The following is a 57,671-nucleotide window of genomic DNA, read 5'->3' on the forward strand; positions in this document are numbered from 1 at the left end:
AATGCTCGCTTGCGAGAGGTTGTTGGACCGCAGGTGCACGGTGCCGCCGTTGATCGCGCGGATCTGCGGCACCAGCGCCTCGGCGGACACGCCGCCCCACTGCGGCGGAGGCCAAGCCTGCCGCGCCGCAGAGCCACAACAGGAGCGCGCTGAAACCCATCCGCGCCATTTTCGGCTAGATGGGATTCAACGACATCAAACCGCGGCACGTCTACCAGTATGTCGACCGTGCCGAACGCAAGACCGGCACGCGGCAGGAGATGAAAGTGTTGTCGCACGCGCTGACGAAAGCGCTCGAGTGGGGCCTGATCGACCGGCGCTCATTCAAGGGCGAGGTCCAGCTGACTGGCGAGAAAGCACGCACCAGGTACAGCAAGGACTAGGAGATTGTTGAGTGCCTGTCGCTGGATTCGAAGCGGAAGACCGGCAGCGTGCTGGCAGTCCAGGCATACATCCGCATCGCTTTACTGACCGGCATGCGCCGCGGCGATAAGCGAGATCGAATAGTACAAGGCTGCGCAATAGTACAAATGAAAAGGGCCGCTATCGAAGCGGCCCTTATAGAATCCCTGGCGGAGAGACGGGGATTCGAACCCCGGTTAGGCTATGAACCTAAACACGCTTTCCAGGCGTGCGACTTAAACCACTCATCCATCTCTCCTGCATTCTCCCGCGTTGCGAGAGGCGCAGATTATAGCAGGTGGCCTGTAGAGTGCAAAGTTTTTTCTCGGAAAGGAACGGGCTCGGTGGTTTGCCTGGGTCACCTGCGCTTGGGCTCATCATGTGAGACCAGGAGCGAGAGCAGCCCGGAAGCACGAACGCCGCCAGGGCAAAGAACCAGGGAGAGGCACCAACCGCGAGAACCGTTGCCTGTCGCCTGACGCCTGCACAGGCCGAGCACACAGCAGCCCCAGAATCAAAGGCTGGGGACAGGCCCGCAGGGCCTGTCCCCATGGCATAAGCCGCAGACTTAAGCGGTTTCCTTCAACTGATCCAAGATCGCCGGGTTCTCGAGCGTAGAGACGTCTTGGGTGATGGACTCGCCCTTCGCCAGCACCCGCAGCAACCGCCGCATGATCTTGCCCGACCGCGTCTTCGGCAGATTGTCCCCAAACCGAATCTCCTTCGGCTTGGCAATCGGCCCAATCTCCTTGCCCACCCACGTGCGCAGCTCGGCAGCGATCCGCTTGGCTTCCTCCCCCGTAGGCCGCGCCTGCTTCAACACGACAAACGCACAGATCGACTCGCCGGTCGTATCATCCGGCTTCCCAACCACGGCAGCCTCAGCGACCAGCGGATTGGCGACGAGAGCAGATTCGATCTCCATCGTCCCCATCCGGTGCCCGGAAACGTTCAGCACATCATCGATCCGCCCGGTGATGGTGAAGTAGCCCGTATCCTTGTTCCGGATCGCCCCATCGCCAGCCAGGTAATACTTCCCACCCAGCTCCTCGGGGAAGTAGCCGGACTTGAAGCGCTCCGGGTTGTTCCAGATCGTGCGGATCATCGAAGGCCATGGGCGTTTCACCACCAGGATGCCGCCCTGCCCGTTCGGCACGTCGGCGCCGGATTCGTCCACGATGGCGGCCATGATGCCCGGCAGCGGCAGCGTGCACGAACCCGGCACCATCGGCGTGGCACCCGGCAGCGGGGTGATCATGTGGCCGCCCGTTTCCGTTTGCCAGAACGTGTCCACGATCGGGCAGGCTTCGCGGCCCACGTTCTTGTAGTACCACATCCAGGCTTCCGGGTTGATCGGCTCGCCCACGGTGCCCAGCAGGCGCAGGGACGACAAATCAAAACTCTTCGGGTGCACCTTGTCGTCGGCGTCCGATGCCTTGATCAGCGAGCGGATCGCCGTGGGGGCCGTGTAGAAGATCGTCACCTTGTGTTTCTGCACGTTTTCCCAGAAGCGGCCCGCGTGCGGGAAGGTCGGCACGCCTTCGAAGATCAGCTGCGTGGCGCCCACGGCGGTCGGGCCGTAGGTGATGTAGGTGTGGCCGGTGACCCAGCCGATGTCGGCGGTGCACCAGTACACGTCGTCCGGCTTGATGTCGAAGCTCCACTTCATCGTCAGCGCGGCCCACAGCAGGTAGCCGCCGGTGGCGTGCTGCACGCCCTTCGGCGTGCCGGTGGAGCCGCTCGTGTACAGGATGAACAGCGGGTGCTCTGCTTCCACCCATTCCGGCTCGCATTCGGTGGCCTGGTTGTCGACCAGGTCGGACAGCCAGATGTCGCGGCCATCCTTGAAATTGATGTTGCCGCCAGTGCGCTTGTACACGACCACGTTCTTGATCGTGTCGCAGCCGCCCATGGCCAGCGCTTCGTCGACGATGGCTTTCAGCGGCAGCTGCTTGCCGCCGCGCAGTTGCTCGTCGGCGGTGATCACGGCCACGGCGCCGGCGTCGATGATGCGCTCCTGCAGGCTCTTGGCCGAGAAGCCGCCGAACACCACGGAGTGCGTGGCGCCGATGCGGGCGCAGGCCTGCATCGCGGCCACGCCTTCCACCGACATGCTCATGTAGATCACCACGCGGTCGCCCTTCTTGATGCCGAGGGACTTCAGGCCGTTGGCGAACTTGCACACCTTCGCGTGCAGGTCTTTATACGTGACGTTGGTGACGGCGCCGTCGTCCGCCTCGAAGATGATCGCGGTCTTGTCGGCATTGCCGTTCTGCAGATTGCGGTCCAGGCAGTTGTAGCTCACGTTCAGCTTGCCGTCCTCGAACCATTTGTAGAACGGCGCGTTGTCTTCGTTCAGCGTGCGGGTGAACGGCGTTTGCCAGTCCACGTTCTCGCGTGCCAGGCGGGCCCAGAAGCCTTCGTAGTCGCGCTCCGCCTCGGCGACCAGCGCGTTGTAGGCATCCATGCCGGATACGGCGGCGTTGGCCGTAAAGGCCGCGGGCGGGTTGAATACGCGGGTTTCAACGAGGCCCTGCTGTTCGGTAGCTGCGTTCATGCTTTGTCTCCATCGTGGTAGTTGTTTGCCAAGACAGTACGGCGAGGCGCTTACAACGCCCTTACAGTGCCTTGGTCCGGCAAAGGCATTACTGCCATTCTAACCACTATGGAGAGTGTGCGAGGAGGTACCCGCTGGATCAGTTGGCCGCTGCCACCGCTTCGGGCGCGGCGGTGCCAGCCCGCGCAGGCAGCGCGCGGTCCAGTGCAGCCATCAGCAGGCGGCGCACCATGCCGCTCAGTTTGACTTCCAGCAGCCAGTGCGCGAGCGCGGCGAGCGGCAGCGCGAACAGCACGGTGAGGAAGACCTGGGCCCAGGTTTTCGTATCGACGCCCCATTGCGGCAGGTAGCGCAGCAGCAGCATCTGGCCCAGGTAATGCGTGAGATACATCGAATACGACACGGTGCCCAACCACACCAGCGCGGCGGGCGGTTTGAAGACCACGGTCTTGCTGGCCAGCGCGAGCAGCGTCACCATCAATGCCAGCGGCCAGCCCCATTGGGCCGGGCCGTGGAAGGTGCCGATCCTGCCGAATACGAACCACGCGGCGAAGCCGATGCCGCACACCGTCATCAGCCATGCCGTTTGCACGCTGTGCACGCGGAACCAGCTGCACAGGTACAGGTGACCGATCGCCACGCCGGCCAGGAATTCCCAGATGATGGGGTTCATCGCCAGGTGCAGCCAGGGCGAATGCGTTGCCAGGTGCTGGCGCACGTCCAGCGTGGGGCCGCCGCGGTCCAGCGGCAGCAGCATCAGCGTGATGAACATCCAGACAGCGAACGCGAACCAGCGCAGCCGGCCGGCCAGCATGCACAGGCCAAAGGCGAGATAGAAATACATCTCGAACGCCAATGTCCAGCCGAGCGGGAAGGCATAGCCGAAGAATGGCGGGTTGGCCGGGTCCACCGGCATGTACAGCAGCGACTTCACGAACTGTTCGATGCGCGCCGCGTCGGCGAAGTAACTGCCGCCGTGCCTCAGCAGCACCCAGCCTAAGGTGATCACGGCGTAGGCGGGCCAGATGCGGGCCACGCGTTTTACACCAAAGAGCGCAGCACTGCGCACGCCGGTCATGCCGGTAGTGGTGTACACCATGATGAAGCCGCTGATGATGAAGAAAAGGTCCACGCCCATGGCGCCCGGCATCATGAGCCTGTCGGCAAGCGCGAACTGGTCGGTGTCGAGCAAGACGTAGCGTGTGTGCGTGAGCACCACGAGCAGCACCGCGATGCCGCGCAGCGCCTGCACCCAGTGCAGTTTGTCGTCCGCCTCCTTCATGCCCAACGTTCCTTCGCTTGCAAAAAAGGCCAGAGTGTAGCATCGCAGCACCGCTGAAATGGCCCTGCGGCGGGGCTGGCTGCTGCGGCAACGGGCACTCGCGTGTAGAATGTCGGGTGTTTTTATCCGCACTATTCCCACCGGAGCCATTATTCAATGACCGATCCGAAGTACCCGAACGGACGCCGCCTTTCCCCCATTGCCTCCTTTATCTTCATGTCCCGCTGGCTGCAGCTGCCGCTGTACCTGGGCCTGATCCTTGCGCAATGCGTGTATGTATTCCACTTCTGGGTCGAACTGAAGGATCTGATCGGTGCCGCGATGGGCAACGAAGCCTCGCTGCAGCACATCATCGCCGCTGTGACGGTGCCGGGCGGCGAACCGCCAACGAAGCTGAACGAAACCACCATCATGCTGGTGGTGCTGGGCCTGATCGACGTGGTCATGATCTCGAACCTCTTGATCATGGTGATCGTGGGCGGTTATGAAACCTTCGTCTCGCGCATGCACCTCGAAGACCACCCGGACCAGCCGGAATGGCTGTCGCACGTGAACGCGTCGGTGCTCAAGACAAAGCTGGCCACGGCGATCATCGGCATCTCGTCGATCCACCTGCTGAAAACCTTCATCAACGCCCAGGTGTACGATGCCAAGACGCTGATGGCGCAAACCCTTATCCACATTGCATTCCTGCTGTCCGCCATTGCGATCGCCTACACCGACCGCTTGATGACCGGCACGCAAAACGGTTCAAAGAATCACTAATCCAGCCAACCGCAAGAGAACAGTCATGACCATCATCAAGCAAGACGACCTGATCGAATCCGTGGCCGCAGCGCTGCAGTACATCAGCTATTACCACCCTGCCGATTACATCCAGCACCTGGGCCGCGCCTACGAGTCGGAGCAGAGCCCAGCCGCCAAGGACGCGATCGCGCAGATCCTGACCAACTCGCGCATGTGCGCCGAGGGCAAGCGGCCGATCTGCCAGGATACCGGCATGGTCAACGTGTTCCTGAAGATCGGCATGGGCGTTCGCTTCGAGGGCTTTACTGGTACCGTTACCGACGCCGTGAACGAAGGCGTGCGCCGCGCGTACAACTTCGCGGACAACAAGCTGCGCGCATCGATCGTGGCCGACCCGCACTTCGAGCGCAAGAACACCAAGGACAACACCCCGGCCGTCGTCCACATGGAACTGGTGGAAGGCAATACGGTTGACGTGGGCGTCGCGGCAAAAGGCGGCGGCTCCGAGAACAAGACCAAGTTCGTGATGCTGAACCCTTCCGACTCGCTGGTCGACTGGGTGCTGAAAACCGTGCCGCTGATGGGCGCCGGCTGGTGCCCGCCGGGCATGCTGGGCATCGGCATCGGCGGCAGCGCCGAGAAGGCCATGCTGCTGGCAAAAGAGTCGCTGATGGAAGACATCGACATGTTCGAGCTGAAGAAGCGCGGCCCGCAGAACAAGCTCGAAGAGCTGCGCATCGAACTGTGCGACAAGATCAACGCGCTGGGCATCGGCGCGCAGGGCCTGGGCGGCCTGACGACCGTGCTGGACGTGAAGATCAACATGTACCCGACGCACGCGGCATCGAAGCCTGTCGCCATGATCCCGAACTGCGCCGCTACGCGCCACGCGCACTTCGTGCTCGATGGTTCCGGTCCGGCCTACATCGAGCCGCCGAAGCTGTCCGACTGGCCGAGCGTGTCGTGGGCACCGGATACGGAAAAGTCGAAGCGCGTGGACCTGAACACGCTGACGAAGGAAGAAGTGGCGTCGTGGACGCCGGGCCAGACCCTGCTCCTGAATGGCAAGATGCTGACCGGCCGCGACGCCGCGCACAAGCGCATCCAGGACATGCTGGCCAAGGGCGAGCCGCTGCCGGTGGACTTCACCAACCGCGTGATCTACTACGTGGGCCCGGTGGATCCGGTGGGCAGCGAAGTCGTGGGCCCGGCTGGCCCGACCACTGCAACGCGCATGGACAAGTTCACCGACATGATGCTCGAGAAGACCGGCCTGATCTCGATGGTCGGCAAGGCCGAGCGCGGCCCTGTGGCGATCGAATCGATCCAGCGCCACAAATCGGCTTACCTGATGGCCGTGGGCGGTGCTGCTTACCTGGTGTCGAAGGCGATCAAGAATGCCAAGGTGGTGGGCTTCGAGGACCTGGGCATGGAAGCGATCTACGAGTTCGATGTGGTCGACATGCCGGTGACCGTGGCTGTCGATTCCACCGGTACTTCGGTGCACCAGACCGGGCCGAAGGAATGGGCTGTCAGGATCGAGAACCTGAAGGCGGAAGGCGCGCTGGCTTGACTGCCCACTCGCGCCTGATGCCCTGACGGGGCCAGCGCTCTGGTGTCGGACACCGGCTTCATGGTGTCGGACACCGGTTTTCGTTTCCGGCGCCGGTTACTATGTCGAATACCAGGGCGTTCACCCCAGATGCAAAATCCGGAGTCAGACCCGCCGGGTCTGACCCCAGCAGTTCGCTCTTGGGGTTGATGCAAGCGCTTTCGGCTCACCGATAAAGCCTCACATTCCGCATTCCATCAGGAGCCCGCGATGACCCACCCCACCCTCCCCGTCAATGCCGAATCTCCCATCGGCATCTTCGATTCCGGCGTGGGCGGACTTTCGGTCCTGCGCCACGTGCACGCACAGCTGCCGCATGAACACCTGATCTATTTCGCCGATTCCGGTTACGCGCCTTACGGTGACCGCGAAGAAGAATGGGTGATCCAGCGCTCGCTCGCGGTCGCCGCATTCCTGTTCGGGCAAGGCGTCAAGGCGCTGGTGGTGGCCTGCAATACCGCCACCGTCGCCGCCATCAAGGCCATTCGCACGCAGTGGCCGGGCGTGCCGATCGTGGGCGTGGAACCGGGCCTGAAACCGGGCGCCGCGGCCACGAAGTCCGGCAAGGTCGGCGTGCTGGCCACGGACCGCACGCTGCACAGTGAAAAATTCCTCACCCTGCGCGACCAGGTCGCCGCCGCCACGCAGGCCGAGTTCCTGCTGCAGCCCTGCATCGGCCTCGTCGACCAGATCGAACTGGGCCAGCTCGGTTCGGCCGGCACGATGGCGCTGCTGGAACAGTATGTGGTGCCGCTGCTCGATGGCGGTGCCGATACGCTGGTGCTGGGGTGCACGCACTACCCGTTCGTCGAACAGGCGATCCGCAACGTGGTGGCGCAGCACACGACCGGGCCCGTCGCCCTGATCGACACCGGCGACGCCGTCGCCCGCCAGCTCGCCCGCCTGCTCGAAGGCGCCGGCCTGCTGCGCCCCGCCGGCGTGGCCCACCTGCGCGGCTACACCACCGCCAACCCCGCCATCCTCGCCGAAGCCTTCCGCGCCCTGCTCTCGCTCACGCCGCAAGTCGATTCGGTCGTCGTCGCCTGAAAAACCTGGGACAGACCCCTGTTTCCAGGAAATTTCCTCAAAACAGGGGTCTGTCCCCTGTTTTGAGGAAATTTTGCAAAAATAGGGGTTTGCCAGATGCCAATCGGCCTTGTATAATGCGGCCTCTGTTGCGCTACTGGCGAAACAGAAAACGTAGTTCAGTGGTGGCTGTAGCTCAGTTGGTAGAGTCCAGGATTGTGATTCCTGTTGTCGTGGGTTCGAGCCCCATCAGCCACCCCACCAAATTCGCAGCAAGAGCAAAGGGTTACAAGTTTCGGCTTGTAGCCCTTTTTTCTTTTGAGTCCAGGATTGTGATTCCTGTTGTCGTGGGTTCGAGTCCCATCAGCCGCCCCACCGAATTCGCAGCAAGAGCAAAGGGTTACAAGTTTCGGCTTGTAACCCTTTCTGCTTTTTTGGAAGAAGAAATTCCAAAATTTGAAAGATGTTCTGGCCTGGCCAGGCGATGCGCCAGTTCTGGCGGCAGCGGAAGCTCGCCTCCACTACAACTGTTGAGTGGATGAAGGAATGACGCGAACGATTTGGATTATTCGTTAGCTAGATCCTGTCACCGCTCAGCAGCAACCCACACGCGTCGGCCTCCCGTTCACTGGATTGAAGCGCGACTTGCACACTAGATCAGTTGTAACGCTGCCCAGGCGCATGGTTCGCCAAGTGGGACGCGCCGCCGCTGCTGCAGTGCCGGTGGGTCGCCCCCCAGCGTCAGCTAGCCCACGATCGGCACCGAGACGTTGAAGTCGTCGCCGGTAATCCACTGGCCGTCGTGGCGCGGCAGGGTCACCGCGACCAGGAGGCCGGGCGCTGTTTATGCGCGTCGAGCACTGATTATTCAATGACTGGAACTGAACATAGTTTTGGAATGCTGTATTTGCAGCCAGTATGGCTGGCAGCTGAACTGCTGATAGCACTGATATATTTTAACAATGTGACAATTAGTGACAGTTTTTAATTGCCATTCGTGCTATTTTGCCGGCATACATAAACTGGTCCGGTATAGGCAGCTCGCCATGGCAGTTTATAGAAAGTAATTTAAACAAAATGGCTGCCAAGAAGGATTTACTCACAGCACTTTTATTTCCTGCTTGCCAACCAGTTTTGCTCCAGTTTATCGATACGTCAGGTTATCGTTTGTTTCGGCATCGAACAATATCGCAAATCTTACTGAAGCTTGAATCCATGGCGTGTTAAGGATCGTCTAGTGGGAGCTGCGCAGCCACGCCTGCTCGCCCATACATCAGCTGTTTGATCTCCCCGGGCAACGAGAAACGTGCTCATCGTTTATCTTTCGCCCAATAAATCGCACCTAAAAACTTAATTTTCTACTTACAAGCTAGCTGCACATAGAGGCGGCAGCGCATTCACCACTGGTCCAAAATGAAATCACATATTCCCGAATTGGATTTGCTTCGCTTTGGCGCAGCAATCTCAGTAATGCTTTTTCACCTAGCCTTTCGAGGCGCAGCTGCAGATGGGTTCTCGCCACTTTATTACGAGCCGCTAGCGGCGCCAATGAAATATGGCTATCTGGGCGTCGATCTGTTTTTCATGATTAGTGGTTTCGTCATCATGGTAAGTGCGCAATCGGGGTCAATCGTTAATTTCATTTCCTCACGCCTTTCACGACTGTACCCGGCATTCTGGATCTGCTGCAGCATAACCTTCTGCATCATTCTGCTATCCGAAACTACGCTGTATCCGGCAAAAACTTCTGCTTGGCTTTTCAACATGACAATGATGCCAGGCTCGTTCGGCGTACCATTCCTGGATGGTTCCTACTGGTCGCTTGGGATAGAAATAAAATTCTACGTGCTTATAGCGTGCATTATCGCTATTGGCCAGATTCAGCGAGCCGAATGGTTTATGTATGCATGGCTTGCTGCTGCAGTCATGAATATTGCTGTGCCAATACCTTTCCTTGTCAGCAAGCTAATACTGACATATGCTCCCTGCTTTATCGCAGGCGCTCTTTTTTATTTTGTGCGGCAGAAGGGTTCAACACCACTGCGCTGGACCGGCATTGCTGTCGCGTGGATACTAATGCTGCAGAGGGGTGTAGACATGGCTGGCGAACAGACAGCACATTATGGCGTGGCACATAGTGCCGTCGTAATCTGCTTCACCTTGACAGCATTCTTCGCCATGTTTACTGCGATCAGTCTTCAAAAAACAGGCAGCCTCGCCAAGGCAAAGTGGCCTCTGCTTGGCGCACTTACCTATCCGCTTTATTTACTCCACCAAACCATTGGGTACATAATATTTTCGAAATTGCATGACGCTCTTAATGAGCATCTATTGTTCTGGGGAACGGTAGCCTTATCGTTCGGAGCTGCTTACGTTGTTACGCTCATTGAAGCCCCTTTGATAAGAACCATGCGAAATGGTCTGAGCAAGATTCTCGAACCGGTCGCCAAGTTGGCCGGGCTTGGCACTAAAGTGTCTCCAACGTGAAGTCGACAGAAGCCAGCAGATGATGGATTTCCTTCATGCCTGCGAGTGCATCGCCAGTTGCCAGGGAAGCGCTGATTGACTGCTGGTGGATGAGTACCTGTTGGAACTGTTGGCGGGGCGGAGCGGCGCACTGCGCATCCGCTCGCCGGCACCGCAGGCCAGCGTGCAGGTCAACAGCGCCGGCATCCAGGACTTGCCACGAAATCGCCAGCCAGCATGCTGCATGGCGCACGTTCCTCCGTGCGAAGGCCATATAATTGCCGCCTTCGCCGCACAACCCCGATCATCCGCAGTGGGACTGGCGTACCGCAACCACACTTATTCGATGCACATCGCTGAACAAACCCTCACCCGCGCAGACATCGAAAGCGTCCTCGCCCAAGGCACGCCCCGATTCGAACAATGCAACCTCGATGGCGCCGACCTGTCGCGGCTCGACCTGCGCGGCGCCAGCTTCGCGCACTGTAGCGTGGCCGAAACGTCGTTCTATGCCGCGAAGCTGATGCACTCCATGTGGCAGCGCTGCCGCGGTCGCCAGGCCGACTTCGAATCGGCGGAGCTGACGGATGCGCAATTCCACGGGTGCGACCTGAACAACAGCAGCTGGCGCCGGGCGCGGCTGGCGTCGGCGCTGCTGAAGGGGTGCAAGCTCACCGGGGCGAATTTCGAGGAAGCGGCGCACCTGGCCCTGGCATTCGAGGATTGCCTGCTGGTCGGCGCCGACCTCCGTCGCATGTCGTTTCGCAAGGCGACGCTGGACCAGCTCGATTTTGCCGATGCCGACCTGGCCGGCTGCGATTTCCGCGACGCGGTGTTCCAGGGCGGCAGCCTGCGCAACGCCAACCTGAAAGGTGCGCGCTTCGACAATGCCGATTTGCGCGAAGCCGATCTGGGCGGGCTGAAACTGGCCGATGTGAAACTGTTCCAGGGCGCCCTCATCTCGGGACGACAGGCAGCCGAAGTGCTGTCGGAAATGGGCTTGCGGGTAGGTTGAAGGTGCCGGATGCGGCGCGGCCGTTGTAACGGGGTCTGGCGGATGAAAAAACCCTAAATTGTTGCGATACGGAATTTATTTACCGCTACAATACAGGTATTCCCTCATACCAATAGGCACGACATGTCCGCCCTGAAAGAATTCTCCACGTATAGCAAGGACACCCCTACCGAGCGCCCCGGCATCGACGGTCGCGCGGGCGTGTTCGTGCCCACCGATGCCGTCGATGTTGCAGCTGGCCCCATCCGCGCGGGCGCTGGCATCGTAGGGTTCGGCAATCCGGATGGCACGCTGACCGTCTATTTCGAAGCCAACCGTTTCGACGAAGCCAGCCTGCACAAATGGGAAAACAAGGTGCGCAAGGCGTATGACCGGCTGGTTCTGGTAGCGCCAACAGTATCGAAGGCAAAGATGAATGCCAGCACGCTGGAACTGGTGGGCTATATCGATGGCGCCGGTATCCAGCTCAAGCAACCGGAAAGCGTGACGTCATGGTTGCAGGAGTCGAACGCCCTCGACACGGCACCGGAATCGGCCGTGATCACGTTCGGCCGCCGCTAAACCGCCCCTTTTAACAACAATGCGCAAGCCGGACAGCCTGCGCATTGTCACGAGCATTCCTCCTACAACTCGCCCAACCTTTTGCCGATGACGCCGACAGGCCGCTCCCTTAAGATGCACTTAAGTCAAAAGGAGCCCATCATGGCACGGCATATTCCACTCACCTTCAGCACCATCCTGCTCGGCCTGGTCGGCGCATCCACCTACCTGCTGTGCTCTACCGACATGCTCCACAACGCCACGTTCTTCCTGCTGCACTAAGCGGCAAAGGTTGAATGGCAGGCGATCAACGCCGGCCGCGCCAGCCGCGGCCGTGATGGCCACGCCCACCCCATCCGCCCGAATGGCGGCTCCATACAAAGTCCAGCCCGATCGAAATGGGCGGATACCAGTACGACGGCCCGTAGACCGGCGCCGGCGAATATACGGGTGGCGCCACGTACACCGGCTGCGGCACGTAGGTAACTGCCGGCAACGGCTCGGTGGTATAGGTCACGGAGGATCCGGCGCGCGCCGCGGTGCCCGGTGCCACCGGCGTGACCGAAACGGTGCGCCACTGGTAGGGGTCGACGGGTTGCGCCGCATAGTAGGGCCCCGGCACGGCACAACCGGCCAGCGCGGCAGCCACGAAGGGCAGAATCAACAGGTTTTTCATGGTAAATCTCCTTCCCAATAGAGAACTATAGGGAATTTCCAGCGTGCGCGCCGCGGATTTACACACCGTTACAGCGCCAAACAACACCGCAACATGGCGGCAAAATATGGTCCAGACACGGGGTCAAAAACGGATCGATAACCGGGTCAAAAACGTGATCGACAAACGTGATCGACAAGCGTGACCGAAACCCGTGATCGAGAAGCTTGATCCAGGGCGTCAGCGAGAAGCCGCGCGGCGCCGGGCACCGGGCGGCCGTGGCATCAATGCTTGCGGTCCTGCTTCTTGCCGCCGCCGGCACCTTCCTTGCTGCCGGCCTTGGTATGGCTGGCCGCATCCTTGCCCTGCTTTGCCTTCTTGTTCGAAGGCGAGGATTCCACTTCCGCCTGGGTCGCGGACTGCTTGTTCTGGTTGCCCGTAGATTTCGATTGCGCCATCAGATTCCTCCATCGGTTGATAAGGCAAATCAAATATACGGTATGTTGCAATCATCGAGCGCACGGCCGTTTTTATCGAGCCGCTGGGCGCAGATCTCGAATTTCACGCCATGCTCGAATTCGAGCCGGTGCACTTTCCCGTAAGGCAGCGCCACGCCCTGCTGCACCACTTTGCGGTATTGCAGCGCCGGCACGTCCGTGGGAATCGCCATCGACGTGTGGAAGTTGCGGCGCCGGTCCTGCTGGCGCCGGTGCACGTCGACCGTCACGGCCAGGTCCAGCGCCACGCCGCCCGCCACAAAGTCATAGCGGGTGATGTTGCGCGACGTGCTCAGCACGCCCCATGCGCAGGGCGTCGCCCCTTCCCTGCAGTTCTTGATTTGCGCCAGCGGGAAGTTTTCCTCGTGGCCAGCCAGTTGCGCCAGCGGCCAGGTGGTGCGCACGCCGTCGCGCTTGCCGGACAGCGGATTCGTCCATGTGATGGCATTGATGACCGACACGGTCTGCCCCGCGCGCACCGGGTCGTTCTGGTTGCGCATCATGGAGCAGCCCGACAGCAGCGCGAAACACATCAGGGACAGGCAAAGCGGCGTTTTCATGTCGATTATCGGTCGAGGAATACTCGCAGATTAACAGATGTGCGCCCAGGCAAACAGGCATGCACGATCGGCGAAAAAAAAGCCGGCAGAGCCGGCTTAAGGAGGTAAAGCAAAGTACAGCAGCAGACGCTGAAAATAGCGCTGCGGGAAACAGCGGAAATCAGTCCAGCTTCCAGGCGTAGTCGACCTTCGTCCAGGTCTCCGCGGGCGAGCCATCCTTCGAACCCGGCTTGAACTTGCAGGCGGACAGCGACTTGATCGCGGCCTTGTCCAGGTTCTTGAAGCCGCTCGACTTCTCCACCTTGGAATCCTTCACGTCACCGCCGGACGAAACCAGGAAGGCCATCGACACCGTGCCTTGCTCCTCGTTCATCAGCGAAGCCTTCGGATAATCGGCCTTGCAGTTCTTGCTGTCGAAGGAAGCCGGCACTTCCGCGGCGGAAGCGGCACCAGCGAAGAGCACCGCGGCCAGTACACCCATGAAACGCTTGTTCATCTGATTCCCCTTTATCTAACTGTTGTCAGCTATGTGTCGTGAATGCGGCGGTGATTACAGCGCCCAGACGTAATCGACCTTGGCCCACGTCTGCGCCACGGAACCGTCTTTCTTGCCCGGCGTGAACTTGCAGGCGGTCAGCGCCTTCAGGGCAGCCTTGTCCAGGTTCTTGAAGCCGCTCGACTTTTCGATCTTGGACTCCACCACGTCGCCAGCCGGCGATACCAGGAAGGCCATCGACACGGCGCCCTGCTCTTCGTTCAGCAGCGAAGCCTTTGGATATTCGGCCTTGCATTTGCGGGCGTCGACGGAGGCCGGCACTTCGGCGGCGAAGGCAGTGCCTGCAACGATGGTGGCGGCGAAGGTGGCGATAAAGGCGGCGATCAGGTGCTTGTTCATGTTCTTATTTCCAGAAAAGTTATCGAATTAATTGGTTTATCTCGGTACTGCTTAGAATTCTTCCCACTCGTCGCCGGTAGTGGCGGCGACTGCGGCCTTCTTCGGCTTGACGGGTGCCGCCGGCGCGGCGATGGCCTTGCGGGCCGGCGCTGGCTTGGCAGCTTTCACGACCGGCTTCACGCTGGCGGTCGTCGGCACGGCTTTCGCGGCGGTGGCCACGGCTTCGATCACGGCGCGCTCTTCGCCTGCTTCCAGCTTGAAGATCGAGACCACGCGGGCCAGCTCGCCGGCCTGGTCTTGCAGGCTTTGCGCGGCGGCGGCCGCTTCTTCCACCAGCGCGGCGTTCTGCTGGGTCATGCTGTCCATCTCGATTATCGAGCGGTTCACCTGCTCGATACCGGCGCTCTGTTCCTGGCTGGCGTTGGCGATCTCGCCCATGATGTCGGTGACGCGGCGCACGGAAGCCACCACTTCATCCATCGTCACGCCGGCCTGGCCCACCAGCTTCGAACCGCGCTCCACCTTCTCAACGGAGTCGCCGATCAGCGCCTTGATTTCCTTTGCCGCGCCGGCCGAACGCTGCGCCAGGTTGCGCACTTCGGACGCCACGACTGCGAAGCCGCGGCCCTGCTCGCCGGCACGGGCCGCCTCGACGGCGGCGTTCAGCGCCAGGATGTTGGTCTGGAACGCGATGCCATCGATCACGCCGATGATGTCGACGATCTTGTTGGCCGATGCGTTGATCGAGCTCATCGTGTCCACCACCTGCGACACCACGGCGCCACCCTTGCGGGCCACATCCGATGCGCTGGCGGCCAGCTGGTTCGCTTCACGGGCGTTGTCAGCGTTCTGCTTCACGGTCGACGTCAACTCTTCCATCGCGGAAGCGGTCTTTTCCAGCGACGATGCCTGCATTTCAGTGCGGGACGACAGGTCGAGATTGCCGGCGGCGATTTCACGCGAGGCGGTGCCGATCGTTTCGGTGCCCACGCGCACCTGGCTGACGATGTCGACCAGGCTGTCACGCATGCCCTTCATTTCGGACAGCAGGCTTTCCTTGGCGGCCGCCGAGGTATCGATCGACACCGACAGGTCACCCTTGGCGATGCTGCCGGCGATCGACGCCGTGTAATCCGGCTCGGCGCCCAGTTGCTTCAGCAGGCCACGGGTAATTGCATAAGCGGCGGCCACCGACAGCAGCACGGCCAGCACGCCCATGCCGATCATGAAATTGCGGGCGCCTTCAAAGCCTGCCTTGGCATCGATCGCCGATTCCTTGTTGACCTTGTCTTCCAGCGCACCCAGCTGGTCCAGCGCTTCCATCCATTTCTTTTGCGCGGGGCGGATTTCCTTGATCAGCACGCGGGTGGCGCTCATCGCGTCATTGGCCAGCCAGAACTGCGAAGCGCGTTCGATGGCCGGCATGGCCACGGCTTCATGTTCCTTGATGGCCGCCAGCAGTTTCTTTTCTTCCGGCGACGCTTCGATGGCGAACTTGGCTTCGAGCTTCTGCAGGTCGGCCCGGTATTTCGTGGTCTGTTCCTTGATGCGGGCGAATTCTGGTTCCATGTCGGCCGGATCGGACATCAAGGTCAGCACGCGCAGCGAACCGATACGGTCGGCCACGTTGTTGCGCATATCAATCACGAGGCGTGTGACAACGTTGTTGACGCTGACGACATGGTCCAGGCGATCCTGGATCTGGGCCAGGCGGGAAATGCCTACCGCGGTCACGGCCACCAGGAACACCAGTACCAGTGCGAAACCAAGCGCCAGACGGCTGCCCACGTTCATTTTGCTTAAGTTCATTTCAGCTCTAAGTTGTTAGTGGTTATTGTTAAGCGATGTTCAAGCGGGTATTGCAATCGTCCGCCGCGTCAGCCGTAGCTACATGAACCGTGGACCTCCGACCAGGATTCATTGACTGCGCATGCAAGACCAGGAGAGCGAAAACGCGGAACTGCCTTGGTTTCCATTCCGTCACACATCTGAAGCTTTAGTAATGTGTGTCCATACGGAAAGTATAGTTCTGCGCATTGCTCACGAGCAAGCGGAATCCTACGCAAAAACGCGTATTGAGGAATTTCTATGGGGAAATTACGACAGATCGAAAAAAATGGCCGGAAAACCGGCCATTTTCTGCATTATGTGTACAAAAACGGTGTACCAGGCACCAAAACAGCCATTTCACGACCACATTGCATGGTCAAACCGCGTCGTGTGCTCAACGTCGAAACGCTTCCAGCAGCAGCGCCGGGTCGCCGGCGGCGAGGCGCTTTGAATCCGACAGCGTTTGCCGGAACTGTTTTGCACCCGGCAAGCCCTGCATCAGGCCCAGCATGTGGCGCGTGATCGTGTTCAGCTTCAGCCCGCGGCCGCCCTCTTTCGCCAGCTGGGCGGCAATGTACGGCATCATCGCGCGCAGTACCTCCTCGCGGCTCTTCACCGGCGCATAGTCACCGTAATACTTGCTGTCGAACGTGGCCATCAAATAAGGGTTGTGATACGCCTCGCGGCCCAGCATCACGCCATCCACGTGCTGCAGGTGCACGTCGATCTCCGCTTCTGTCTTGATACCGCCATTGATCAGGATCTCGAACTGCGGGAAATCGCGCTTCAGGCGGTACGCATATTCATACTTCAGCGGCGGGATTTCGCGGTTTTCCTTCGGCGACAGGCCCTTCAGGATCGCATTGCGGGCATGCACGATGAATGTAGTGCAGCCCGCATCGGACACCGTGCCGACGAAGTCGCGCACAAAATCATAGCTTTCAGTCTCGTTGATGCCGATGCGGTGCTTGACGGTCACGTCGATCGACACCGCATCGCGCATCGCCTTCACGCAGTCGCGCACCAGCGCCGGCTCGTCCATCAGGCAGGCGCCGAACGCCCCCTTCTGCACGCGCTCGGACGGGCAGCCGCAATTGAGGTTGATCTCGTCATATCCCCACTTTTCACCCAGCTTCGCCGACGTTGCGAGATCCTTGGGATCGCTGCCGCCCAGTTGCAGGGCCACCGGGTGTTCTTCTTCATTAAAGCGCAGGTGGCGCTCCACGTCGCCATAGACGAGCGCGCCCGTAGTTACCATTTCCGTGTACAGCCATGTGTGCTTCGTGATGTGGCGGTGGAAGACGCGGCAGTGGCGGTCGGTCCAGTCCATCATGGGAGCGACAGATATGCGCCGACCTTTGTAAGTTTCTGATTTCATTGCTTTTTTGGGATTTTGAGCGGGTTTTTCATGCAGCCATTTTTGATGAATTAGCCCGTCTTTTTCGTATTTCCGGGCTCATTTCAGCAAACTTACATCACCATAGCGTCTATACAGAAGCGCGGCACAAACATGGTTTGCCCAAGTAGGACGTACCGGCCACAAGTCGGCAAGCACGTCGTTTTCTATAAAAAGCATGGCTTTCGGAGTGGGCCCGGAGGGTCGGGTCGGAGATGGACGCCAGCGCATATCGGGGTAGTCGAAGCCTCAATTCTATTACATTCGGCATTCTCATCGGCAGTTGCACGACGGAAATAAGAGCTGGCCAGCGATCTGGCTGAGCGCGACCAACAAGCCGGCGATCATGCTGCCGCGATGGAGCCGCCAACTGGTGTCCGCGCCACGGATGTTGCGCAAGTGCTGAACGACCTGGACCGCTCAAGGCGATGGGGAACGAAGGAGTCTGAAGATGCCTGCCGCCGGGCTGAGGAAGTGAGCAGGGGTCTGTTGGAGGGCCTGAGCGCATTCCAGCTGGACAGCGCGGCTTGGCCCAGCTAGAGGAAAGAATCGGAGGAAGTTCGATGAACACACAATTATGCTACTGGCCATCTACAACAAGCCGCGGCTGAGCCTGGACGAAACGTGCCAGGCGCTGGGATCAGCACGGCAACGGGGGCACGCATCGGTCGCGGGAAAGTTCCCGGTGGCCATGTCTGGTAGCCCACTTACTGCCGATGTGCGTGACGTCGCTGATGCGCTGGATCGGCTCCGTGAACAGGCGAAGCACGGGGCGGCCGAGCAATAGTGCACGCGGCCGCGCTCGATGCTGGCTTTGCCATGTATGTCACGAAGTCCTCACGTCCATTAAGGCGAGTAAGTAGGCAATTGCGGCCACGTCTACATACCACGTGGCCTCTTGGAACGCTCGCAGTAGATGGGGACCGGGGCGGGCACCCGGTACCGCACACAGGGAATGCCCAGATGCGGATTTTCCAGTTACCCGCCAGTGCACGTCAGCGCGCCGGAATCTTGAGCACGCCCTTGGGCGAGCTCAAGTAGCGCCCAGTACCGGGACCGCTTTCCTGCACCACTGCATACTCTTCCGATCCCGGGATCGGTGAGTAACTGAAGTACGCGTTCGGCACCAAGCCTGCTACGAGAACGCTTGCTTTGGGATCCAAGGGATCAAAGCGCACCTTGTCCGCAGGCCCGAATTTCGTAGCGAATGCGACGGACTGACTGGCATCCAGTGCCACAGCATCGACACTGAAGTCACTACTGGGCAGGTGCTGGGACGCTGCCACTTCCGGCACGCCGGTTCCATGATCGTTCGGCTCGACTCGCAGCACGTTCATGAAGTTCTGGTATTGCCAGCCCGGTGCACCTTCGATCTCGATGCGCCAGTTGCCGATGTCGCTGCGATCCTCGCTCGCGTCCGTCTGGTCACGAGGCGGGTAGTTCGCCCATGTGCCGTCGGGCTGGCGCACGTTGAATCGGCAGTCGTACCTATCTTCGGTCGTTTTCTCGACGTCCCTGACCTGGGGCTCGCAGGCATGGCCTTCGGCCGCCGTGCCGCCCACCACGCGGATAGTGGCCTGTCGCGGCAACACCGGGTCCACCGTGACCATGCCATCGCCGTTGCGGATACGCAGCGGCGCATTACGGCTGCCGTTGACCGAGTAGATGCCAGCTGTGCCGGTGTGAATCTGGCTGCCGAACGTTTCGGGCCGGGTCACGCTGTGCAGCAGCGAGGTGGCAGGCAGTTTCTTGGGCGAATTGATACGGTCATGTACAACGATGATGGGTTTCTTGCCGCCGTCCTGCCGCAAATAGATAATGTTGCGGCGGAAGCCGTCGACATGGTGCAATTTCTCAGCTACGCCTGATTTGTAGGCTTTGCTTGCATTGCCTGACGTGTAAGCGTATGACGGGGTGTCTTCGAACACAGTGACACCATCGAGCGCGTTCGTGCCGCCCGGCTTGACCTCATCGAGCGTGGGGTAGGCGTAGCCTTTGTACCACTGGCCGCCGTCGTTGCTGAAGGTGGTGCCGCTGCGCTCGAATTTCTCAAGCGGGTCGTACACCACGATGGTGTTGTGGGCGATGGTCCTGCGATTGTAGTTTTCCCAGTGCGAGCTGTAGTAAGCATCATACCAACCGGAATCGACGAGCAGAGGAGCCTTATAGAACAGCGAGAAACTGTTCTGGTCCAGGTGCTGGTGGTTTTCGCTTGCGAAGGACGTCGACTTGAAGTCGAGCAGGACGGCTTCGTCGTAAAGCCAGGTATCGCGCATGAACACATTACCCGCGACTGCGAAATGCGCCGCCAGCGGCAGGTTGTTTGGCTGGGCGGGTGCGCGAGTACCCGGGAAGTACAAGCGTTCCCAGAGGGCCTGCGCGTTCAGCCTGCTGCGGCCGCGTTGGACGTAATCCTTATGGAAGGCGGTAGACACCCCATCCCCGGCGTTAGCGGCCCCGAGCGCCATGTAACCGACTGTGCTGTCCGTTACGCGCGTATCGAAGTAATCGCCGGTCGGGGGGAACGTTCCATCCCAAGCGCTTGCGTCTTCGGAATAGCCTTTTCGCAGGGCGTAGATGTACGGTTTGATAAGCTTGGGGGCAAACTTCGTGTGCTCGTTGATGAGCGCATCCGTTCCCGTTGGCTGCACCGTGTTCCACATGCGCACCCGCTGCAGCAATTCGCCGCCGCTTCCATAAGCGAAGAGGGAATGGTGGCCGCCATCCTGCGAAATGTACTCACGGGTCGGCAGGAAGCCGTAGGCGCGATCGCCAACCTTGAATGCCTGGTGGCGATGCAGCGTGTCGATCATCGGCATGACCATGGCTTTCGTTTCCCCATCGGCGATGGCGAGCAGGCCGAGGGCAGTGGCATGGTTGGCACTGCCGTTATGGCCGGAGATATAGAACCTGCTTATGTCGGCAGTAGAGGCGCACTCGATGGTTGCGGTGCTGGGCTTGAGCCCAATCTGGTTGCCGCACGCCATGCCTATCAGGTCCATATGGTCAGAATTAGTCCCGGTGATATCTTTGCGGACAGTATCGATGATCGTCCGGCGGATGTCCGACTTGTCCGCGTCTGGCAGGTAGGCATACAGCCAGTCGTAGATCAAGGCCAGGGCGCCGACCCGCGCACCCATTGACCATTCCCCATTCGATTCGACCGGAACCGTGCCAATGAGCTTCACGTAGTGCTGCGCCGCCTGGCCAAATTTCGATTCGCCCGTCAACTGGTAAGCCAGGCCCATGTCGGCTCCTGCTTGCGTTACTACGGCCCGATTTCCGGTCGCCACATTGCATACACTGCTCGAATTGCTGGTGGGGACCACCAGGCTGCAAGCCTGGATTATTGCAGCCGTTTTGGTCGCGTAGTCAATGAAGCGGTAATGGGCTGCCTGCAAGGTCCAGTCGAGGTTCGCGCCGCTCCACTTCTCTCGGTTCTCCCCGTCCAGTACCTTGATGTCGACGACTTCTTCGTTCACACGGCTAACGAAATAGAATTTCTGTGGTTTAGCGGGGTCTGGCGCCCAACCCGTTCCCGGCAGCGAGCGCGACGTGCCGCCATTGCTTTGCAACGTTCCGCCGGTAACCGTGATTGACAGGAATTTATCTGGGCCGTTGTAGTGCATTTTGATCGATGCCGTTTCGCCCCTTCTCAGATCTACTCGTTCGCCGACAACCCATGTCGTCGGACCGGTCTTAAACCCCACCTGGTAGCCGATCGTCCCAGCAGTATCCCAACCGTCGATATGGCGGATGAACAAGTGGCTCGATGAATCTTCCCAGTTGCCGAAAACGATGGCATCCTGCAAGTCACGGGTCTTGTCCCTTGCACCCGGCTTCAGTGTCACAACCACGGTGCCATAGTTAGCCGGCAGCAGGTTCGTTGGAAATTCGGCCTTGAGCGCGGCGAAATCGCTAGCAGTCGCGTAGAGGCGTGGATGATCTGTTCTGATATCGAGCGCGCTAGCGGGGCCGACGGAGCCGATGGTGGCAACAGCCGCCATCGTAAGCATGGGAATAAGACGCATGCGGGGCATGATGATCCTTTGAAGGGAGAAAACGCAAATATTATCAAATAATCATGCACTTAACCCAACAAAATGCCACTATTAAATAGGCCGTCGACGGTTTGTCGCTATTTATGGAGTATTTGCGGGATAGCTCTTGACGTCAGTGCAGACGTTAGAACTATTGTGTCAGTAATGGCTGCTAGGCATTTTTTACCCACTTCGGTGACGCCAGCACTCCACCTATCTGATCAGGTAGCGAAAAAATTGCAAACAGGCATGTCGAAGCGTATTTAATAGGCGCTCGTTACACCCTCGAGTGTCCGTTTTGAGGGCGAGGCGAACATTCCAAATCGGGAACCGCCAACAACGCTTTAGCCACACTGCATCAAATTTACATCAGCAGAGCTACACCACCAGCATCCTTAAGGCTTACTTCTTCTGTTTGGTCCAGTTGCAAGTACGCTTTTTGGTATTTTGCGCGACCACTAAAGAGAAATTGCGAAGAATTGCGGATGCCTTCGATTAGGGAACGCGAAGGAAGTTGGGTCGCTGAAGTTTGGCGCATTGGCCACAAATCAATCAGCAAGCCCTCCCTACAAAGTCATTTGCATCCGAATGGGCCCGCAAGGTCGAGGGCGATATGGTTGCTAGTCAGTATCAGGACAATCAAAGCCCGAATTCTTTACTTCCGGCAGCATCATCGACAGTTGCACTGCGGAAATATTCACAATTCGGCTATTTGGGAAGAACCAGGCTGCGGTCCTGAAAACACTGCGATCTTCCTTGGGCAACATGCCGCTGTCTGGCTTGACGTCGGATCGGCTGACCGAACACGTCAACGCCCGGCAGGCTACCGGCACGGTGGCGTGACGGTGGGGATCGATCTGACCTATATCGGCGGTATCCTCAAAACGGCTGCCGCCATCTGGCGAATGCCGGTAGCCCAGACCGCGGTGACGGATGCGCGCGCGCGCCTGGCCCACCTGGGCGTGTCGACAAAGTCGAAAGAGCGCGCTCGCCGCCCGACCGCCGAAAAGCTGGGCCAGCTGTGTGAACACTTCCGAGCGAAAGGTACCTGCCAGCGGGTGCCGATGCCCGACATCATCCGATTTGTGGTGGCCACGGCAATGCGCCTGGGTGAGATCATCAATCTCAAATGGGCGGACCTCAATGAGGCCGACCGCGCGATAGTCATCAGAGATCGGAAGCATCCTACGGAAAAGGTCGGCAATGACCAAGAGGTGCCACTGCTCGGCGAGGCATTCGACATCGTGAAGCGGCAGCCCACGACCTGCGATCGCATATCCCCGGTCATGCAAGCCTGGTGAGCAGCCAACGCTCAATTTGGGGCCTAGCTGGCTGAATATATCGAACGCGGCTTTTTGGAGATAGATCCCGACGTGCTACCCATGCGCGTCTCCATCGAATCTGCCGACCGCGCTCTACGGCTATGGAATGCACTGCTCAGGGCGTGCGAGGCACGCTAATTCCGTGTCGAAATCAGCAGCCGACACGTCAAGGTAGGCGACGGGGTTGATGAGGTCGCTCTGCGGCTGTCCGAGAATTTTTCTCCAATCAAGCAGCCTGCCAAGCGCGGCACGAGCGCCATCTTGGTGCGACGGCCGCCCGGCAGCCTACGGATCTTCGTTACCGAGACCAAGATCGAGTACGGCGCCGATCGACGCTCGAACAGCAGCTGAATGATGTGATGGTGCGAATCCATCGCGCCACAGTGCGCCGGGCTGCTGCATATGCGGAACAGCAGCAACGCGATGAGGCCGCCGCCAAAATCAGGCGCAGGGCCGCGCCGCTGCGACGGAAGCGGCGCGGCTGCGAGGCGAGGAGCGACAACGCTTGGAAGCCGAACTGGCCGCGGAGGCCGAGCGTGAGCGGATGCTGGTGGCAGAAGCAAGCGCCTGGCGTGACGCTGCGGCGACCGTGCATATGCGGCGTACATTGAGGCTGTAGCCGCTGTCAGTGGCAGCGAGCCCACGCCGAATCTCAAGGACTGGCTGACCTGGGTCGATTCAATAGCCGGGCACCTTGACCCTACCAGTGAGCGGCTAGGACAACAGTCGAAGCCGCCCGAAAATTCCAATGCCAACGCCAAGTTTCAGGCCGCCTTACTACGGATTAATACGTACTACTCCCCCATGAATTGAACTAAGGTAGGAACCAGTCGTACTAGGCTTGAGCTCTACCCAACCATCCTGCCCCGGACTCGTCAGCATGAACTTTGCGTTCTTGGCTAAACCGAACACCAAGGTCCGCCCTGTCGAATTGGAATCAGGCTTCCAGCGAATATTCGTCGCTGGGGCAGCACTACTGCTGAAAACAATGGTCTGACCATCTTTCATTTTTACCGCAACGCCACTGATATCTTGCGAAAGTACAACGGCAGCATCACTTATATCGGCGGCACCATCCGGCTTTTGATCGACATCAGCCACGTGTAGAACGTTTAGGAAATGCTGCGTCGAACCTGCTGCTGGGGGAGTTTTTGGCGAGATTTGCATACGCCATGCGCCCGTGTCAGTGGTGCTTTGAGCTGTCATTCCCACCCCGTCACTTGGTTCCAGTATCGCAACATTGCGCCAAGACAATGTTCCATCAGCCTCTTTTGCACGCACGAGGAATCGGCAGTCCGGATTATCCACACTGGCATCTTTATTATAGAAAGAATCATGTGCTTGCTTACAGCTTGCTCCATTGGTGCCACCAGAAATAATTACGCTAGCATCAATAGGCAGTAAGGTTTGTACTGTTACCATTCCTTTTTCATTTCGAACTGTGATTGGATCCACTTTATTAATGAATGGCAGTCTATAACGGCCTGGCTCGCCGGGAATTGCAATAGGAGTTACCGTGCTCGAAGGCTCAGTTGCAGTATGGAGTAGCGACGTGATTTCCAGATTATTTTTAGTGGGCCGGACACTATCAAATACGAGTATTTTTGGCGGTCCGGCATTATCATCACGACGTAAGTAGACAATGCTACGAAGGAACCCGGCAGCGCTGTCAATTTTATTCGGCAGATAGGCCTTGCTAGCATTTCCCAAAACGTAAGAAAAAGTACCACCCTCCTCGAAAGCAGTCACGCCGTCGAGCCAGTTAGAGCCAGCAGGCTTGTTCGGTTCTGCAGCTTTAATCTGATCTAAACGAGGATTGAATGTACGAGCACCTAGCCACTGTCCGCCATCATTTAATAAATACTTCGTATCGTTCAACTTGAATACTTCGCCCTTATCGAACATAGTGACCGTATTATGCGCAATAGAACGAATGTAGTAATTGTGCCAATGATTACTTCCATACTTATCATATTGACCTGAATCGAGCAAAAGAGGGGCTTTATAATAAAGCGAGTAACTATTTTGGTCCATATGGTGGTGATTGATACTAATGAACGATGTCGACTTAAACTCAAGCAACGTTGTATCGCTAGGTGTCCATCTATCCCGCATTAACACATTGCCGCTTACAGAAAAGTGGCGCGACAAAGGCAGTGACGTTACAGGATTGGAGGTAGTAGGCTTTTTATACATCAAGCGTTCCATTATCATTCCTGATTCAAGGCCTTCAGCCACACGGTACGGATGGATATCGTTCCAGTAGAACTTGGCCGCGTGTGCGTCTCCGTTCGTATTTGCTCCTATAGCTGCCATCGCAAGAGCGCCTGTCGCCGATGCAGTGAATGGACCACTGTCTCCACGGGCCGGGAAAGAGCCATCGGCTCGAACCGCGTAAATGTAGGGATATACCATATGCGGTGCAGCTACAGTTTCCACCACCTTTGCCGGCGCTACAGGCGGCTGTAGGGCGCGACGCCAAACCGCCAATCGTTCCGCGTTCTCTCCCCCGCCTGAGCCATAGCCGAAAAGCGCGTAATTTCCACCATCAATGGAAAAATAATCGCGCGCCGGCACATATCCTTGAGCAAAGTGATCATAGATTGTATTGAGCAGTGGTTTCACATCTGGATGTTCTTCAACAATCGCTAGCAAGCCCAGTGCTGATCCGAAATTACCACTGGCAGAATGTCCACCAAGATAAGTGTCAGAAATAGTCTTGGCTCCAGGAGTACCCGTCCAAGTCATTTCAGGATCAGTATCACACTTGAATGCCGTATTAGAAAGCGGTTGATTGCCACACGCGTAATTGACTAGATCCGATTGGGAAGCAGTGTCATAACGAATGGTTTCCTTAATTTTAGCAGCTAGTTGATCGCGTTTGGGCGAGCCGAGTTCGTCATAAAGCCAGTCATAATAAATTCCTAATGCCCCGACGCGTCCGCTCATACTCCATTCTGGGCTATCGGATTCATCATCAACTACATCTCCTACTGGCGTATTTAAGATCAGTTCAATGTGCGTCTTCGCGGCATCCAAAAATTTCTGTTTCTTGGTAAGCCGGTATGCCATTGACAACCATTCGGCTGGTTCTGTAATCGCATTTCGGCCACCACGCCTTGTGTTACATTCTGTATCATTCGAGTCATCAACTTGCTGAGGGCAAGCTGCCAATCTACCGACCGCTCGCTCCGCTCGCTCCACATAGCTCCGCCACGCGCTGGCAAGCGGAAGATCAAGTGTTTGGCCTGGGAACGTCAGCAATTCGGTCTTAGACCCGCCCACAGCTGCAAGATCGGTTACCCAAATATCAGAGAGCACGGTACCCGCGAGTGGGCGAAAGAAAAATGGTTGATCTTTCGGTGCCCAGTTACCTATCGAACGGGAAGGTAGGATATTACTACCTACTTTAAAGGTAGCTGTTTGTGTGCTCGTGTTATACCCGACCACAAAATCGGATCGAACGCCAATAGGAATATCGAATACTTGCTCTAAATTATTCCCCGTTGCACCTTTAAAAACAACATACAGTCTTGTAGTATTCCCCCCGCCACCGTTACTATAATGCACGACGTAAATCGAGTTTGGACGGTCTCTATCGCCGAAAATACTGATTGGGGGACCGCTTACGCTTTTCCATGCTACAGGGGTAATTGAAAATCGAAGTTCCCCTGCTACTTTTGGCAGATCAGCTATACCAGTTGCAGCTTCTGACTTCATCCGCTGAAAATCAAGTTTTGAACCGTATAAGCGTGGATGACCAGGATTCACTTCGGAGGGCAATCCTGCCCAAGCACTATTTGGACACACGGCAGCAAATGCTACGGATATGGCTGTCGAGACATCCATTGCTTGTTCATTGGGACTCCTTTGGTAGAAATGAAAAAATGATAACAAGTATCCCAGCACACTTTCTCACCAATTGTCACAATAATCCTTGTCAAACGAAAAATTTTTCAATTGTTGTATTAGTGCTCTACATCGTCAAACTATGGTAAAGAATGGAGTTTGCACTCGTCCATTTACGCGCAAATGCAAGGCGCAGTCGCTTCTCTCTCAAGGGAGCATGGAATGGCTACTGCCGAAAATACGTGTCTTTGATAAATACTGTACAAAGCACAGTATCTCAGCGTGGCAGATGGGTTCCCCTCTTTCCAGCTAGCGCCGCTTGGCGGCACACGCGGTACTGCCTGGCGACCTGGACCAGCTTCGTGGTGGTAGCGCCGAAGCTGGCGTCATTCAGCAGAGTCAGCTCCGGGCACGCTGCGATCACCAGGGGATCCGGGCCGACCGGTGAGGGCTTCGTTGATGTTGCGCAGCTGGTCAGGGTCATGCACGCAATCAGCGCCTGGAATCGACGCAGGAATTGCAGACCGGTGTCCGAGCCATTGATGTAGCGCAAGTGCTGAACGACCTGGAGCGCGCGGGCCACGAAGATGCAGCAGATGTGCGCGAGGTCGCGGGCCGGGCCGCGGCGGTGATTAGAGGTTTGCTAAACGGGCTGAGTGCATCACAGTTGAGTGAAGTGGCCGGGCCGACTGGCGGCCGAGAACTGGAGGAAGTACGATGAACACCCAATTTATGCTGCTAGCCATCTACAACAAGCCGCGGCTGAGCCTGGACGAAACGTGCCAGGCGCTCGGGATCAGCACCGCGACAGGATACACGCATCGATCGCTAGGCAAGTTCCCTGTGGCCATGTCGGGTAACCCACTCACTGCGGATGTTAGGGACGTTGCTGAGGCACTGGACCAGTTGCGCGAACGAGCAAACATAGAGGGGCTGAAAGCCCGCACCACACACCGATAAACCAAAAATTAGGCCACGGCATTGGTTATTAATTAATAGCAATGCTACGTCGTTCAGTAGACTATGGCGGCCGAGGTTGGATAACTATCTCATCACAAATAGACGAAAAAAGGAATATTTGTGACGGTATTTCCACAACCACTACAGACTGTTGTATTTTTTATATCGCCGTCGGGTAGTATGTCATCTCCCTCACTCTCGAGACTAACTATGCGAACCCGCCCAATCTTACGTACCATTACGTTGACACTTGCGTCCGCATTTACGATCAATTCTTACGCTGCCCTTCCGTTCGAGCCAAAAACCACCCATCCCTATCTATATGCAAGTGCTGACGACGTAGCTACATTGCGTGCGAAGGTTGGGCCATTGACAATGCCGCCAGTGGGCAAGATCGAAATTAAGGTCAAGCCGGCAGTGCAGTCGGTTCTTGACCTCAACGGTTTGCCCATGAAGATCGATCCTGACAGTTCGATCCTCATGGGCAGCTTCCCGGATGATATTAATCATTTCTTCATCCGCAACGTTACTCCGCAAGGGGCTACCCAAGCCAAATTCCATGTTCGCTTCCGAGAAATGAGCGAGCCTGAGGCCCGACCTTATCCGGACCTCGTACTTCCATTGGATCGTCCATCCACCATCACTGTAACTTGGGATACGGCAGCCAAGACTATCATTGTGGCGGCGGAAGGAAATAACCCCATTACGTTGAACAATGCAAATTGGCAACCACGTGCTGATCATTTGCACTTTGTTGGCAATAAAAACCAGCACGTAGTATCGCTGAAAATGTCTGATAAAGCAGGAAACGTTCTCTGGGATGGCACCGAACTAGATTGGGACCTTGCCGCCGCGTACTATGGTTTCACGCGGTTTAGCGCCCCTCAGACAGTAGCAACCGTTACGGCGTGCAAAGTACCAATGCCAACGAACAAAAGTGACCCGTGTAACGTCGCAGAGGCGGGCCGTGGCTGGATATTGTCGCCAGCTAAGAGGCTTGCACTTGCTTATAATCTGACGAAGGAAGATCGATATTGGGAAGCCGCTAAGTATTATGCTAATCACATCATGTTGAATACGAACCTCGGCGCTGGTGGCGAATGGTCAATGAGTGCGCGAGTCGCGGCACTCGGTGTGTTGTACGATGCATTTTACGACAAATTTAGCGCTGACGATAAGAAGAAAATCCAAGATACGATTATACAAACGATTAAAACGGATATCGCTGCGGCTGACCTGATCAGTATGATTTGCGGTAGCGGCTCTCTGTCCGGCACTACCCTTGCATGCGCCGGCACGCCTGACATCTCGCGTTTCTACATCTCAGGTCACCATGCCAGCGCGATGACAGGTGCTGCTATTGGACTCTTGGCTATCGCCAATGAACGTTCTGAAGTGGATCCAATGCTGGACACGATCTACGATCATCTTGTCAATGGTCTGCTGCCGGCGCGTGAATATATATCGGGTGACGGGGGGCACCAGACCATGTTCGCATATAACTCCACCGTGGGCGAAGTGGCTGAACGGCTGGTCTTGTGGCGCCGTGCATTGAATACGAATGGAGCGCCTATCCTGCAGACGAGTTTCATGTCCAAAGTGATTAATCCATATATCGATGGGCTCCGAGCCGGCGGCGGCTTCCCAGCGACGGGGGATAATTTCGGCCTCAGTGTTGCGGAAGAGGGTGTTGGTTACATGGCCTCAGTAGCAGCGAGTGAAGGGAACGGCCATGCGACTACGTTCTATGAAGATCAGGTCAAACGGTACCGTAGCAGGATTTCTCCGAACGCTCTGTGGGAAGCCTTGTATTTCCCCGAACCAAAAGAGCCTCGCGCGGACGTGAATGACCGAAAACTTTCGGCACGCTACCAGATTGCCGGTAATGTTTTCATGCGTGACACCTGGGATTATGAAAACGCAACGCTACTAGACTTCAAGTCCAGCACCTTCAGTAGCGAGAATCACCAGCACCTCGACCAGAATAGCTTCTCGCTGTTTTATCGAAAGCCGCTGCTACTCGATTCTGGCGCCTATGATGAGTACAATACGCCTCATTGGTACAACTATTACCGCCGCACTATAGCCCACAACAGCATCGTTCTTTACAAACCCACTGAGACATACAAGCACAATAACTCCGCCACGGAGTATTCCAATGACGGCGGCCAATGGTACAAGGGCGAAATGTATCCGACGTTGGATGAGATTAAGCCAGGCGCGAAGAATGCGTTACAAGGCATTGCGCGCTACGAAGACCACGATAGCTATGCATACGTAAGTGCCAATGCCGCGCAGGCGTATCAGGCAGGGAAGCTTGACCCGATTGACGGATTCCGCCGTCGTATCGTGTACTTGCGTTGGCCAGGGAAAAAGCCAGTGGTGGTCGTACATGATAGGGTGCATGCGTTGACACCGCAGCCGGCGGTATCACTACTGCATACGGTAGCGAAGCCAGAGACGGCGGCGGCCGTCTCGGTAGGATACGACAATGCCGATGGTCGGTACACCTTGCAAGGCAATACCAATCTGCCGATTGTAGTGCGCAATCACCCTTCAAATTTGACGATTGAACCATTGCTGCCAAGGAGACCGCATATCAAATTTGTTGGCGGTGCGCCGAACGGAGCAACCACGTGTGAAGACCAAGTCGTCGATAAGGCTGAAATTCCGGACCTGACAGATTGCCGTTTCACCGTGCGGAGCATGGTAAACGGAACGCTGCAATGGACGAATTTTGCACCGAGGAAATCGTGGACGACCGGCAAGTCCGATTTTGGCGCGTGGAGAATTGAGATTTCTCAAGTGCCGGAAGGCCAGACGTCTGACCACTACCAGTTCTTCATGAACGTTCTGCGCGTTGGGGACGAAGGAGGTCCGGTAGCTGCAACTTCCACGCTGCTGACGAGCCCTGATCTCAGTGCGAATGCGGTGACAATCGATGCAGCCACTTCAGTCGTCTTCGCTACAGACTTTTCTACCACCAACAAGCTCCGGTGGAAGCCTGTCAACACTCTTGAAAATGTCGTAGTAACGGGGCTAGTACCATCCGCAATATATCAGCGCGTGTACGACTCAACCGCAAAAGAATGGATCTTGACGAAGGTTGCTACGGCAGGCAGCAATACACTTACCAGCTCTAGCGAAGGCGTCATTTACACATCGTTCGCAATCCCCTGACGCGGAGCTGGCTGCGAGTGTAGCGGCCGGCCTGACTACTCTATCCTTGTCAAGCGGTAGCGCAGTAATTGGCGGCAAAGTCGTATTGCTCAGGCAGCTTTAGCTTGGTCGCCAACAACTCAAGACTCTGCACAACGGATCACATGGCTCACTTGGTGGGCCATTTATTTTTCAACTAGTTTCGCATCACTGCATCAAATTTACATCAGTCGAGATGCGTCACCAGTATTTATAAGGCTTACTTCGTTTCTTCGGTCCAGTCCATCACGGGGGCCACAGACAGACGCCTACCCTTATAAGTACTTGATTTCATGAATTAATATGCCATTTTCCAGGCTTTAAAAGCTCCGCAAATTTTGCTGCATTTGCGGATTTGTATGTGTTTGCGCGTTCACTACAGAAAATTGCGGAGAATTGCGGGATGGCTTCAATCAGGAAGCGCGAAGGAAGTTGGGTCGCTGAAATTCGGCGCACTGGCCACAGATCAATCAGCAAGTCCTTCCCCACAAAGTCACTTTCATCCGAGGGGCCCGCAAGGTCGAAGCCGAAATGGATGCTAGTCAGTATCGGGAAAATCGAAGCCTGAATTCTATTACATTCGGCACCCTCATCGACCGTTACCCGACAGAAATAGTAGCAATCGCCCATTGGGCAAGAACAGGCATGCACGCTGCAGCGCCTCTTTATGCACGCGGCTGTAGAGCAAGTCGTGAGAGCCCATTCCGCTGTTGCCGACCAGATCCGTAAGGTCCTCGGCAATAGCAAAAAAGCCCGCTTACCTTTCGGGGCGGGCTTCTATATGCTCCAAGGCTAACCTGCCAAGTGAGCTATCCGGACGTGCGGGTGGCTCCCCATGTGAAGCGCCCGGCAGATCGAATTGTAGAGCTAGACTCTAATCCAATAGAAAATTTAGTCAAGGAAATTATTGGCTGTTGGAATTTTTCACAGCTGGGTTACGTTACTAGTTTCTTGCAATCGTTGCGCTACTCCAACGCAGCACACGGCGCCATTCCATCACAAGGTATTATTGTTGTTTATTATTTAATGATGGAGACTACATGCGCTCGATCCTTGCTGCCTTTTTCGTTACCCCGGCTTTGCTCTCGCACCAAGTCGCCCTAGCAGACACTTCCTTGTCAGTACCAGCATTTACTCTCGGCATCTCCTCATACTCTGGTCGCAATACCTATTTTGAACATTTGGACCAGCCATATCCCCCGGCTTCCTTTACGCTCTCGTCGACCAACCAAACGTCGACTGTAATCAGCTTGGATAGCTTCCAGGACGTGCTCCACGTAGCGAATGGCGGTAAAAATGGCTCGGGCGGAGGCCAACCTTGGCTATCATGGGTGGAAACAACTTTGAACCTGCAGGCTAGCGATGGCTACCAGATTACAGGTGTTGCATTTTCCGCCTCAACGTACGCGATTCACAAACGACCATTCGTGCCGAGCAATGCAACTAATGTTGAATCTGGCCCGCACATTAACCATGCTTGGTCCAATGCTGCCATTTCAGCGCCTGGAACCTCGGGTCCGCTACCCGAGCTGTACCATGTCGAAGGCTTCACGACGCCAGTGGCCGTGGGTTGGAACTTGTCGAATACAACCGGTTTGAGCAACATTGACCTCATCATGGAGGTTTGGGGTACTGTCCGCACTGGTGTCACCTTTTACAATATCGGTGGTGGTGAGCAGGGCGAGCAAAAGGCGTACGGCACTACGGAGTTGTACTACGTAAATCCCATGCTGACGGTTTATACGGCGGCACTGCCTGTCCCTGAGCCCGCCACTTACGCCATGTTCGCCACCGGTGCGCTTGTGCTGCTGGGCACTCGCCGCCGTAAGTCGTCCTGATACAAAAAGCCCGCTGACCTTTCGGCGCGGGCTTCTGTGTGCTCCAAGGCTATCTGCCAGGTGAGTTTATCAGACGTGCGGGTGGCTCCCAACGGGAACCACCCAGCGAGTCTAATTGTAGAGTTGCATTCTTATTCCAACAGGAAATTTAGTTAAGGAAATTTATTGACTGTTAGAATTCTGCACAGCTGGGTTACGTCACTAGTTTCTTGCTATCGTTGTACTACTCCAACGCAGCACACTGCGCCATTCCATCACAAGGTATTATTGTTGTTTATTATTTAATGATGGAGACTACATGCGATCGATCCTTGCTGCCTTTTTCGTTACCCCGGCCTTGCTCTCGCACCAAGTCGCCGTAGCAGACACTTCCTTGTCAGTACCGGCATTTACTCTCGGCATCTCCTCTTACGAAAGTGACAATGAGTATATTAATCTTTTGAATCAGCCAATTCCTGCGGCTTCATTTACGCTCTTGTCGACCAGCCAAAAGTCGACTGCCATCAGCCTGGATAGCTTCCAGGACGTGCTCCACGTAGCGAATGGCGATACAGATGGCTTGGGCGGAAGTGGACATTGGCTATCATATGTGCAAGCAACTTTGAACCTGCAGGCTAACGAGGGCTACCAGATTACAGGTGTTGCATTTTCCGCCTCAACCTACGCGATTCACAAACGACCACCCGTGCCGAGTTCTGCTATTAACGTTGATTACGGCACGCACATCAACCATGCATGGTCCAATGCTGCCATTTCAGCGCCTGGAACCTCGGTTCCGCTACCCGAGCTGTACCTTGTCGAGGGCTTCACGACTCCAGTGGACGTGGGTTGGAACTTGTCGAATACGGCCGGTTTGAGCAACTTTGACCTCATCATGGAGGTTTGGGGCACTGTCCGCACTGAGGCCACTTTTTACAATGTCGGTGGTGGTGAGGAGGGCCAGCGAAAGGTGTACGGCACTACGGAGTTGTACTACGTAAATCCCATGCTGACGGTTTATACGGCCGCGCTGCCGGTACCCGAACCAAGTACATGGGCAATGCTGGGCATTGGTCTGTTTGCCATTAGTGCGCGGCACCGCCGCGCTGTCATGCGAAACAGTTAACACTGCTATCCACGGGCTTGAAGAACCTTGCTGCCGCCAGTCGGTAGCGACAGAATCATGCTGCGCACGCCCTGGCGGATCAACGCGCGCAGGCCTTCGACGCTCTCGACTTGGTACCGGCGCAGTTCCAGCAGCTGCTTCATGCCGCCCTCTGGACGGCCAGCGCCGGCAGGATTTCAGCAGTGGACTCGACGCTAAACGCCAGCCGGACCTTCGCCACGAGATCGCCCCGGTAGCCACTCTTGACCCCGTCCCGGTGACAAGCCGCGCTGGCGCTATCGCCAGCGCGGCTATTCCGTACAGCATGACGCTGCACGGATCGCGATTTCGTCCATTACGGTAACTCGGTCACACACCGGCTCAAGCCAAGGTCGGACTTCCCACACTCATCTATCCTCTGCCGTTCACCGCAGCGTCGCTTGCCACATTTCGGCATCCCCACTGTTGCAGAACAAGTGCCACAAGCGCATAGTTTGAGCTGCATCAAAACATTTCATCTTGTCCTGTACACCGTGCCTGATCGACTTATCATCAGCTACTCAGGAGGAGACACCATGCAAGACGACAAACTGATTACTTGTCGCAGGGTGAATTACATACAAGCTGCGATGGTTCAAGCGGCCATATCGATTCAGCAGGCGCACGGCATTGAGGCGGCTATCGCAGTACTGCGGGCTGAAAACCTTTCGCAGGCGGTCATCGATCGCGTGCTGTCACCCGGCGCCCGCAAACGGGTCTGGCCCTATTCTGCTCTGGAAAGGCCTGCGTTGATACCCGATCGGTCCCTGATGGAGCCGCTGGCTTCGCGCAACCACGCCTGAGTTCGACATTCGATGTGCGCAGCCGCCGGCTCCGGCGGTCACCAGTCTTGAATCACCGGTCTGGCCGGCGCGCCGGGCATGTGCCGCGTAACCGGCTCGACCATCAGCTTTTACTGGCGTATTTACTGGCTTGTCTACCGCTTAACCACCGGGCGCCGATTGGCTGCGATTCATGGTAGCTTTCCCACTTTCATTGTGGAGGCTGCCTGCATGCCGTCGATCGCGCGTGAACAGATCACTCGTGAGATGCGCCGTCATCGCGAGCGCGTGCTGTTGCGCTGGCGGCAGCGCATCGGCGACGAGATCCCGTGCAGCGCCGCGCTGCCCGAGGCGGTGGTGTTCGACACGATGCCGGAGCTCTACGATTACCTCACGCTGTCGATCGCCGATCCCGATGAGCTGGGCCGCACGAGCCTTGCCCGTGCACACGGGGCGGAGCGGGCGCGCCAGGCCAGCTACCGGCCCGCCGATCTGCTGCGCGAATTCCAGGTGCTGCGCCGCTGCATGGCCGAGGTCGCCGAAGAAGAAAACCTGGTCCTCACGCACCTGCACATGACCGCGCTGGCCGCCAGCTTCGATACGGTGGAGCGCGAAGCGCTGGATGAATTCGACAGCGTGCGGCGCCGCGAGCAGGAGGTGGCGCAAATGACGGTATCGGCCGAACTGCGCGAGCACCTGAACGTGATCGGCGTTTCCACGCAGCGCATCATGGCCCATGGGAACCTCGACAAGATCGCCCAGCTGGCCAACCGCATCCGCGTTCGCCTGGCGAAGGTCGAGGCCCTGCTGGACGAACAGGAGCGCCAGGAAGTGGCGAAAGCCGAGCGCCTGCCGCTGCTGCTGTCCACGTTCGACCTGCTGGCGCTGGCGCGCGAGGTGTGCCGGGAAGCGCCCCAGCCGAATACGTCGGTCGAAGGCGATCCCGTACTGGTGACGTGGTGCCGCATCTCGATGCGCCAGGCATTGCGCACCCTGCTGGCGGAGGGCCGGGACGCAGCCGGCCCCGTGTCGATCACAGTGCGCCGGTCGAACGGGCGCGCTTCGCTCGCCGTGCTGCACCGGCACGTGCTGCCACCGGACGTGGTGCGCACCCTGTTCTCGGCGCGTAACGTGGAAACGCATCCCACCTTGCGCGAGTGGGGCGTGGGCCTAGCGTTCGTGCGCGAAGTGGCGGAAACCCATGGCGGCAGCGCCATCGTGCGCAGCGCGGACGCCACCGGCACCGAATTCCGGCTCGACCTCCCCATCGATGCCAGCCCGTTTCTCGGGAACAAAAGCTGAGCAGGCTTTGCAAACTGCTCAGCTTCTTGATCGAATCGCCTCATGCGTTGACACGTGCCGGGCCAATCCCGATACTCGGTTGCCACTCCCGCAACATGGCGAAGCCTTGCCTGCGCTGTATGCGGCGCGCACCGGCCGCGCCCCGTGCCGCGCCACCGCCGGGATGGCGACAGTTTCCGTGCAATCCCCGCAACCTTCGTATTGAGAGCTCCATGAACAATCGATTCCTGTTTGCCACCGCCGCCGCTTTCGCCGCCCTCGCCGCACCCGCCTGCGCTGAAAAGCTATCGATCACCGTCACCCACTCGCTCGACGCGGCCCGCCCGTCGGAGACGATCACCGTGCCGTGGTCCGAGGTGAACCGCGTGCTGCCCGGCGCGCTGCTGCAGAAGATCGCCGTGCGCGACGCCGCCGGCAAGCTGCTGCCCTACCAGGTAACGAACGTGGCGCCGCAGGCGAAGGACCCGGAGAACCGCGGCATTGCCTACGGCGACCTGATCTTCCAGCACGACTTCAAGGCTGGCGAGAAGAGCGCCACGTTCACCGTGGAGAAAACGGAGACCGTATCGCCGCCATTCCCGAGCAAGGTGCACGCCCGCTACGTGCAGGAGCGCCTGGACGACTTCGCGTGGGAAAACGACAAGGTAGCGCACCGCACCTATGGCCCCGCCCTGGGTGCCCCGGCACCGGCCGGCGGCGGCAAGGAAGTGCTGGTCACGAGCGGCAACGACATCTGGTTCAAGCGCGTGCCCTACCCGATCGTGGACCGCTGGTACAACAAGGGCCACGACCACTACCACGTGGACCAGGGCGAAGGCATGGACATGTACAACGTGGGACGCACGCTGGGCGCCGGCGGCACGGGCATCTGGGATGGCACGAAGCTGGCCAAGGCGAACAACTACGCGAAGTGGAAGGTGCTGGCCAACGGCCCGGTGCGCGCGATCTTCGAATTGTCGTACGACGCGTTCGACGCGGCCGGCACGAAGGTCTCCGAAGTGCGCCGCTTCACCGTGGATGCCGGCCACTGGTTCGACCGCATCGAATCGACCTTCACGTTCACGGGCCCCCAGCAGCTGAACGCCGTGGTGGGCCTGAACAAGACCCCGAGCGACAAGGGCCAGGACCCGCAGATCGCCACCGACCGCGTGCCGGCCGACGGCTCGCTGCGCCAGTGGGTCACGCAAAAGAGCAACGACGCGTTCGGCGTGGCCGTGGTGGTGCCCACCGCGAAAGATGGCGCCTCCGACCAGGCCAACGATTTCGTGATCGCCCCCGTCACCTCGGGCAAGCCGCTGACCTACTACGTGGGCGCCGCGTGGAGCCGTGCCGGCGAGATCCGCACGAAGGAAGAGTGGGCGAGCCAGGTGGCGCTGACCGCCGCGCGGGCGAAGTCGCCGGTGAAGGTGGCGGTGGCGGTGGTGAAGTAAGTTTTTGCTTGCGTGCTTATCGGTTGCCTGGATCGATAGCTACCGGCTGCTGGACACCAGTTTTTTCTGCGCGTGTTGCATCAGGCCGTGGCTGTTGGCCGCCGAACACCGGTGTCTGACACCATTTTCGGATGAATCTCCCGGAAATGGTGTCAGACACCGGTTTTCCTCTGATGCCGCCGCAACGCATGCACTCCCACGCTCACTGTACTGATTCTTTCGGCGCTATCACGGGCCGCCTGCCCTCTGAATACCACGCCGGCAACAACTCCCTCATTCCCCATGAAGATCAAACCGCTCGCAGCCCTGCTCCTCGCCCTGGCCGCCCCCGCCGCCTTCGCCGCCATGCCGCCCGAAGGCTGGCGCTTCGATTTCTCCGCCAAGCCCGCGAAGGGCCACACGGCCGTGCAGGCCGGCACCACCTACGACACCGCGCGCGGCTTCGGCTACGAGCCGGATAACAACAGCGGCAACGGCGCGGCCGCCACGTTCTTCTCGGCCGACGTCCCCGAGGGCAACGTGGCCGTCACCGTCACCCTCGGACCGGGCACGCACACGATCAAATCCGAGGTGCGCCGGCTGATGCTGGAAAACGTCACGGTGCCCGCGGGCCAGTCGGTCACGCGCACCTTCGTCGTCAACACCCGCACGCCGGCCATCGCCGCGGCGAATGGCATGAAGGCGGGCGCCGTCGACCTGAAGGCGCCGCGCGAAACGGTGCAGGAAGCGTGGAACTGGGACCGCCGGCTCACGCTCGAGATCCACGGCGGCGTGGACAAGGTGGAGATCAAGCCGTTCACTGGCGCCACTGCGGTTCCCACCATCTTCCTGCTGGGCGACTCCACGGTCAGCGACCAGCCGGGCGAGCCGTATGCCAGCTGGGGCCAGATGCTGACACGCTTCTTCAAGCCCGGCGTGGCCATCGCCAACCATGCGCAGTCGGGCGAAACGTTCCGCGACTCGCTGGCGCGCCGCCGCATCGACAAGATCGTGTCGCAGCTGCGCCCGGGCGACGTGGTGCTGCTGCAGTTCGGCCACAACGACCAGAAGCAGATCGCGGCCGGCAGCGGCGGGCCGTTCACCACCTACAAGGCCGAACTGCGCCAGCACGTGGACATGATCCGCGCCGCCGGCGGCCTGCCGGTCGTGGTGTCGTCGATGGAGCGCCGACGTTTCGATGCCGAAGGCAAGCCCTATGCAACGCTGGCCGACTACGCCATGGCCGCGCGCCAGTCCGCCGAAGAGCTGCGCGTGCCCTACATCGACCTGAACGCGGCCAGCCGGGTGCTCTATGCGGCCCTCGGCGTGGAAGGCTCGAAGCCGGCGTTTGCCACGAAGGACGGCCAGATCGACAACACGCACCACAGCAACTATGGGGCATACCTGCTGGCCAAGGCGGTCGCCGCCGGCATCCGCGTCGCGAAGCTGCCCGTCGCCGCCCAGCTCGTGGACGGCTTCGCATTCGATCCGGCCCGCCCCGATCCGTTCGAGAAATTCGCCGTGCCGGCGAGCCCCCGCTACACCAACGAGCGCCCGCTGGGCGACGAGGCCAACCGATGATCCGACAATTACTCGCCGCCGCGGCCTTCGCCTGCGCCCTGCCCGCCTTCGCCGCGGATGGCTACGTGTTCGCCTACTTCACCAGGAATGGCGAGGATGGCCTGCACTTTGCCGCCAGCACCGATGCCTATCAGTGGGACAAGGTCGCCGGCGGCAAGAGCTTCCTCACGCCGAAGGTGGGCAAGTCGAAACTGATGCGCGACCCGTGCATCGTGCGCGGGCCGGATGGCACGTACCACATGGTGTGGACGTCGGGCTGGAACGAGAACAATATCGGCTACGCATCGTCGAAGGATCTCGTCACCTGGTCGGAACAGAAGGAACTGCCCGTGATGGCGCATGAACCGGGCGTGCTGAACGCCTGGGCGCCGGAGATCGTGTACGACGACAAGCGCAGCGAATTCCTCATCTTCTGGGCGTCCACGGTGCCGGGCAAGTTCACGGAGACCGCCGGCTCCTCGGAGCAGAAGTACAACCACCGCATGTACTACACCACCACGAAGGATTTCACGCGCTTCGCACCCACGCAGCTGTTCTACGATCCGGGCTTCTCCGTCATCGACGCCACGTTCGTGCGCGCCAACGGCAAGGATTACCTCATCGTGAAGGATGAAACCGTGAAGCCGCCGCGCAAGTACCTGCAGGTGGCCGAGGCACCGGACCTGCGCGGGCCATTCAAGCCGCTGTCGGCGCCGATCACGCCGCAAGGGCTGTGGGTCGAAGGCCCGACCGCGATCCAGGCGGGCCAGGATGTCATCGTGTATTTCGACGCTTACACCACGAAGCACTACGGCGCGCTGCGCTCGCGCGACATGAAGACATGGGAAGACGTGACGGACAGGATGCGCTTCCCGGACGAAGGCACGCCCGTACGGATGCGGCACGGTACCGTCGTTCCCGTGCCAGAAGCCGTGCTGGCGAAGCTGCGCGCCGCCAGATAAGTCCAACCCAGGGCAGAAGCCGGGGTCAGACCCCACGGGTCTGACCCCAGACCTTCGCTTTTGGGGTATATGCATGAAGCGTACTGGTGTCGGACACCGGCTTCTTGGTGTCGGACACCGGTTTTCACATGATGCAGCCAATTCCCTGAGCGGTAAACCGGTGTCCGACACATTTTCCGGATAAAGCGCCCGGAAAAAATGTCCGACACCAGCTGAGCGGCATTACTGCCTATCCCCGCTTTACCCGTATTTACCCCGATTCACACTATGTTACTTAACGACTTGCGGTGGAAATAATGGCAACGGATGCGGCGGGTACAATCCCGCCCATCATTCCAACAACAACAGCCACGCAATGAATCCATCGAAACTCGTCCTGCGCCCTCTTCCCGCGCTGCTGCTCGGTGCCCTCGTCGGGCAACTGGGCATGGCGCAGGCGCAGCAGGCACCTGCCACCGCCCCTGTCGCCGCACCTGCGGCCGTCAATCCCGGGACAGCGAAACCGGCCGCCACGCCCACCGTTGCCGGCACGCCCGTCGATGAGCCGAAGAAGCCGGCACCCGCGCCGGAGCAGGCTGGCGGCACCCCGATGCAGACCGTGACCGTGGTGGCGGAACGCCCCGCCGAGCAGATCGACCGCTCCACGTATGACGTGAAGTCGGAAGTGGTGACGCCGAACGCGTCGGCGGCGGACGTGATCGCGAACGTGCCGAACGTCACCGTCGACCAGGATGGCAAGGTCGCCATCCGCGGCAACCAGAACGCGCAGGTATTCGTCAACGGCAAGCGCTCGGCCATGTTCTCCGGCCAGAACGCGGGCGATGCGCTGAACAGCTATCCGGCCGAAGCGCTGGAATCCATTGAGGTGATCACCACGCCGGGCGCCGAATTCGGCTCGGAAGGCGGCAGCGGGCCGATCCTGAACCTCGTCACGCGGCGCGTGCGCGCCCCGGGCAAGCAGGGCACGGCGTCCGTCAACATGGGTACGCAAGGCCGCTACGGCACGTCGCTGTCCGGCAGCTACGTCGTCGGCCGGCTGCAGGTGGAGGGCCAGGTGGGCGTGATGCGCAATGTCTTCGAGCGCACCGGCTATTCCGATACGGAGACCCAGGTCGGCAGCAACGTGTGGACGACGCACCGCGAGAACACGAGCCGCACGCCGTCGAAGACGCTGTCGCTGAATCCCACGATCAGCTACAACATCGGCGAAACGGACCGGATCAGCGCGGGCCTCAACTTCAACCGGTCGCTGCGCGACACCGGCTCGAACGAGTATTACCAGACGTATCACGGCGGCGCCGCGCCCTACGAGGAATACTTCCGCAGCATCGACCGCGGCAGCCAGGCCACTGTCTACCAGCTCGCGCTGGGCTGGGAGCGCAAGTACAGCGCCACGGAAAAACTGAACATCGACCTGCGCACGTCGGGCAACGAGTCGAAGACGGACAGCTGGAACCGAAACGCCTACGTGGTGGCGCCGCCCGCCGGCGCGCGGCCGGAAAGCACGAACGGCAACGACAAGTCGGAGCGGCTCACCGAACTGAGTCTCGACTACAACAAGCGCATCAGCCCCGCCTTCAACTTCAAGGCCGGTGCCAAGGTGGGCCGCCGCACGGGTGAATCGGATGCCGACTACTTCAACATCGATCCGCTGACGGGCGAGGAAGTGGTGGACTTCAACCGCGCCAGCGCATTCCGGATGACTGAAAACACGTACGCCGTGTATTTCTCGCCGAACGTGCGCCTCTCCGAGCACTGGACCATGCTGCCCGGCCTGCGCTACGAGATGGTCGAACGCGACATGGACTACATCAACCAGGGCAACTCGGCCAGCGACTCGACGAAGAAGCTGCTGCCAAGCCTGCACCTGCAATACGGCTGGGGCGAGCGCGGCGCCACGGTCACGGGCGCGTATTCGCGGCGCATCAGCAGGCCACAGCCGGAAGACATCAACCCGAACGTGCAGTACGTGGACGACCAGAACTACTCGCAGGGCGACCCGCGCCTGGCGCCCACGCATGGCGACAAATACGAACTGAAATACACGGACACATGGGGAGCCGTGAACAGCAACCTCTCGCTGTTCCGCGAAAAGGACAGCCCGCTGCTGGGCCGCTTCCTCACGCCGGTGCCGGGCAGCACGGCCGTCGTCAGCGAGGCGGTGAACTTCGGCGCCAAGACGAACGACGGCATCAGCTGGAACCTGCAGTACAAGCCATCGCGCGAGGTGCGGCTCGACGCCACGATGGGCGTGCGCCGTGTGACGCAATCGTACCTGGCCACGCTGACGAACGAGAACGGCGTGAACTACTCGGTCGAATCGGAACGGCGCCAGACCACGCCCACGCTGCAGCTGCGCCTCAACTACTCGGGCTTCGAGGGCCACACGATCCAGGTGAACGGCAACTACACGGGCCGGCAGTTGAACGGCCTGTTCGAATCGGAACCGAACTGGCAGGCGCACCTGTCGTGGTCGTGGCGCTTCGCCCCCCAGTGGACGCTGCGCACCAGCGTGCGCGACCTGTTCGACAGCAACGTCAACGAGAACCGGCAGATCACGGAGACGGTGCGGCAGTACAACTACAGCGAGCAGCAGGGCCGCACCTTCATGGTCGCCCTCAGCTACAGCTTCGGCGGCGTCTCCGGCGACCCGAGCCTGCGCAACAACCCCGGCATGTTCCGCGGCCCGCAAGGCGATGGCCCCCGCGGCCCCGGCAGCTTCGGCCCAGGCCCCGGCGGCTTCGGCCCGGGCATGTAAAAGCACCTGGTACCAAACCCAGCGGCAGAAGCCGGGGTCAGACCCAGCGGGTCTGACCCCAGTTTTTTGCACTTGGGGTAAACGCGTGCGCTATCGATGCGCAGCCCTCCTCATCCCTCCCCCTCTCCAATCAACAATGCGAGCAAAAGCGCCACGAAGCGCTCACCGCATTGCACCCCTCAACCATATCGGCTACTGTGACTCCGGATCGAGCGCGCAGATCGCAAGCGCGGCCACCATTAACCCCGGAGACGATAGTTCAAGTGAAGAAGACCCCGTTCAAGATGAAGGCTGGCCGGCTGCTGATCGGCACGCTGCTCGCATGCACCTCCCTGCACCTCATTGCGCAGGAAGCCCCGCCCCCACAGGAAAAAGGCCCGGCCGCAGCCGACGCGATGCTGCACGCGCTCGTGGTGAAGTACCCGAATCCCTACCGCGCGATGGAAGCGGCCGAGGTGAAGGCCGTGATGGACCGCGTGTTCACGTACCTCGACGCCACCACGCCGGCCGAGTTGATCGACAAGACGTCCCATGCGCCGATCGCAAAACTGGACAAGGCCAATCCGAACGCCGTGTTGAAACCAGGCGACTTCCGCCTGACCAGCTATGAGTGGGGCGTCACGTATGCCGGCATGCTGGCCGCCGGCGCCGCCACGGGCGACAAGCGCTACACCGAGTACACGACGAAGCGCCACCAGCTGCTGGCCGACCTTACGCGACTGTACCTGCCGGGTGTGAAGGCCGATCCGGCGAATGCACAGGCACCGATCAAGAGCTTCCTGAACCCGCATGCGCTGGACGATGCCGGTGCGCTGTGCATGAGCTTCCTGAAGGCCAAGCAGATGGGCTCCAAGGTGAACTATGGCCAGATGGTGGACATCTGCGGCAAGTTCGTCACCGAGAAAGAGTACCGCCTGCCGGATGGCACGCTGGCGCGCGGCGGCCCGGATGGCAAGGGCGGCAACAAGCAGCGTCCGCTGACGAACACGCTGTGGCTGGACGACATGTTCATGGGCGTGCCCACCATCGCGCTGCTGGGCAAGGATACGGGCAACACGAAATACTATGACGACGCGGTGAAGCAGGTGCTGCAGTTCTCGCAGCGCATGTTCAACCCGCAGCTGGGCATCTACATGCACGGCTACGTGGAAGGCCTGCGCGACCACCCGGAACTGCACTGGGCGCGCGCCAACGGCTGGGCCATCATGGCGATGGTCGAAGTGCTCGAAGTGCTGCCGAAGACCCACAAGGGCTACAAGGCCGTGGAAGACCAGTTGCGTGCCCATGCAAAGGGCCTGGCGAAATTCCAGCACAAGGATGGCCTGTGGCACCAGCTGATCGACCGTAACGACTCCTACCTGGAAACGTCGGCCACGGCGATCTACGCATATGCGATCGCGCGCGCCGTCAACCGCGGCTACCTCGACAAGGAAATGTATGGCCCAATGGCCAACCTGGCATGGAACGCGGTGGCCTCGAAGGTGAATGCGAAAGGCGAGATCGAAGGCATCTGCGTGGGCACCGGCATGGCGTTCGACCCGGCGTTCTACTACTACCGCCCCACCAGCACCCGCGCCGCGCACGGCTACGGCCCGCTGCTGCTGGCGGGCGCCGAGATCATCGAGATGAACAAGAAATTCAAGTTCGGCCTGAACGACAGCGGCTTCATGTACCAGGGCCAGCGCTGATCATCCAGCGCGCATGACATCGCGGCTGCGCTTCCCCATGCGGGACCGCAGCCGTTTTTTTTCATCGCAGGAGACAGATATTGAAAACAACGATGACCCTTTGCGCGACCGCCGTCGCGGCGGCGATGCTGGCCGCCTGCGGCACCACGGGTACGGCGAACGTGGCGGCGCCCGGTGCCGGAACAGCGATCGCCACCGCGATGGTGCCGGCGAAAACGACCATGCAGCTGGAGAAGCTGGATCGCGGCACTGTCGCCGTACGTGGCAGGGACGGCACGCTGGTGAGCTGGCGTTCGCTGGCGACCGATGCGCCGGGACTGGCGTTCAACGTCTATCGCGATGGTAAAAAGCTCAATGGCGAACCGGTCGCCACGTCCACCAATTACGTCGATACGGCCGGCGGCGCCGGCAGCTACGAGGTGCGCGAGGTAGTCAACGGCGCGGAAGGCGCGGCCAGCAAGGCGCTGGCCATCGATGGCTTCCTCACCGTGCCGCTGCAGCGCCCGGCCGGTGGCAAGACGGCCGATGGCAAGGAGTACACGTACAACGCCAACGATGCCTCGGTGGCCGACCTCGATGGCGATGGCCAGTACGAGATCGTGCTGAAATGGGACCCGAGCGAATCAAAGGACAACTGCTGCGCGGGCTTCACCGGCAACGTGCTGCTCGACGCCTACCGGCTCGATGGCACGCTGCTGTGGCGCGTGGACCTGGGCCGCAACATCCGTGCCGGTGCGCACTACACGCAGTTCCAGGTAGCCGACTACGATGGCGACGGCAAGGCCGAGCTGATCGTCAAGACGGCGGATGGTACGCGTGATGGCGCGGGCAGGATCATCGGCGACGCGGGCGCCAATTGGGTCAGCGGCAGCGGAGAAATCGAGCAGTCCGACCGCACGGGCTCGCGCCTCACCGACGACGGCAAGCTGATGGCTGGCTTCATGGGCCGCATCGTGAAGGGGCCGGAATACCTGTCCGTGTTCGAAGGCGCCACGGGGCGCGTGCTGGACACGATTCCCTACCCGTCGAAGCGCGGCGAGGACGGCGACAACCCGGGCGCCGACGCGCTGAAGGCGCGCTGGGGCGACGGCTACGCCAACCGGTCCGACCGTCACCTGGCCGGCACCGCCTGGCTGGACGGCAAGCACCCGAGCGCCATCTTCGCCCGCGGCTACTATGCACGCACCACGATCGCCGCCGTCGATTTCGCGGGCGGAAAACTGCGCCAGCGCTGGTACTTCGATTCCGAAGCGGCCGGCGTGCCTCAGGGGTATTCGGGCCAGGGCAACCACCAGCTCAGCGTGGCCGACCTCGATGGCGACGGCCGGCACGAGATCCTGTATGGCGCGATGGCGCTGGACGACGATGGCAAGCCGCTGTGGACGACCGGCATGGGCCACGGCGACGCGATGCACGTGGGCGACCTCGATCCGACCCGCCCCGGCCTGGAAAAATGGGGCGTGCACGAGAACATGCAGATGGCGCAAAACCGCGGCGCGGCCATGGTCGACGCGCGCACCGGCGAAGTACTGTGGTCCACGCCCGCCACGAAGGACACGGGCCGCGGCGCCACGGGCGACATCGATCCCCGCTTCCCGGGCGCCGAAGCCTGGTCGGCCGCGTCGCCGAACCTGTTCGACGTGAAGGGCAACGTGATTGCTTCGACCCGGCCGGCCCAGATGAACTTCATGATGTGGTGGGACGGCGACCTGCAGCGCGAACTGCTCGACGGCACCAAGGTCTCCAAGTGGAACTGGCAATCGGGCAGCGCCGACGTGCTGCTCGACGCGCAAGGCACCGCGTCGAACAACGGCACCAAGTCGAACCCTGCGCTGTCCGCGGACCTGTTCGGCGACTGGCGCGAGGAAGTCATCTGGCGCGCGGCCGACAATAACAGCCTGCGCATCTACTCGACATCCATCCCCACCACGCACAAACTGACGACCCTGATGCACGACCCGCAATACCGTGCCGCCATCGCCTGGCAGAACACCGCGTATAACCAGCCGCCCTGGCCGTCGTACTACATCGGTGAAGGCATGCCGAAGTAACGCGTGCCCACGGCCTTCGAGCCGCTGGTGTCAGACATTTTTATCCGGCCTTTTGGATAAAAGTGTGTGACACCGGTTCTCCCGTGCGCTTGCTGCCGGCCGAGGAAAACCGGTGTCTGACACCTTTTCCTGAAAAGCCCCAGGAAAAAGTGTCAGACACCAGGCAGATCGAGCATTGTCAGTGCTTCACGCCTTCCACCTGCCGGCCTTGTGCTGACAGCCATTTGTCCACCACCCCGCCCGGCAGGCTGCGCAAGGCGGCGACCACGCGCTGGGCGTTGAACGCGGCGCCGGCGTCGTTGGTATGCGTGCGCGCATCGCTGAAATACGTGTCCACGACGCCGGCACCGGCGCGGCGGTAGCCTTCCGTGATCACCATCGTCAGGTCGACGAACTGCGCGCCGTGGCGCTGGGCCACTTCGCGGCCCCACTGGGCGAAGTTCTCGAAGTCGCGGCGGTCCTGCCATGCGTCGCGGTGCGGGACCGGCGACAGCACCACCACCGTCGCGCCCTTTGCCTTGGCATCCTGCACGTAGCGCGCCATGTACCAGCCGAACGTGTGCACCTGTTCGACCGTGCCGTCGGGTTTCCTGTCTTCCACCGTCTCGGGGCCGGTACCGGGGCCGGAGGCGCGACCCTTCATGGCGGGGTCGCCGATCCGGCCGCCATCGTTGTGGCCGAACTGGATCGCCACCACGTCGCCGGCTTTCAACTGGTCGAGCACCCGCTGCCAACGGCCCTCGGTGTAGAACGTGCGGCTGCTGCGCCCGCCGATCGCGTGGTTGACGACGTTGGCCTTGCCCGCGTCGAAGTATGGCGCGATGCGCTCGCCCCAGCCGACATGGCCGCCCGCGCCGCCGCTCTTCACGGTGGAGTCGCCGACCAGGTGCAGCGTGGGCAGCGCGCTGTTCGCGGCCTGCTCGGCTTTTACGGCTGCCGCGTCGACGACCGGGCGCTCGTCCTCGTTGGCCGGGATGGCCTTGCCACGCTCGTTCAATGCGCCAACGAGCGTTTGCAGGCCCAGTGCCCTGATGCCGCCGACGACGATCCGTGCGTTCAGGTCCGCGCCGGCCCAGTTGGTGTGCACGGATTCGTCCGGCGTCACGAGTGGGAACAGCTTCATCACCTCGTCGCGGCCCATCTCGTCGTAGCGGCGTGCGGCCAGTTCGTTCAGGTCGATGAAGCCCGCTTTCTCCCGCTGCGCCACTTCCTTCGCCCAGCCCGCGTAGTCGCCGGCATTGCGGCGCACTTTTCCATCCTCGCTCCAGCGCTTGCGGGGGATCAGCGACACCACGACCGGCGTGGCGCCCTTCGCGCGGATCTGCGCGATGTAGTCGGTCAGGTACCAGCCATAGCTGTGCACCGTTTCGCGCTGCTTCGTCAGCAGGTTGTCGATTTCCTCGGTCTCGTTGCCGGTGCCGCGGATCGTGCCGCGCGCGCGGCTGGTGTCGTTGATGGCGCTGGCGTCGTTGTGCCCGAACTGCATCAGCACCACGTCGCCCTTCTTGACCAGTGCCAGCGTGCGCTGCCAGTGGCCGCTGGTGACGTAGGTGCGGCTCGACAGCCCGCCGACGGCGCGGTTGACAACGTTGATCTTCGACGTATCGAAGTAGTTCGCGATCGGATTGCCCCAGCCCCACTGGCCGGCCGGGCCCTTGCCCTGGCCGTCGTCGTGGCCATTGCGCACGGTGGAATGGCCGATCAGGATCAGCGATGGCAGCGCCGGGTTGGCCGGTTCCGGCAGCACGACCAGTGCCTTGGCCGGATCGGTATTCACCGCCGCCGGCAGAAGGGCCTGGGCCTGGACCACCGCGTGGCAAAAGAGGAAAAGAACAAGGGATTGAAGGTAGCGTTTCATGGAACCATTCTAAGGCAGCGGTTTTGCGGCGCTCCGCGACGGCTTGCAAACGATCAGGAAGATGAGTGGAGCAAGGATGCGCAAACGTGCTTGCCGGCGCACAATCGGCCCTTTCCACCCTGGGCACACACGATGAACACCTCCACCCTGCTGCGCGCCGCCGTCTGCGCGGCGCTCTGCCTCACCACTGCTGCGCATGCGGGCATCGGCCAGCGTTTCCCGTCCGAGCGCAAGGTCGTCAAGGACCCGGTTACGGGCACGATGCTGACGTTCCTCACCAGTACCCCGCAGGGCGATTCAAAGATCTATCCGACGCACCCGCAATGGACATCCGACGGCAAATGGCTCGTGTTCCGCTCGAACCGCGTGAAGGGCGAGGCGATGGCCGTCAACGAAGCCACCGGCGACATCGTGCAGGTGACCGAGGGCGGTTACTCGGGCATGCTCAATATCGCGCAAAAGTCGATGAAGCTGTTCTTCATGCGCCCCGGCGCCGAACAGGGCGTGCTGCAGATCGTGGAGGTGGACCTGGCGGCCGTGTTCCGCGACAGCGCCGCCGGCAGGATGAAGCCGGCCGCCGAATATCAGCGCATCGCAGGCACCACGCCGGCCGAGCTGGAAGCGGGCGGCGACATGGCGCTCGACGCCGACGAGGAATGGGTGTACTTCCGCGTGGGCCGCAATGCGGCGGCGAAGCACCTGCCGGCGGGCGCGAAGATCGAGGAGAACTTCGGCCCGCGCAATATGGGTGCGGGCCCGAACGGCATCGCGCGGATGAACGTCAAGACAGGTGAAATCCGGCACGTGGTCTCGGTAGGCTTCCAGATCGGCCATATCCAGGCCAACCTGTGGAACCCTGGCGAGATCGTGTTCTGCTGGGAGACCGGCGGCAAGTCGCCGCAGCGCACGTGGACCGTGCGGTCCGACGGCACCGGCCTGCGCCCGCTGTATCCGGAAGCGCCGTACGAATGGGTAACGCACGAGGCGGTGATTACGAAGGATGAAGTGGCGATGGCGCTGATGGGTCACCGCCCCGTGAAGGATGGCGGCGGCGGCGTGGCCGCACCCGCGACCGGCGTCTACGGCGCCAATCCAGGGCAGGATGCCGCCTGGGGCGACGCCGGCACGCGCGAAAAGCCGACCGGGCTCGCCATCGTCAACCTGCGCACCCGCGAGATGACGATCGCGGGACAGACGCCTTCCGGCAGCGGCCTGTGGCACGTGCACGGCTCGCCCGACGGCCGCTTTGCAGTCGGCGACGATTTTTCGCGGTCGCTGTGGCTGATCGACCGGAAGACCCGCGAGATGAAGCTGCTCACGACCGGCCACAAGGACACCGCCGCCGACCATCCGCATCCCACCTTCAACGCGGCCGGCACGAAGATCCAGATCCAGTCCGCCATGCTGTCCGCCGATGGCAAGGCAATGAACATCGTCGTGGTGCCGGTGCCGAAGGATTGGCTGAAGCGAAAACATTAACAGCGAACAAAACTGGGGACGTACCCCTGTTTGCAGGCAACTACCCTGGCCATCGGACTGCCAGCGTCGCGGACAGCGGAACGTTTCCTTGAAACAGGGGTACGTCCCCTGTTTTGCCGTGGTTACAGTTTTTCCAGCGTGACGTTGCGCAACTGGTAGGGGGCGCCTTCGAGCTGGAAGCCGATGCGGCCCTCGGCAGGTTGGGCCTTCGTGATGCGGTTCTGGGCGACGCCGTTGATGGCGACTTCGATGGTGCCGTCGCGGCAGACGATGTCGGCGCTGTTCCATTCGCCGGCGGGGCGTTCGCTGTTGTCACCGGTGCGCGCCTTGATGACGGGCTGGGTGCCGGGGGCGCTGGTGGGCGGTTCGGCGAACGTGGCGGAGGCCATTGGCAGCAGGTCGCCGGCGGCGCCGTGCTTCGTCTGCACTTGCACGCTCGTCGGCCACACGCGGTCCATCGGCCCGTCGGAGATGTGCAGCAGCACGCCGCCGTTGCCCGGCTTGTCCGTCCAGCGCCATTCGACGTGCAGCCGGTAGTTGCGGTAGCTTCCCCTGGTGGCCAGGAAGCCCGACGGCTTGCCGGCCGTTCCGATCACGCCATCGGGCAGCAGGTGGAACACATCGGCCGCGGCGGCGGCGGGATCGGTGCGCAATTCCCAGCCAGCAAGGCCACGCGCGTCGAACAGGCTTTCCGCGCCTGCCGACACACACAAAGCCAGCAGTCCCGTGCACAATATCTTTCTGATCATTACACTTCTTCTCCCATGAAAAAATTCATCCTTCCCATCCTGCTTGCCATGACTTTTTCCTGCGCTTCCGCTGCGAATCCCAACGTCTTTCCCCTGTGGCCCGAAGGCGTGCCCGGCCTGAAGGATATCGGCCCCGAGCAAAACGGCAAGGGCTATATCCAGAACACGTCGAACCCCACACTCACGCTGGTGGGGCCCGCGGTCGATCGCCCGAACGGCACCGCGATCATCGTGGCGCCAGGCGGCGGCTACGTGCGCCAGTCGGTCGACCGGGAGGGGACCCAGTACGCGACCTGGCTCAGCACCCTTGGCGTGACGACGTTCGTGCTGAACTACCGCATGCAGGAGTACGGCCACCCCGCCCCGCTGCAGGACGTGCTGCGCGCCGTGCGCCTGATCCGTTCGCGCGCGGCCGAATTCGGGATCGACCCGAACCGCATCGGCGTGATGGGCAGTTCCGCTGGCGGCCACCTCGCGGCCAGCGCCGGCACGCTGTTCGACAACCCGGCCGGCCGCACCGGCACGGCCCTCGACAAGGTCAGCGCCCGCCCTGATTTCCTCGTGCTGATGTACCCGGTGATCGCGATGGAAGGCCCGGCCGCGCACATGGGTTCGCGCAAGGCGCTGATGGGCGACAAGCCGTCGAAGGAACTCGTGCAGCTGATGTCCATCGACCGCCAGGTCACCCCGCAGACGCCGCCCACGCTGCTGATCCACACGCAGGCCGATACCGCCGTGCCGGTCGAGAACAGCGTCCTGTTCTACCAGGCGCTCACGAAGAACAAGGTGCCGGCCGAGATGTACCTGTTCGAGCAGGGCGCCCACGGCATGGGCATGCGCGACGGCCTGGCCAACGCTTCGCAGTGGCCGCGCCGCGCCGAGGAATGGCTGCGCGCCCGCGGCCTGCTGACACCGGCCGCACCGGCGAAGTAAGCATAGGCCGGCACCGGATACAATGCCCGCATGTCCAAGCTTCCCATTGAATCCGATGCCGCCGCGCTGATCGCCCAGCTGGACCAGGTCGCCCAGGGCCTGGCGCAAACCTTCGCGCCCTTCTGCGAAGTCGTGGTGCACGATTTGCGCGACCCGGACCACGCGATCCTCGCCATCCACAACAACCTGTCCGGCCGGGCGCCCGGCGATCCGGCCACGGAGCTGGGGCTGGCGCGCATCGCCGACAGCAGCTATCCGCAGGTGGTGGCCAACTACGCGAACCGGTTCGCGGACGGCCGGCCCGCCAAGAGCACGTCCATCGGCATCAAGGATGGGCAGGGAAACTACGTGGCGGCGCTGTGCCTGAACGTGGACATGTCGCTGTTCCGCTCCATGCAGAACGCTTTGCAGCAGTTCGGCGCCACCGGCACGGCGCCGTTCCAGGAATCGCTGGACCCGGCCAATGCCGAGGCGATCCGGCGCCGCATCGACCAGTACGCGGCCGGCCTGGCCGCTTCGCCGCAACTGCTGAAGGCCGAGGACCGGCGCGCGCTGATGCGCGAGCTGAAGGCTGCCGGCTTTCTCGAAGTGCGGCGGGCGATGGAGATCGCGGCTGCGCATCTGGGCATCTCAAGGGCGACGGCGTATAACGATGTGAAGTAGGCGAGCGTGCGTGCCGATCGCTTCACGCCGTAGCTGTTGGCCGCCGAACACCGGTGTCTGACACCTTTTTCTGGGTGAATCTTCCAGAAAAAGGTGTCAGACCGCTGCGGCGGACCGACCGGTTTGATGCCGCGTGCTACGTCAAGCGGGTCGGCCCGCAAAGTGAAACATCTGCGGCAGCGCCCACTCCTTGGGGCGATTACCCGGTTCGACTTCCATCAACGGCGCCATGTAATCCCACCACCGCTTCATCACAGGCTGCTGCGGCAACTCCGCGATCGGCGCGCCATCGCGAACCTTCAGCACGGCGAACAGCGACAGCGTGTCTTCGTCGAGGAAGATGGAATAGTCGAAGATGCCGGCGCCGTCGAGAGCGGCGGCAAGGTCGGACCACAGCTCGTCGTGCCGGCGCCTGTATTCCTCCACAACGCCGGGCTTCAGCTGCATCTTGAACGCTTTGGTAGTGAATCCCGTCATTTGATCGCCATCTTCTTCAGTTCCGCCGCGGCCTGCATGAAGCCGCCCACGCCGTAGTTGTAGCTCGACGACGGCCGGTAGTGGGCCGGCTCGGCGCCCGTCTGCTGGATGCCGCCCAGGCGGCCATCGGCGTAGATATGGTTCTTCACCAGCGCGGTCCACGCCTTTTCGATCACCGGGCGGTAGGTCTTCTCGTCCAGGTAGCCGTTGTTCACGCCGTACGCCATGCCATGGATGAACATGGCCGCACCCGACGTTTCGGCCAGCGGCCATGCCTGCGGGTCGAGCAAACCGGCGTGCCATTCGCCGTTCTCGTCCTGGATCGACGCCAGCTTGGCCGACATTTCCTGCAGCTGCTGCACGTAGAACTGGCGGTTCGGATCGTTCTTCGGCGTGAGGTCCAGCACCTTGGCCAGGCCAGCCATCACCCAGCCTTCGCCGCGCGACCAGAAGATCTTCTTGCCGTTCGGCTCGCGCTTGTTCGGGTCTTCGTAGGCGGTGTCGCGGGCGAACAGGTGCTCTTCCTTGTCGTACAGCAGGTCATACGTCTTCTTCCACTGTTCGTGCACATAGTCGGCGTAGCGCTGCTCGCCGGTGGCCTGCGCCATCTTCAGCCACACGGGCGGCGCCATGAACAGCGCGTCGCACCACCACCATGGCAGGCGCGGATCGTTCGGGCGCAACGTATCCAGGTCGATCAGCACGTCCAGGTATTTCTTCAGCACGGCGATCTTTTCCGGGCTCGGTTCCTGCAGGTACAGGTCCAGGTACATCTGGCCGATGCTGATGTCGTCCGCGTTCGGGTACTGGCCGGCACGCAGCGTCCAGTCGAAGCCTTTCGCCAGCTTGAGCATCGCGTCGCGGTACTTCGGATCGCCCGTCGCCTTCGACGCGTCCATGAAGCCCGCGTAGGTCACGCTCGCGGTCCAGATCTGGTCCGTGTATTCCATGGTGCGGCGCAGCTGCCAGTCAGCCACCTTGCGCAGCACCTTGTCGATATCCTTCTTCGTGATGGCCGGCGACAGGTCCTTGGCCAGCGGACCCGCGTCTTCCGGCGCATCGCCGAACTTGCGGCGGATATCCTTGTCGATGATCGCCTGCATGGCGGCCGTCGGCTGCGGGTAGTCCACTTTCGGCGACTGGGCATGCAGCGCGGTGCTCGCGCACAGGGTCAGAACGGCAACTGCCAGCGTAGTGAAACGATTCTTCATGACTTGTCCTGTTCTTCAAAGCTTTTCTTGGAGGGATCTTCCTTGATCGGGCGCGGCTGCACCACGAAGCTGCCTTCGGCGAGGCCGCGCACGGCCTTTCCGTCTTCCATCTCGACCGGCTTGCCCAGCTTGAGCTGCGCATTTTCAAACGTCCAGTCGGCGATATCGTAGAGGTGGCCGCCCTGCTCCGCCTGGATATCCAGGTTTTTCAGGCTGAAGCGCGTGGCCGGCTTTTCCTTGTAGCTGTCCACCTCGAACGCCGTCTTCGCGCCGGTCGCCTTGATGTTCCAGATTTGCACGTCACGCAGCTGCGCCATGCCCCGCTCCTTCGGCACCGGCGTGGCCAGCACCTTCCAGTACGGCGGCACGTCCTTCACGTCGTCCGGGATCTTCGCGTAGCTGTAGCTGGGGTTCCAGTTCATCGTGATGCGCAGCACCACCGGCGTGCCCTTCATCGTGAAGTCGTGCAGCCGGATGTTCTCGCCGTAGCCGCCGCGCGTGTGGGCGGACTTCAACAGGATGCCGACCGGCACCTTGTCGAGCACCGTGATGTTGTAGGCCTCGATGTTGCGGAAGCCGCCCGACGTTTCGCTGCCGAAGGTAAAGCCGGCCGCGCCGGAGCGGACGATCGAGTCGCGCACCACCACATCCTCGGTGCGGCGGCCAACGCGCAGGCCATCCGAATCGCGGCCCGCCTTCATGCACAGCGCATCGTCGTTGACGTCGATGTCGGCGTTCTGCACGAGGATCTTCTTCGAGGAGTCGATGTCGATGCCGTCCGTCGAAGGGCCAAGGCCATCCTGGTTGTTGCGGATGATGACGCCGTCGATCGTCACGCCTTCCGAATAGCAGATATGCACGGTCCAGAAGCCGGCGCGCTTGAGCAGCAGGCCGCCACCTAGTTTCACGTCCTTCGAGTCGAACACCTGGATCAGGCGTGGGCGCTGCGCATCGTAGTCGGAAGCCCAGCGCAGGCCGCGCGGCTCATATTGCTTGCGCAAGGTCCAGTAGCTGTCCCAGAACACCTTGCCGTCGCCATCGATCGTGCCCTCGCCTTCGATCTTCGCGTTGTTCTGCTGGTAGACGTTGACCAGCGCCGCCGGCCATTTCATCTCGATGCCGGCGATGCGGGTGGGCAGCACCGGGTAGTCCTTGATGTCCTGCGATCCCAGCAGGGTGACGCCCTTGCCGACCTTCAGCGTGACGCCGCTTTTCACGAAGATCGAGCCCGTGAGATAGATGCCGGCGGGGAATGTGACGGTGCCGCCTTTCTTCGCGGCGGCATCGATGGTGGCCTGGATGGCCTGGGTGTTCATGGTCTTGCCGTCGGGTTTCGCGCCGTATTTTTCGACGCTGAAGTTCGCGGCGTGGGCGATGGTGAACGCGGCGGACAGCATGATTGCTGCAAGCGCGCGTAGCCAGTGGGTCATCTGGTCTCCTCCTGTGTTTTTATAGTGTCGGCGCAGGAGGGCCTGGTGTCTGACACTTTTTCCGGGCGCATTTTCCGGAAAAGGTGTCAGACACCGGTGTTCTCATGCGCCGTCGCTGGCGGTGAGGAAAACCGGTGTCTGACACTATTTCCGGGTGAATCGTCCGGAAATAGTGTCAGACACCAGTACTTCGCCGCCGGCGACTCTTCATACAGACGTGCAAAAGCCTGCCCATGGCCGAAGCGTGGGCAGGCATGAACGACAAGGCTTAGACGATGCCGCTGCTGCTCGCGCCGGCCTTGGCCGGGCGCCGCTCGGCGGCGCCGTCGCGGTAGCCGGAAGAGCGGTAGGCCGCGACCGGGTCGGCGGCGCCGCCGGCGCGCACGCGGGCCATGGCGAGGATCGCGGATACGTCGGTGCGGTAGGCTTTCTTCAGCGTCTGCGCGGCGTTCAGCACGTCGTTCGATTCCTGGAACGCGCGCAGCGCGTTGCGGTCCACCAGCGCGGCCTGCACGAAGGCGCGCTGCACTTCCACGGCGGACGACATCAGGCTTTCGATCGGGTCGGTCACGTTGTGCGACTGGTCCAGCATGTAGGCCGGGTTGAAGTCCGTGAGGCCGCTCTTCGCCCGCTCGGCCGCGTCGGCCAGTTCGTTGAAGACCAGGAACAGCTGGAACGGGTTGATCGAGCCGGAATCCAGGTCGTCGTCGCCGTACTTGCTGTCGTTGAAGTGGAAGCCGCCCAGCTTGCCGAATTGCGCGAGGCGCGCCACGATCATTTCGATGTTCGTGTTCGGCGCGTGGTGGCCCAGGTCGACCAGGCATTTCGCCTTCGGGCCCAGTTCCTGGGCGCAGGCGAAGCTCGTGCCCCAGTCGGCGATCACGGTGGCGTAGAACGCCGGCTCGAACAGCTTGTGTTCGATGAACACGTTCCAGTCGGCCGGCAGCGCGCCGTAGATGTCGCGCATGCTGTCCAGGTAGCGTTCCAGCGAGCCGCGCAGGTTGTTCTGGCCGGGGAAGTTGGCGCCGTCGCCCACCCACACGGTCAGCGCCTTCGAGCCCAGCTTCTGGCCCAGTTCGATGCAGTCGATGTTGTGCTGCACGGCCTGCGCGCGGGCCGCGCCCGATTGCGCCGACAGGCTGCCGTACTTGTACGTGTGGTCCTGGCCCTGCTGGTCCTGGAAGGTATTCGAATTCACGGCGTCGAAGCCCAGGCCGTAGCCGTCGGCGATTTCCTTCAGCGCCGCCGGGTCGTCGGTGCGGTCCCACGGAAAGTGCAGCGACACGGCCGGCGTGGCGCGCGTGAGCTGGTTGATCACGGCGCAGTCTTCCATCTTTTCGAACACGTTGCGCGGCTCGCCGCGGCCCGGGAAGCGGGCGAAGCGGGTGCCGCCGGTGCCGGCGCCCCAGCTGGGTACCGCTACCGCGAAGGTGCCGGCCAGGGCCGTCAGTTGTTCGATGTCGACGCCGCGGCGCGACAGCATGCCGCCCAGCGCGTCGTAGTCGGCCTGCAGGTTCGCCTGCTGCTGCGCGTTGTGCTCGGCGACCAGGTTCGCGTCGATCACGGGGTTCTTAATGTCGGTCATGTTCGTCTCCTTCAAGTACCGCCGCCGCGACGGGGCGCGGCGGCTTGCGTTTGGCTATTTGTATTATGTGGCAAATGCTTCCGGCTGACAGCGATCAGCGGGTGAACGCAGCGGCGTTGCCGGCATCCACGTTCAGCACGTTGCCCGTGCTCTTGCCGGCCTTGTCGCTGGACAGGAAGTACACGGCTTCGGCGATATCTTCCGGCAGCACCGAGCGCTTGAGCATGCTGCGGTCGCGGTAGAAGGCTTCCACGTCGTCGGCCTCGATCTTGTTGGACTGGGCGCGCTCCTGCTTCCACTTGCCGTCCCAGATCTTCGAGCCCTTGATCACGGCGTCCGGGTTCACCACGTTGACGCGGATGCCCAGCGGTGCGCCTTCCAGCGCCACGCAGCGCGCCAGGTGGATCTCGGCGGCTTTCGCGGTGCAGTAGGCCGATGCGCCGGCCGATGCCACGAGGCCGTTCTTCGAGGCGACGAACACCATCGAGCCGCCCAGCTTTTGCGTCTTCATCATGCGGAAGGCGGCGCGGCTGGCCAGGAAGTAGCCCTTGACGAGGATATCCTGGTTGCGGTCCCACACTTCCAGCGTGGTGTCTTCCAGCGGTGCCGACGAGGCGATGCCGGCGTTCGAAATCAGCAGGTCGACGCCGCCGAAGCGCAGTGCCGATTCCGTGAACACGGCTTCCACCTGCTCTTCGCTGGTGATGTTGCCGGTGATCGTGGCCACGTTGTCCTTGCCGGCCACCTTGGCCAGGGAGCTTTTCGCCTCTTCGAGTGCGCCGCCGTCGATGTCGGTCAGCAGCACGCAGGCGCCTTCGGACAGCAGTTGCTTCGCCACCGCCTGGCCGATGCCGCCGGCGCCGCCGGTGACGACCGCGATGCGGCCGGCCAGCGATTTCGGCTTCGGCATGCGCTGCAGCTTGGCTTCTTCCAGCAGCCAGTATTCGATGTCGAACGCTTCCTG

General features: G+C 60.5%; 42 protein-coding genes and 2 tRNA genes (1 of these 44 only partly in view). 24 read left to right on the forward strand and 20 right to left on the reverse strand.

What is annotated here, in order from left to right; translation table 11 throughout:
• Positions 1–179: 179 nt before the first annotated feature.
• On the forward strand, positions 180–383 hold the full coding sequence (locus EWM63_RS07055) for a hypothetical protein (protein WP_130185891.1): 204 nt from the start codon (positions 180–182) through the stop codon (positions 381–383).
• 187 nt (positions 384–570) lie between these two features.
• Here the strand turns inward: EWM63_RS07055 and EWM63_RS07060 are convergent.
• From EWM63_RS07060 to EWM63_RS07070, 3 genes are all read right to left on the reverse strand, one after another.
• Positions 571–661, reverse strand: a tRNA-Ser gene (locus EWM63_RS07060).
• Between the two features lie 309 nt (positions 662–970).
• Complete coding sequence (gene acs, locus EWM63_RS07065) at positions 971–2,959, reverse strand: acetate--CoA ligase (RefSeq protein ID WP_130185892.1); 1,989 nt, start codon at positions 2,957–2,959, stop codon at positions 971–973.
• Positions 2,960–3,098: 139 nt separating this feature from the next.
• On the reverse strand, positions 3,099–4,241 hold the full coding sequence (locus EWM63_RS07070; RefSeq protein WP_165390771.1) for an acyltransferase family protein: 1,143 nt from the start codon (positions 4,239–4,241) through the stop codon (positions 3,099–3,101).
• Between the two features lie 156 nt (positions 4,242–4,397).
• Here EWM63_RS07070 and EWM63_RS07075 point away from each other — a divergent pair, with 156 nt between their 5' ends.
• From EWM63_RS07075 to EWM63_RS07110, 7 genes are all read left to right on the forward strand, one after another.
• A complete protein-coding gene (locus EWM63_RS07075) occupies positions 4,398–5,006 on the forward strand; it encodes a TIGR00645 family protein (protein ID WP_130185894.1) in 609 nt (202 codons plus the stop codon).
• A gap of 25 nt (positions 5,007–5,031) precedes the next feature.
• Positions 5,032–6,561: a fumarate hydratase gene (locus tag EWM63_RS07080; protein ID WP_130185895.1), complete on the forward strand. Its 1,530-nt coding sequence runs from the start codon at positions 5,032–5,034 to the stop codon at positions 6,559–6,561.
• A 249-nt stretch (positions 6,562–6,810) separates the two neighbouring features.
• On the forward strand, positions 6,811–7,647 hold the full coding sequence (murI, locus tag EWM63_RS07085; protein WP_130185896.1) for a glutamate racemase: 837 nt from the start codon (positions 6,811–6,813) through the stop codon (positions 7,645–7,647).
• Positions 7,648–7,811: 164 nt separating this feature from the next.
• A tRNA-His gene (locus EWM63_RS07090) sits at positions 7,812–7,887 on the forward strand.
• A 1,152-nt stretch (positions 7,888–9,039) separates the two neighbouring features.
• Positions 9,040–10,113, forward strand: coding sequence for an acyltransferase family protein (locus EWM63_RS07100; RefSeq protein ID WP_130185897.1), 1,074 nt, complete (start codon positions 9,040–9,042; stop codon positions 10,111–10,113).
• A 100-nt stretch (positions 10,114–10,213) separates the two neighbouring features.
• Positions 10,214–11,107 (forward strand): pentapeptide repeat-containing protein, encoded by an 894-nt coding sequence (locus EWM63_RS07105; RefSeq protein WP_307720833.1) that lies wholly within the window; start codon positions 10,214–10,216, stop codon positions 11,105–11,107.
• A 123-nt stretch (positions 11,108–11,230) separates the two neighbouring features.
• On the forward strand, positions 11,231–11,668 hold the full coding sequence (locus EWM63_RS07110) for a hypothetical protein (protein ID WP_130185898.1): 438 nt from the start codon (positions 11,231–11,233) through the stop codon (positions 11,666–11,668).
• Positions 11,669–11,954: 286 nt separating this feature from the next.
• Here the strand turns inward: EWM63_RS07110 and EWM63_RS07115 are convergent, their stop codons facing one another.
• The 8 genes from EWM63_RS07115 to EWM63_RS07145 all read right to left on the reverse strand — a co-directional run bounded on the left by EWM63_RS07115 (position 11,955) and on the right by EWM63_RS07145 (position 21,520).
• Entirely contained in the window at positions 11,955–12,323 is a 369-nt protein-coding gene (locus EWM63_RS07115; RefSeq protein WP_130185899.1) for a hypothetical protein, read from the reverse strand.
• Between the two features lie 263 nt (positions 12,324–12,586).
• On the reverse strand, positions 12,587–12,760 hold the full coding sequence (locus EWM63_RS31710) for a hypothetical protein (RefSeq protein ID WP_165390772.1): 174 nt from the start codon (positions 12,758–12,760) through the stop codon (positions 12,587–12,589).
• Positions 12,761–12,789: 29 nt separating this feature from the next.
• Complete coding sequence (locus EWM63_RS07120) at positions 12,790–13,359, reverse strand: hypothetical protein (RefSeq protein ID WP_130185900.1); 570 nt, start codon at positions 13,357–13,359, stop codon at positions 12,790–12,792.
• A gap of 160 nt (positions 13,360–13,519) precedes the next feature.
• Positions 13,520–13,855, reverse strand: coding sequence for an energy transducer TonB (locus EWM63_RS07125; protein ID WP_130185901.1), 336 nt, complete (start codon positions 13,853–13,855; stop codon positions 13,520–13,522).
• Positions 13,856–13,909: 54 nt separating this feature from the next.
• Entirely contained in the window at positions 13,910–14,254 is a 345-nt protein-coding gene (locus EWM63_RS07130; RefSeq protein ID WP_130185902.1) for an energy transducer TonB, read from the reverse strand.
• A gap of 51 nt (positions 14,255–14,305) precedes the next feature.
• Complete coding sequence (locus tag EWM63_RS07135; RefSeq protein WP_207221257.1) at positions 14,306–16,063, reverse strand: methyl-accepting chemotaxis protein; 1,758 nt, start codon at positions 16,061–16,063, stop codon at positions 14,306–14,308.
• A gap of 415 nt (positions 16,064–16,478) precedes the next feature.
• On the reverse strand, positions 16,479–17,462 hold the full coding sequence (dusA, locus tag EWM63_RS07140) for a tRNA dihydrouridine(20/20a) synthase DusA (protein WP_130185903.1): 984 nt from the start codon (positions 17,460–17,462) through the stop codon (positions 16,479–16,481).
• Positions 17,463–18,475: 1,013 nt separating this feature from the next.
• Positions 18,476–21,520 (reverse strand): heparinase II/III domain-containing protein, encoded by a 3,045-nt coding sequence (locus tag EWM63_RS07145; RefSeq protein WP_130185904.1) that lies wholly within the window; start codon positions 21,518–21,520, stop codon positions 18,476–18,478.
• 839 nt (positions 21,521–22,359) lie between these two features.
• Between EWM63_RS07145 and EWM63_RS31715 the strand changes: the two genes are divergently transcribed.
• Complete coding sequence (locus EWM63_RS31715; protein ID WP_165390773.1) at positions 22,360–22,821, forward strand: tyrosine-type recombinase/integrase; 462 nt, start codon at positions 22,360–22,362, stop codon at positions 22,819–22,821.
• Positions 22,822–23,619: 798 nt separating this feature from the next.
• On the opposite strand, the gene EWM63_RS07155 is transcribed toward EWM63_RS31715, so the two are convergent.
• Entirely contained in the window at positions 23,620–26,691 is a 3,072-nt protein-coding gene (locus EWM63_RS07155; RefSeq protein ID WP_130185906.1) for a heparinase II/III domain-containing protein, read from the reverse strand.
• 717 nt (positions 26,692–27,408) lie between these two features.
• Here EWM63_RS07155 and EWM63_RS07160 point away from each other — a divergent pair.
• From EWM63_RS07160 to EWM63_RS07175, 4 genes are all read left to right on the forward strand, one after another.
• The gene (locus EWM63_RS07160) at positions 27,409–27,651 is read left to right on the forward strand and encodes a hypothetical protein (RefSeq protein ID WP_130185907.1); all 243 of its coding nucleotides are present in this window, start codon (positions 27,409–27,411) and stop codon (positions 27,649–27,651) included.
• A 210-nt stretch (positions 27,652–27,861) separates the two neighbouring features.
• A complete protein-coding gene (locus EWM63_RS07165; protein WP_165390774.1) occupies positions 27,862–30,831 on the forward strand; it encodes a heparinase II/III domain-containing protein in 2,970 nt (989 codons plus the stop codon).
• Positions 30,832–31,889: 1,058 nt separating this feature from the next.
• Entirely contained in the window at positions 31,890–32,687 is a 798-nt protein-coding gene (locus tag EWM63_RS07170) for a PEP-CTERM sorting domain-containing protein (protein ID WP_130185909.1), read from the forward strand.
• Between the two features lie 298 nt (positions 32,688–32,985).
• Entirely contained in the window at positions 32,986–33,792 is an 807-nt protein-coding gene (locus tag EWM63_RS07175) for a PEP-CTERM sorting domain-containing protein (protein WP_130185910.1), read from the forward strand.
• Between the two features lie 5 nt (positions 33,793–33,797).
• On the opposite strand, the gene EWM63_RS31720 is transcribed toward EWM63_RS07175, so the two are convergent.
• A complete protein-coding gene (locus tag EWM63_RS31720) occupies positions 33,798–33,935 on the reverse strand; it encodes a DEAD/DEAH box helicase family protein (RefSeq protein WP_165390775.1) in 138 nt (45 codons plus the stop codon).
• A 411-nt stretch (positions 33,936–34,346) separates the two neighbouring features.
• Between EWM63_RS31720 and EWM63_RS07180 the strand changes: the two genes are divergently transcribed.
• The 8 genes from EWM63_RS07180 to EWM63_RS07215 all read left to right on the forward strand — a co-directional run bounded on the left by EWM63_RS07180 (position 34,347) and on the right by EWM63_RS07215 (position 46,322).
• Positions 34,347–34,613 carry a hypothetical protein gene (locus tag EWM63_RS07180; RefSeq protein WP_130185911.1) on the forward strand — a complete coding sequence of 89 codons (267 nt, stop codon included), beginning with the start codon at positions 34,347–34,349 and terminating at the stop codon, positions 34,611–34,613.
• A 210-nt stretch (positions 34,614–34,823) separates the two neighbouring features.
• Entirely contained in the window at positions 34,824–35,894 is a 1,071-nt protein-coding gene (locus tag EWM63_RS07185) for a sensor histidine kinase (protein WP_130185912.1), read from the forward strand.
• Between the two features lie 212 nt (positions 35,895–36,106).
• Positions 36,107–37,324: a DUF4861 family protein gene (locus EWM63_RS07190; protein ID WP_130185913.1), complete on the forward strand. Its 1,218-nt coding sequence runs from the start codon at positions 36,107–36,109 to the stop codon at positions 37,322–37,324.
• 282 nt (positions 37,325–37,606) lie between these two features.
• Entirely contained in the window at positions 37,607–38,884 is a 1,278-nt protein-coding gene (locus EWM63_RS07195) for a rhamnogalacturonan acetylesterase (protein WP_130185914.1), read from the forward strand.
• A complete protein-coding gene (locus EWM63_RS07200) occupies positions 38,881–39,825 on the forward strand; it encodes a glycoside hydrolase family 43 protein (RefSeq protein ID WP_130185915.1) in 945 nt (314 codons plus the stop codon). The genes EWM63_RS07195 and EWM63_RS07200 overlap by 4 nt, the downstream gene beginning before the upstream one ends.
• Before the next feature lie 355 nt (positions 39,826–40,180).
• Positions 40,181–42,583: a TonB-dependent receptor gene (locus tag EWM63_RS07205; protein WP_130185916.1), complete on the forward strand. Its 2,403-nt coding sequence runs from the start codon at positions 40,181–40,183 to the stop codon at positions 42,581–42,583.
• A 263-nt stretch (positions 42,584–42,846) separates the two neighbouring features.
• Positions 42,847–44,271, forward strand: coding sequence for a glycoside hydrolase family 88/105 protein (locus EWM63_RS07210; protein WP_229487782.1), 1,425 nt, complete (start codon positions 42,847–42,849; stop codon positions 44,269–44,271).
• Positions 44,272–44,351: 80 nt separating this feature from the next.
• Positions 44,352–46,322: a rhamnogalacturonan lyase gene (locus EWM63_RS07215; protein ID WP_207221258.1), complete on the forward strand. Its 1,971-nt coding sequence runs from the start codon at positions 44,352–44,354 to the stop codon at positions 46,320–46,322.
• 178 nt (positions 46,323–46,500) lie between these two features.
• Here EWM63_RS07215 and EWM63_RS07220 read toward each other — a convergent pair whose 3' ends face one another.
• Entirely contained in the window at positions 46,501–48,180 is a 1,680-nt protein-coding gene (locus EWM63_RS07220) for a GDSL-type esterase/lipase family protein (RefSeq protein WP_130185917.1), read from the reverse strand.
• A 132-nt stretch (positions 48,181–48,312) separates the two neighbouring features.
• Between EWM63_RS07220 and EWM63_RS07225 the strand changes: the two genes are divergently transcribed.
• Positions 48,313–49,659, forward strand: coding sequence for a TolB-like translocation protein (locus EWM63_RS07225; RefSeq protein WP_130185918.1), 1,347 nt, complete (start codon positions 48,313–48,315; stop codon positions 49,657–49,659).
• Between the two features lie 122 nt (positions 49,660–49,781).
• On the opposite strand, the gene EWM63_RS07230 is transcribed toward EWM63_RS07225, so the two are convergent.
• A complete protein-coding gene (locus tag EWM63_RS07230; RefSeq protein ID WP_130185919.1) occupies positions 49,782–50,408 on the reverse strand; it encodes a 3-keto-disaccharide hydrolase in 627 nt (208 codons plus the stop codon).
• Between the two features lie 48 nt (positions 50,409–50,456).
• Between EWM63_RS07230 and EWM63_RS07235 the strand changes: the two genes are divergently transcribed.
• Both EWM63_RS07235 and EWM63_RS07240 read left to right on the forward strand, forming a co-directional pair.
• Complete coding sequence (locus tag EWM63_RS07235) at positions 50,457–51,341, forward strand: alpha/beta hydrolase (protein WP_229487783.1); 885 nt, start codon at positions 50,457–50,459, stop codon at positions 51,339–51,341.
• Between the two features lie 30 nt (positions 51,342–51,371).
• A complete protein-coding gene (locus EWM63_RS07240; protein ID WP_130185921.1) occupies positions 51,372–52,004 on the forward strand; it encodes a helix-turn-helix transcriptional regulator in 633 nt (210 codons plus the stop codon).
• Between the two features lie 141 nt (positions 52,005–52,145).
• Here EWM63_RS07240 and EWM63_RS07245 read toward each other — a convergent pair whose 3' ends face one another.
• From EWM63_RS07245 to EWM63_RS07265, 5 genes are all read right to left on the reverse strand, one after another.
• On the reverse strand, positions 52,146–52,481 hold the full coding sequence (locus tag EWM63_RS07245; RefSeq protein WP_207221259.1) for an L-rhamnose mutarotase: 336 nt from the start codon (positions 52,479–52,481) through the stop codon (positions 52,146–52,148).
• Positions 52,478–53,692: a glycoside hydrolase family 88/105 protein gene (locus EWM63_RS07250; protein WP_130185922.1), complete on the reverse strand. Its 1,215-nt coding sequence runs from the start codon at positions 53,690–53,692 to the stop codon at positions 52,478–52,480. The genes EWM63_RS07245 and EWM63_RS07250 overlap by 4 nt, the downstream gene beginning before the upstream one ends.
• The gene (locus tag EWM63_RS07255) at positions 53,689–55,122 is read right to left on the reverse strand and encodes a glycoside hydrolase family 28 protein (RefSeq protein WP_130185923.1); all 1,434 of its coding nucleotides are present in this window, start codon (positions 55,120–55,122) and stop codon (positions 53,689–53,691) included. Before EWM63_RS07255 ends, EWM63_RS07250 begins: the two co-directional genes overlap by 4 nt.
• A 268-nt stretch (positions 55,123–55,390) precedes the next feature.
• Entirely contained in the window at positions 55,391–56,707 is a 1,317-nt protein-coding gene (gene rhaI / locus EWM63_RS07260) for an L-rhamnose catabolism isomerase (RefSeq protein WP_130185924.1), read from the reverse strand.
• A gap of 94 nt (positions 56,708–56,801) precedes the next feature.
• Positions 56,802–57,671, reverse strand: partial view of a bifunctional rhamnulose-1-phosphate aldolase/short-chain dehydrogenase gene (locus tag EWM63_RS07265; protein WP_130185925.1) — the 3' portion only. The gene runs 1,230 nt beyond the window's last position; only the last 870 of its 2,100 coding nucleotides appear in the window; its start codon lies off the right edge, out of view — the gene reads right to left on this strand; its stop codon occupies positions 56,802–56,804.

Origin of the sequence: Pseudoduganella lutea (assembly GCF_004209755.1) — a bacterium.
Classification (GTDB): Bacteria; Pseudomonadota; Gammaproteobacteria; order Burkholderiales; family Burkholderiaceae_D; genus Rugamonas; species Rugamonas lutea.

Coding starts and splice junctions, on each gene's coding strand:
- EWM63_RS07125 (WP_130185901.1), bottom strand. CDS start 13,855: ATGAACAAGCGTTTCATGGGTGTACTGGCCGCGGTGCTCTTCGCTGGT.
- acs (WP_130185892.1), bottom strand. CDS start 2,959: ATGAACGCAGCTACCGAACAGCAGGGCCTCGTTGAAACCCGCGTATTC.
- EWM63_RS07080 (WP_130185895.1), top strand. CDS start 5,032: ATGACCATCATCAAGCAAGACGACCTGATCGAATCCGTGGCCGCAGCG.
- EWM63_RS07115 (WP_130185899.1), bottom strand. CDS start 12,323: ATGAAAAACCTGTTGATTCTGCCCTTCGTGGCTGCCGCGCTGGCCGGT.
- EWM63_RS07110 (WP_130185898.1), top strand. CDS start 11,231: ATGTCCGCCCTGAAAGAATTCTCCACGTATAGCAAGGACACCCCTACC.
- EWM63_RS07160 (WP_130185907.1), top strand. CDS start 27,409: ATGAACACCCAATTTATGCTGCTAGCCATCTACAACAAGCCGCGGCTG.
- EWM63_RS07075 (WP_130185894.1), top strand. CDS start 4,398: ATGACCGATCCGAAGTACCCGAACGGACGCCGCCTTTCCCCCATTGCC.
- EWM63_RS07245 (WP_207221259.1), bottom strand. CDS start 52,481: ATGACGGGATTCACTACCAAAGCGTTCAAGATGCAGCTGAAGCCCGGC.
- EWM63_RS07235 (WP_229487783.1), top strand. CDS start 50,457: ATGACTTTTTCCTGCGCTTCCGCTGCGAATCCCAACGTCTTTCCCCTG.
- EWM63_RS07145 (WP_130185904.1), bottom strand. CDS start 21,520: ATGCCCCGCATGCGTCTTATTCCCATGCTTACGATGGCGGCTGTTGCC.
- EWM63_RS07170 (WP_130185909.1), top strand. CDS start 31,890: ATGCGCTCGATCCTTGCTGCCTTTTTCGTTACCCCGGCTTTGCTCTCG.
- EWM63_RS07070 (WP_165390771.1), bottom strand. CDS start 4,241: ATGAAGGAGGCGGACGACAAACTGCACTGGGTGCAGGCGCTGCGCGGC.
- EWM63_RS07205 (WP_130185916.1), top strand. CDS start 40,181: ATGAATCCATCGAAACTCGTCCTGCGCCCTCTTCCCGCGCTGCTGCTC.
- EWM63_RS07120 (WP_130185900.1), bottom strand. CDS start 13,359: ATGAAAACGCCGCTTTGCCTGTCCCTGATGTGTTTCGCGCTGCTGTCG.
- rhaI (WP_130185924.1), bottom strand. CDS start 56,707: ATGACCGACATTAAGAACCCCGTGATCGACGCGAACCTGGTCGCCGAG.
- EWM63_RS07180 (WP_130185911.1), top strand. CDS start 34,347: ATGCAAGACGACAAACTGATTACTTGTCGCAGGGTGAATTACATACAA.
- EWM63_RS31710 (WP_165390772.1), bottom strand. CDS start 12,760: ATGGCGCAATCGAAATCTACGGGCAACCAGAACAAGCAGTCCGCGACC.
- EWM63_RS07185 (WP_130185912.1), top strand. CDS start 34,824: ATGCCGTCGATCGCGCGTGAACAGATCACTCGTGAGATGCGCCGTCAT.
- EWM63_RS07130 (WP_130185902.1), bottom strand. CDS start 14,254: ATGAACAAGCACCTGATCGCCGCCTTTATCGCCACCTTCGCCGCCACC.
- EWM63_RS07195 (WP_130185914.1), top strand. CDS start 37,607: ATGAAGATCAAACCGCTCGCAGCCCTGCTCCTCGCCCTGGCCGCCCCC.
- EWM63_RS07155 (WP_130185906.1), bottom strand. CDS start 26,691: ATGGATGTCTCGACAGCCATATCCGTAGCATTTGCTGCCGTGTGTCCA.
- dusA (WP_130185903.1), bottom strand. CDS start 17,462: ATGAAATCAGAAACTTACAAAGGTCGGCGCATATCTGTCGCTCCCATG.
- murI (WP_130185896.1), top strand. CDS start 6,811: ATGACCCACCCCACCCTCCCCGTCAATGCCGAATCTCCCATCGGCATC.
- EWM63_RS07200 (WP_130185915.1), top strand. CDS start 38,881: ATGATCCGACAATTACTCGCCGCCGCGGCCTTCGCCTGCGCCCTGCCC.
- EWM63_RS07255 (WP_130185923.1), bottom strand. CDS start 55,122: ATGACCCACTGGCTACGCGCGCTTGCAGCAATCATGCTGTCCGCCGCG.
- EWM63_RS07190 (WP_130185913.1), top strand. CDS start 36,107: ATGAACAATCGATTCCTGTTTGCCACCGCCGCCGCTTTCGCCGCCCTC.
- EWM63_RS31720 (WP_165390775.1), bottom strand. CDS start 33,935: ATGAAGCAGCTGCTGGAACTGCGCCGGTACCAAGTCGAGAGCGTCGAA.
- EWM63_RS07240 (WP_130185921.1), top strand. CDS start 51,372: ATGTCCAAGCTTCCCATTGAATCCGATGCCGCCGCGCTGATCGCCCAG.
- EWM63_RS07135 (WP_207221257.1), bottom strand. CDS start 16,063: ATGAACTTAAGCAAAATGAACGTGGGCAGCCGTCTGGCGCTTGGTTTC.
- EWM63_RS07250 (WP_130185922.1), bottom strand. CDS start 53,692: ATGAAGAATCGTTTCACTACGCTGGCAGTTGCCGTTCTGACCCTGTGC.
- EWM63_RS07165 (WP_165390774.1), top strand. CDS start 27,862: ATGCGAACCCGCCCAATCTTACGTACCATTACGTTGACACTTGCGTCC.
- EWM63_RS07220 (WP_130185917.1), bottom strand. CDS start 48,180: ATGAAACGCTACCTTCAATCCCTTGTTCTTTTCCTCTTTTGCCACGCG.
- EWM63_RS07230 (WP_130185919.1), bottom strand. CDS start 50,408: ATGATCAGAAAGATATTGTGCACGGGACTGCTGGCTTTGTGTGTGTCG.
- EWM63_RS07100 (WP_130185897.1), top strand. CDS start 9,040: ATGAAATCACATATTCCCGAATTGGATTTGCTTCGCTTTGGCGCAGCA.
- EWM63_RS07175 (WP_130185910.1), top strand. CDS start 32,986: ATGCGATCGATCCTTGCTGCCTTTTTCGTTACCCCGGCCTTGCTCTCG.
- EWM63_RS07055 (WP_130185891.1), top strand. CDS start 180: ATGGGATTCAACGACATCAAACCGCGGCACGTCTACCAGTATGTCGAC.
- EWM63_RS07225 (WP_130185918.1), top strand. CDS start 48,313: ATGAACACCTCCACCCTGCTGCGCGCCGCCGTCTGCGCGGCGCTCTGC.